We start from the raw sequence: 55,741 nt of genomic DNA, 5'->3' as shown, positions 1-55,741 counted from the left end.
CGGCCGCCCCGGCTGGAGCGACGGCGAGGGAGGCGACGTCGTGTACGTCGACAGCGACAACCGCGGCGGCGCCCGCGACGCCGTACGCCATCTCGTCGGCCTCGGCCGCAGGCGCGTCGCGCACATCACCGGCCCGCTCGACCAGACCTCGGCGGCGGACCGGCTCGACGGGTACCGGGACGTCATGGCCGACGCCGACCCGCGACTGGTCGCGCCGGGCGACTTCACCCCGGCCGGTGGCGAGCGGGCGATGCGCGCACTTCTGGACCGCTGCCCCGACGTGGACGCGGTGTTCGCCGCCAACGACCTCACGGCCGCCGGCGCCCTGCGCGTACTGCGCGAGCACGGGCGGCGGGTGCCCGAGGACGTCGCCGTGATCGGCTTCGACGACATGCTCCCCGTCGCAGAACAGACCGACCCTCCCCTGACCACGGTCCGTCAGGACATAGAGGAGATGGGCCGGTTGATGGCCCGTCTGCTCCTGCGCGGCCCCGACCCCCGCACCACCGACGAGGAGACCCCGCCGTCCGGCATCGTCCTGCCGACGACACTGGTCCGCCGCGCCTCGGCCTGACGCGCCACGCCTGCGCCGAGGCCGCGCCGACACCCGCCCCGGCTAGGTCTGCTGCGGCGGCGCGCTCTTGATCACCGCGAAGCGGGCGCCGTACGGGTCGGCGAGTTCTGCGATGCGGCCGACGTCCTCCAGATCCGTCGCCGGCATCCGGACCGTGCCGCCCCGCTCCTGCGCCGTGGCGACCGCGGCGTCCGCGTCCGGGACCTCGAAGTACGGCAGCCAGGCTCCGGCCGCCGCCTTGGTCGGGTCGTCCTCCAGCGGGACGATGCCCCCGAACATGGCGTCCGACTCGGTCCCCGACGGGTGGACGGTGGTGTAGGCGCCCCCGGCGAAGGTGAGCGCGGAGGTCTCCCAGCCGAACAGCCTGTTGTAGAACCCGGCGGCCGCGGGGAGGTCCGGCGTGTACAGCTCCAGCCAGCACAGCGAGCCCGGTTCCTGCACGACGTCCAGACCCTGGTTGGCGGCGGGCTGCCAGATGCCGAAGGACACGCCCGCCTGGTCGGCGAGGATCGCCATACGGCCCTGGTCCATGACGTCCATGGGCTGCATCAGCACCGAGCCGTGGGCCTGCTCGGCCGCCTTCGCGGTGGCGTCGGCGTCCGGTGTCCGGAAGTACACGGTCCAGGACGGCGGGCCCTGGTCCGGGGTGGTCTGCATGCCTCCCGCGGCCGTCCTGCCGTCGAGCTGGAAGAAGCCGTAGCCGCCGACCTCGGGCCCGCCCGACCGGAACTCCCAGCCGAAGAGCCCGCCGTAGAAGGAGGAGGCGCCGTCGATGTCGGGTGTGCCGAGATCGAGCCAGTTCGGAGCGCCGGTGACATAACGGGTGGTGAGCATCTCTGCCCTCCTTGTGAAGGGTCCCGTTGCCTGCACTGCCGAGTCTCGCACCGCCCACTGACAAACGCGCGGGGCATGGAGAAGAAGCCCCGTCACCCTGAGTGTTCACAGGAACGCGGCTTGTCGTACGGCGTCCCGCGCGCCGCCGTGCGCCCAGGTGCCCGGCCGGGTCATCATCGGTCGGCCGCAGGCCGTGCGGAGCCGGCGTTGATCGCGCGTTGATGGAACGTTTTTCGCGCCCCGGCACGATCTCGTTCATGCACATCGACACCATCACCCCGGCCGACCTCGGCCGGCAGACGCAGGCACTGTGCGCACAGACCGGGGCGGACTTCTTCTTCCCCGAACCGGGCAGCTCGGTGCGCGAGGCGAAACGCATCTGCGGCATGTGCGAGATGCGTACCGCGTGCCTGGAGTACGCGCTGTCCAACGACGAGCGCTTCGGCGTCTGGGGCGGCCTGTCCGAGAAGGAACGACTGCACCTCAGGCGCACGAGCGACTGACGGCCCCGCTCGCCGTCCTGCCCGCCGGTCGGGCCGTAAATTCGTGCGACCGGCCGGTGGGCGTGCGGTTAGGATCCGAGGGCGCGGCCGGGCGTAGCGCAGAGGCAGTCGCGCCGCCTTGCCCAGGCGGATACGCCGGTTCGAATCCGGTCGTCCGGGCCGCGCGGGTGGGTCGGTAGCGCAGAGGCAGGCGCACCGCCTTGTCAGGGCGGAAACGCCGGTTCGAATCCGGTCCGGCCCACCACGGCACGGCACCGGACGGGCGGGGACACATGCGTGACGCACTCGGCGAACAGGAGCTGGCCGCCTTCCACAGCACGGTCGCGCGGCTGCGGGCGCTGCCCGTCGACGACCCCGTACGCCTGCACGCCGAGCAGGTCGCCGCGTCCTTCGCGAGGGACGGGCGGCTGCGGCGGCGCAAGGCACGCGGGGCCGAACTGTCGGCCGCGGACGCCGCGGTGATGGCCGCGACCGCGACCGGCGCGCCCGACCGGCGCGAGGACGCCCCGCTGGCCGCCGCGGGCGACGGCGGAGTCTTCCGCAGACCGCGCACCTGCTATGTCTGCAAGTCGCCCTATCGGCAGGTCGATTCCTTCTACCACCGCCTGTGCCCGCGCTGCGCCGCCGACAACACCGCCCGCCGCGGCCTGAGTACCGACCTGAGCGGGCGCCGGGTCCTCCTCACCGGTGGCCGGGTGAAGATCGGCTTCCAGCTGGCGCTGATGATGCTGCGCGACGGGGCCGAACTGCTGGTCACCTCGCGCTTCCCGCACGACACCGTGCGCCGCTTCCGGGCCGAGCCGGGCAGCGAGAAGTGGCTGGACCGGCTGACCGTCCTCGCCGTCGACCTGCGTGACCCGCGCCAAGTGCTCGGGCTGTGCGAGGAGTTGCGGCAGGAGGGCGAGCCGCTGGACGTCCTCGTCAACAACGCGGCGCAGACCGTGCGGCGCCCGCCCGAGTCGTACGCGCTGCTCGCGGCCGGGGAGCACGGCGCGTTGCCCGGGGGCGCCCGTCACGCGCCCGGATTCACCCCGATGCGGATGCTGGGCGGCGGTGCCGCGTCCCTGCCGGTCGCGCTGCGCGAGGCCGACGAGGCCGGACTGCTTCCCGACCCGGCCCCGGACAACTCCTGGTCGGCCCGGCTGGGTGCCCTCGACCCGGCCGAGGTGCTGGAGACCCAGCTGGTCAACGCGCTCGCCCCGGCCCTGCTGTGCGACCGGCTGCTGCCCCTGCTGCTCGCCTCGCCGCACCCGCGCCGGTACGTGGTGAACGTGACCGCCGTCGAGGGCCGGTTCGCCGTCCGCAACAAGATGGCCGGCCACCCGCACACCAACATGGCCAAGGCCGCCCTCAACATGCTCACCCGCACCAGTGCCGCCGAACTCGCCGAGCGGGGCGTGCACATGTGCGCCGTCGACACCGGCTGGATCACCGACGAGAACCCGGCACCGAAGAAGGCCCGGATGGCGGACGCGGGCTTCCGCACGCCACTGGACGTCGTGGACGGCGCGGCCCGCGTGTACGACCCGATCGTGCGCGGCGAGGCCGGGGACCCCGTGTCCGGGGTCTTCCTCAAGGACTACCAGGAGGCGCAGTGGTGAGCGAACGACCCGTGACGGGCTTCGCCGGTGTCCCGCACGTCGTGCCGCGCCCGCGCGCCGAACTCGCCCCGCTGCTGGACTGGTTGCGCGCCGGGCGCCCGGCCGGGGAGCGCCTGGACTTCACGGCCGGTACGGCGCTGCCCGACGGCCGCCTCGACCTGTGCAAGCAGGGACTGGGTGCCCGGGGCGCCGCCCTGGTCGCCGAAGCGCTTGCCCAAGGCCCGTCTCCGGTACGGCACCTGCTGCTCGGAACCGACGCGCTCGGCGACGCGGGCGCCACCGCCGTGGCCGGTACGAACACCGGCGTCGAGACGCTCTACCTCGGCTGCAACAACATCACCGCGGGCGGCGCGTGCCGCATCGCCGACCAGCTGCGCGCCTCCCCGCAGGTGGTCACCGGCGTCTGGCTGAAGCGCAACCCGCTGGGCGGTGAGGGCGGGCGGGCGGCGGCCGAACTCGTCGAGTCGGCCCGGTCGTTGCGTACCCTCGACCTCGTCCAGACCGGCCTTGACGCGGCGGGCGCCGCCGTCCTCGCCGACGCACTGCTCGCGGCCGCCGGCAACGGACGCCGTGTCGAACGGCTCTTCGTCGGCGGCAACCCGCTGGGGGCAGCGGGGGCGGAACCGCTCGCCGCGGTGATCGCGGCCGGGGCGATCGACGAACTGTACGTCTCCGCGGCCGGGTTGGGGGACGCGGGCGCCCACCACCTCTCCCGCGCCCTGGAGCGGGCACCGTACGGACGGCTCGCCCGCCTGTCCGTGGCCAGCAACGGCATCGGTCCGCAGGCCGCGGCCCGGCTGGTCTCCGCGGCTGCCACGGCCCAAGTCACCCTGCTGGATCTCGGCCGGGTGCGGGCGGCGGCGGTACTGGGCGCGCCCGGCAACCGCATCGACGTGTCGGCCGCCGGGACGATCGCTGAAGTCCTCGCGGGCACCCCTCACCGCCTCAGCCACCTCGTCCTCACCCACACCGGCATGCGCAGCCGCGAGGCGCACCGTCTCCTCGACACCGCGCCCCGCGCCACCACGGCCACCCGCTTCGTCCTGGGCCGGGGCATCGCCGGCAGCGTCAAACGCCGCCTGGAGGCCCTCAGCGCCCACGTCCCGCCCCCGAGCGTCCCGGCCGACGTGGCAGCCGTACGCAGTGTGCACAGGACAGCCCCCCGGCAGGAGCCGGAGGGCTAGTCTCTTGCGTCAAGGGCGGGGTCGTAGCGCAGCGGCAGACGCGCCGGTCTCCAGAACCGGAACACGCTGGTTCGAATCCAGCCGGCCCCGCCCCCCAGGCCTTGTCAGCCGGCCGCGCGGGCCGCCATCCGTGCCTTGCGCGCCGCCAGCTTCTCGTCGAACTTGGAGGCCTCCGAGTCCAGGCCGCTCATGTACAGGCCGAGTTCCTCCTGGGCCTTGAGGCCCTCGGGGCCCAGGCCGTCGATCTCCAGGACCCTCAGGAAGCGCAGGACGGGCTGAATGACGTCGTCGTGGTGGATGCGCATGTTGTAGACCTCGCCGATCGCCATCTGCGCGGCGGCCCGCTCGAAGCCGGGCATGCCGTGGCCGGGCATCCGGAAGTTCACGATCACGTCGCGCACCGCCTGCATCGTCAGGTCGGGCGCGAGGTCGAAGGCCGCCTTGAGCAGGTTGCGGTAGAAGACCATGTGCAGGTTCTCGTCGGTCGCGATGCGCGCCAGCATGCGGTCGCAGACCGGGTCGCCGGACTGGTGGCCGGTGTTGCGGTGCGACACGCGGGTGGCCAGCTCCTGGAAGGCGACGTAGGCCACCGAGTGCAGCATCGAGTGGCGGTTGTCCGACTCGAAGCCCTCGGCCATGTGGGCCATGCGGAACTGCTCCAGCTTGTCCGGGTCGACCGCGCGCGAGGCGAGCAGGTAGTCCCGCATCACGATGCCGTGCCGGCCCTCTTCCGCGGTCCAGCGGTGCACCCAGGTGCCCCAGGCGCCGTCACGGCCGAACAGGGAGGCGATCTCGTGGTGGTAGCTGGGGAGGTTGTCCTCGGTGAGCAGGTTCACGACCAGGGCGATCCGGCCGAGCTCGGTGACCTTGGACTGACCCTTCTCCCAGGCCTCGCCGTCCTCGAAGATGCCGGGGAAGTTGCGGCCGTCGCTCCAGGGCACGTACTCGTGCGGCATCCAGTCCTTGGCGACCTTCAGGTGCCGGTTCAGTTCCTGCTCGACAACTTCCTCCAGCGCGTACAGCAGCCGGGCGTCGGTCCAGGCCGAGGACGGGCTGCCGAGGTGAGGGGAAGTGATCGTCACGGGTACTCCAGGGGGACGCGATCTGAAACGGGAGAATCCGGCGAGCGGTGCCGGGCCGGTACCTACGGAATCGTAGGCTACGTTTCCGTAGGTTACGAGACCGTAGGTTAAGAGCCCTGTAAAGATCCCTGATCAGCGGTGTTCCGCGGGCATGACAAGCGCCCCCGGGAACCGCAGGTCCGGGGGCCGGGAGGGGTGAGGCGCGCGCTCGGTCAGGCGTAGAGCTCGCGCATGCGCACGGAGAGGCATGTCACACATCCTTCGAGTTTCTCGAACTCGCCGATGTCGACCGGGACCGGCTCGTGGCCGAGGTCGCCGAGCAGTTCGGCGGTCTTCGGCGCGCTCGCCGCCATCAGCAGCTTGGCGCCCCCGAGGAGCACCACGTGCGCTCCGGACTCCTCCGGCACCGGCAGGAAGCGCGGGAACAGCGAGGGCGCGTCCAGCAAGGGGATACGCCCGAGGACGGTTCCGTCGGGCAGCGCGGTGACCGCGCTCTTCAGGTGCAGCACCTTGCTCACCGGTACGGCGACGACCTGCGCCCCGAGCGGTTCGAAGGCGGCCCGCAACTGCTGGACCCCTGCCGCGTTGGTGCGGCCGCCCCGGCCGACATAGATCGTGTCACCGATCTTCAGCACGTCGCCGCCGTCCAGTGTGCCCGGCTCCCAGATCCAGTTGACCGAACAGCCGAGGCGCGCCACGGCCTCCTCGACGCCGACGGTCTCCTCGCGCCGGGACTCGGCGCCGGGCCGGGTGATCAGCGCGACGTTCTTGTACATGACGACCGTGTCCTCGACGAACACCGAGTCGGGGCAGTCGTCCTGCGGATCCACCTCGATGGTCTCCCAGCCGTGCGCGCGCAGGGCCTCGACGTACGCCTCCCACTGTTCGAGGGCGAGGTCGACGTCGACCTTCTCGCGCTCGATGTGCGTCACCAGGCCTTCGGCGAGGCGCGGACCGGGGCGGCGGACGAGGGCCTTCTTGCTGGGCACGAGGGGATCTCCGGATCGGTGGGACAGGGTGTGGCCTGTCCGCCATCATGCAGGGCCGGTGCGCGCGGGCAAAACCCTCGTCGTCAGGCTGTGGCCCTCCTGAGATGCTCCGCCGTGCCGGAGCCCCGATCCCGAAACGCCGGTGAACAGGGTCAGCCGGCCTTTCGGGACGCGGAGGGCGACGTGAATGCGGGTATGCACCCGACCGCTAGGCCGGATGGACAGCTTCCGGCGTGACCTCCTTCAGTTCGCCGTCCAGGAGGAGCCAGCGGGTGATGCCGATCGACTCCAGGAACGGCAGGTCGTGACTGGCCACGATCAGTGCCCCCTCGTACGACTCCAGGGCCGTCGTCAGCTGCCGCACGCTCGCCATGTCGAGGTTGTTCGTCGGCTCGTCCAGCATGAGCAGTTGCGGCGCCGGCTCGGCCAGCATCAGCGCGGCCAGCGCCGCCCGGAAGCGTTCGCCGCCGGACAGGGTTCCCGCCTTCTGGTCGGCGCGGGCGCCCCGGAACAGGAAGCGCGCCAGCCGCGCCCGGATCCGGTTGTTGGTGACGCCCGGCGCGAAGCGGGTCACGTTCTCCGCGACCGTCCGCTCGTCGTCGAGGACATCGAGCCGCTGCGGCAGGAACCGCATCGGCACGTGCGCCTTGGTCTCGCCCGACACCGGCTGGAGCTCCCCGGCGATCGTGCGCAGCAGCGTCGTCTTGCCGGCGCCGTTGCGCCCGATCAGCGCGATCCGCTCCGGACCACGCAGGTCGAGACCGCCCGCCACGCGCGCGCCGTACGCCAGTTGCAGGTCCAGGAGGGTCAGGACGGTGCGGCCCGGCGGTACGGCTGTGTACGGCAGGTCGACGCGGATCTCGTCCTCGTCCCGCACGGCGTCCACCGCCTCGTCGAGCCGCTCCTTGGCCTCGGCGAGCTTCTCCTCGTGCATGATGCGGTGCTTGCCCGCGGACTCCTGCGCCGCGCGTTTGCGCGCCCCCATGACGATCTTCGGCTCACGCTTCTGATCCCACATCTTCTGCCCGTACCGCCTGCGCCGGGCCAACTTGACCTGCGCGTCGGTCAGTTCACGCTTCTGCTTCTTCAGATCCGACTCGGCGACCCGCACCATCCGCTCCGCCGCCTCCTGCTCGGTGGCGAGCACCTCCTCGTAGGCGGAGAAGTTGCCGCCGTACCAGGTCACCTCCCCGTTGTGCAGGTCGGCGATCTGGTCGACCAGTTCCAGGAGTTCGCGGTCGTGGCTGACCACGACCATGACGCCGGGCCAGGCCGCGACGGCCGCGTACAGCCGCCTGCGCGCGTACAGGTCCAGGTTGTTGGTGGGCTCGTCGAGCAGCAGGACGTCCGGGCGGCGCAGCAGCAGCGCGGCCAGCCGCAACAGCACCGACTCGCCGCCCGAGACCTCGCCGGTCGTCCGGTCCAGCTCGATGTGGCCCAGTCCGAGTTCGCCGAGGGTGGCGAGCGCGCGCTCCTCCACGTCCCAGTCGTCGCCGACCGTCTCGAAGTGCTCCTCGGTCACGTCACCGGCCTCGATGGCGTGCAGCGCGGCCCGCTGTGCGGCGATGCCGAGCACCTCGTCGACCCTCACGTGGGTGTCGAGGGTGACGGTCTGCGGAAGGTATCCGACCTCGCCGGCGACGCGGACGGTGCCGTCGGCAGGGGTCAGTTCCCCGGCGATCAGCTTCAGCAGGGTCGATTTTCCCGACCCGTTGACGCCGACGAGGCCGGAGCGGCCCGGGCCGAACGCCACGTCGAGGTCTTTGAAGACGGGGGTGCCGTCGGGCCACGCGAACGCGAGGGAGGTGCAGGTGAGGGAAGTAGACATACGGGTCTCCGCGGTTGCTTGAGGCGGTCGGGGGCAAACGCGTATCGAGACACCTGCGACCAAGGGGGAAAGGCCCCGGGGGCATGGGAAAAGCCCTGTTCCGGAGGACGGCTCGAACGCCGAGGTCGCACGCAGCGCACACACCTCATGTGTGTGACGTGGTGTCTCAGGACCTCAGACGAGCAACGTCCTTCTCCAATCGACGGCAACAGGACCGTTCTCCACGGTATGAACGGCCCGAGCGGCTGTCAACGCATTAATTCAGCCCCAAATCCACCACCCGAAGGAGATCCCGTGGCCCACGGCTCGCTCTCGCTCCCGGCCCGGCTGTGCCTGCTGGCCTGGGACAGCACGGAGACGGAGGTCACCGGCGCCGGCCGGCTGCCCCGTCTGGTCCGGGCCGGCGCCCTCGTCGAGCTGGCCCGGCGCGGCCTGCTCAGCGACGAGGACGGCATCGCCACGCCGGCCGACCTGGACTCCGAGACGGGGGACCCCGTCCTCGACGGCCTCCTCGAACTGGTCCGCGAGTCCCGGCCGCACCGGTGGCGGACCTGGGTGACCCTGCACGCGCGGATCACCCTGGACGCCGTACGGGAGCAGTTGGCCGCCGGAGGCCACCTGCGCGCGCGGAAGCGACGGGTCCTCGGGGTCTTCCCGACCGTGGAGTACGTCCTGGAGCGCGTCGACGTCGTGGCCGCGCTGCGCGAGGAGGCACGGGCGGTACTGCTGGGACCGGTGCCGGTCGTGGAGGTCTCCGAGCGGGACGCGGCCCTCGCCGTGCTCGCGCACGCCGCGGGGCTGGTGTCCGACGACGCGCCCGACCGGGGGCGTCTCGAAGAGCTCACGGAGCGCGGCGGGGCGGCGGCACCCGTGCTGCGGACGGTCCTGCGGGAGATGCGGACGGCGCGGGCGGCGGCGTCCGCCGTCAACTGACCGCCGCACGTCCGTGCCGGATGCCGATTGGCGGCGAGCGAATCGAGAGGGAGTCCGCAGGAGGGGGCCGGGAGGAGGGTCGCCGCCACCGCGAGGCAGACGCGCAGGGTCGGCGCCACCGCGAAGCAGACGCGTAGGGTCGCCGTGGTTCGTCAATGCCCGCGTCGGCACGTGGCTGCGCCGTGCCGGGGGAGTGGGCCTCGCCCTGAAGCGGGCCGCCGCCTTCCTCGCCGCGGGAGTCGACGGGGATTCTCGTCCCCGGGGCCGCCGACCCGGAGACCGTGAAGCTGCTCGCCGACGGCGTGGACGGACCGCTCGACGTGATGGCCGGTCCAGGCTCGCTGCCGGTCGCGAAGCCGGCGGCGCTCGGCGACGAGTGCCCCTCCCGCTCCAGCGAAGCCGAGAGCGGGGGAAAGCGTGAGCGTCGGCTCGGGCATCGCCCGGCCCGGGCCGGCCCTGGTCCGCCGGGCCACCGGGGAGCTGCCGGGCGCGGGGACGTACGAACGTCGGCGGGCGGGCTCGCCCACGGCATGCTCAACACGCTGCTCGGCCGGTGACCCCGGTCCGGCTCAGCAGGCGTCCCGCATCAACTCCGCCAGATCGTGGTCCAGGTCGAGCTGGAGATGCTCCAGGCCGACCGGCACCAGCTCGCTGGTCGCCTCCAGGAACCGGCGCAGCTCGCCCGAGCGGACATGCACGACGGCGGTGCCCTCGGGGGCGTGGAACTCCAGGACGGTGCGGTCGTAGCCGTACGGCCGCACCCGCACGTCGCCGTGGCCCTCGGGCTCCTGGAGGCCGGCCGTGAGGAGTTCGCGGCTGAAGGTCCAGCAGACCTCCACGCCCTCCAGGGTGGCCGGGGCCGGGAAGGTCATGCGGACGGCGAACGGATCACGCCGGTCGTAGTGCAGCGTGGCGGGAATGCTCGGCATCCGCGGCGCGGCGGCGACGAGACGGGCCTCGACGGGCTGCTCGATGACGATGGACAACGCCTTGCTCCCTTGTGACGGCTGAACGGACTTCCGGGGATGAGGCCGGGCACTGGAAGAGACGTCGGAATGAGTCAATCCGTGCACACCGATGTCGAGTGACCTCTGTCACCGTCTTCATTCACGGGAGTGACCAGGCTCTTCTCCCGGGGTGTGAAAGACAGTTGTGGCGAGTGGGGTGGCCCGACGAGGCGGTCGGGGTCCTCTGGACGGCATCCGGGCAGTGGGCTAGCTTCGCCCGCCATGAGGCGCTTGGGGATCACGCGACGCACAGGACGGCCGGGACGGACGAGGCGAGCGGTGGGCGCGGGGGTGGCATGCGCGGCGGCACTGGCCGCCCTGACCGCCGTACCCGCACAGGCGCAGGAGCCCGGGAAGCGGACACCGCACTGGGAGTTGAAGGACACCGGCAGTTCCGGTGTGCGGTTCCGGGGGCTCGCGGCCGTCGGCCGGGACACCGCCTGGGTGTCGGGCACCCAGGGGACCGTCCTGCGCACCACGGACGGCGGGGCGAGCTGGCGCAACGTCTCACCGCCGGGCGCCGCCGAGCTGCAGTTCCGGGACATCGAGGCGTTCGACGCGCGGCGCGCGGTGGTGCTGGCCATCGGCGAGGGCGAGGCGTCCCGCGTCTACCGCACCGACGACGGCGGCGACACCTGGACCGAGTCCTTCCGCAACACCGACGCGCGGGCCTTCTACGACTGCCTCACCTTCTTCGACCGCCGCCACGGCCTGGCGATGAGCGACCCGGTGGACGGGAAGTTCCGCATCCTGTCGACGAGTGACGGCGGCCGCTCCTGGACGGTGCTGCCCAGTGCCGGCATGCCGGCCGCCCTGGACGGCGAGGCCGGGTTCGCGGCGAGCGGCCAGTGCCTGGTCTCCGCCGGCCCCCGGGACGTCTGGCTGGCCACCGGCGGCGCCGCACGCGCGCGTGTGCTCCACTCCGCCGACCGCGGCCTGACCTGGACGGCCTCGGACACGCCGATCCCGGCGGGCGACCCGGCCCGCGGTGTCTTCGCGCTCGCCTTCCGCGACCGCGCCCACGGTCTCGCCGTCGGCGGCGACTACCGCCCCGACCAGACGTCCACGCGGCCGGCGGCACGCACCGCCGACGGCGGCCGCGCCTGGCAGTCCGCCACCGAGCCGCCGCCCGCCTACCGCTCGGGCGTGGCCTGGCTCCCGCAGAGTCGTACGGCCGCCCTCGCGGTTGGACCCACCGGAACGGACCTGACGACGGACGGCGGCCGTACCTGGCGCACGGTGGACGCGGGCTCCTACGACACCGTCGACTGCACGCCCGACCTGGGCTGCTGGGCGGCGGGCGAACAGGGGCGCGTCGCCCGTCTGGAGGGCTGAGGGCGCTCGTGGTGGCGCATGGGCCGGAAAACGGGTACCCGTTCACCGAACGTGAGAGGAGTGAGCGGACATGCCACGTGGTTCGAGCCCCAAGCGGGAGCGCCAGTACGAGCACATCAAGGAGAGCGCCGAGGACCGGGGCGAGAGCACCGGCCGCGCCAAGGAGATCGCCGCGCGCACGGTGAACAAGGAACGCGCCCGGTCCGGCGAGTCGAAGACCGCCAGCCGCACCTCGACCAAGGACATGTCGTCCGGCAAGCGGGGCGGCCAGCGGTCCGGCAAGGGCTCGCAGGGTCCCACGTACGACCAGCTCTACGAGGAGGCCAAGCGGCGCGGCATCCAGGGCCGTTCGGACATGAACAAGAGCCAGCTGCAGCGGGCGCTGGGCAACAAGAGCTGAGAGTCAGGCAGGCGTCTGCCGGTACCGCTCCAGGTCCGGTGCCGTCTTCGTCGCGGTGAACTCGGCGATGCGGTACTCGCACACCCCGGCGGTGACGAAGGGGTCGCCCGCGGCGATCTCCTCGATCCGCGAGCGGTCCTCCGCGACGGCGAGGATCACCCCGCCGTCGCGGGGGTTCTTGGGCCCGGACGCCAGGAAGACACCCTGTGCGTACTGCTCGTCGAGCCAGGCGACGTGCGCCGGGAGCGCGGCGTCGACGGCGGCCTGCGGGGCGGTGTAGGTCAGCTCCAGTACGAACATGATCACGAGGTTACGCCGCCCGGGTGACGGCCCGTAGGCTCGTCCCATTATGACGACGGTGAGAATTCCCTCCGGCTGGCCCGCGACCGAGGAAGACGCCCGCGCTGTCCAGGACGAGCTGCGCGAGCGCGTGGTGCTCGACGAGCCGGGGCCACCGGTCGGCACGGGCCATGTGACCGGTGTCGACGTGGCCTACGACGACGAGCACGACGTGGTCGCCGCCGCCGCCGTCGTGCTGGACGCGGCGAGCCTCGAAATCGTCGCCGAGGCCACCGCCGTCGGCCGGATCTCCTTCCCCTACGTGCCCGGCCTGCTCGCCTTCCGCGAGATCCCGACGGTCCTGGCCGCCCTCGACGCCCTGCCCTGTCCGCCCGGCCTGGTGGTCTGCGACGGCTACGGCCTCGCCCACCCACGCCGCTTCGGCCTCGCCAGCCACCTCGGCGTCCTCACCGGCCTGCCCACGATCGGCGTCGCCAAGAACCCCTTCACCTTCACCTACGACGATCCCGCCACCCCGCGCGGCAGTACGACCCCCCTCCTGGCGGACGCCGAGGAGGTCGGCCGCGCCCTGCGCACCCGGGCGGCGGTCAAGCCGGTCTTCGTCTCGGTCGGCCACCGGGTGAGCCTGGACAACGCCTGCGCCCACACCCTCGTGCTGACCCCCGAGTACCGCCTGCCCGAGACGACCCGCAGGGCCGACTCCCTGTGCCGCAGGGCGCTGCGCGACGCGACACCCTGAGGGCGGCTACTCGATGCGCCAGCCTCCCACCTCGCGGTAGTCCGAGTCGTGGATCACCGATCCGTCGCCGGGCCGCATCGGGTAATGGCGCACGTTGCCGGCCCAGTAGCGCAGGATCCGGCCCAGCTCGCCCGCGGGATCCTTCGCCAGTGCTTCGTCGTCCATCGTGACTTCGAGAAGGAACTTCATGCCTTCGATCGTTTCATTGAACCGCCCTTTGAGACTTTTGCTCCCTGAGGACCTCGCCTGCGTCCGTGGGCCTGAGCCCGTGGTCTGAGTACGTCGTCTGAGTACCTGTACGGATGTGGGGCCGACCGCCCGATCGGCAGGCTGTGCGCATGACTTCGCACCGTTCCCCGAAGCCCCTCGCCGACCCCGACCGTCCCGTCGAGCGTGCCGTGATCGCCGCGCTGGTCCTCGCCACCCTGGCGGGCCTCGGGTGGATCTGCGGGATGATCTACACGGTCGCCCAGTGGCCGCTGTAGGGCCGGCTCACCGGCTCTCGGCTCACCGGCTCCCGGCCACCCGGAAGACGATCCGGGCCCGCCGCAGCCGCTCGATCAGCGCGTCGCCCATCGCGACCGCGGTGGTGACCTGACCGGCGGTCGGCGGAAGGTCGTCGAAGGCCAGGGACAGCGCCGACTCGGCGAAGATCTTCGCCGTCTCGTCGTACCCGGGGTCGCCGCCCGCGACCTCCGTGTACACGCGGCGTCCGCCGCCCTCACCGACGAAGCGGACCCTGAACCAGCTCTTCGCGCGCTTCTCGGGGCCGGGGCCCTCACCAGGCTGCAGCCGGTCGGACAACCAGCGCCGGGCGGGCGGCAGTTGGGCCGCGGCGATCAGCGCTCCCACGGCGGCCACCCCGCCGACCGCGACCGGCAGGTGCCGTACCGCCGCGTACTCGCGGTAGCGGAAGTCGGGGCCGTAGCGCTCCAGCGCCTGCGCGGACCGCCGGACGATCTGGGCGTCGATGGTCGGCAGCGGCAGCGCCCAGGCGCCCACCTCCGGGGCGAACCGTGGCATGCCGGTCGGGGCGGAGGCCCGGCGGCCCACCAGGCGGGGCTCGTGGCGCCCGCGCTCCCGGGCGGCGGCCATCATCTGCCGGCCTCGCGCGAACTGGTTGAGCGCCGAGGCGAACGTGCCGCCCGAGAAGGTCGCGTTCGCGGTCACGAAGCCGTCCACCCTGAGGGGCACCCCCTCGGGCAGTTGCCGGACCGTGAAGTACGCCCCCAGGTCGTGCGGCACCGAGTCGAAACCGCACGCGTGCACCAGCCGGGCGCCCGTCTCACGCGCGCGTGCGTCATGGCGGACGTACATCAGGTCCACGAACTCCGGCTCGCCGGTGAGGTCCAGATAGTCCGCTCCGGTGTCCGCGCAGGCGGCGACGAGCTCCTCGCCGTACGTCACATAGGGGCCCACCGTGGTGGCCACCACGCGCGCGTGCTCGGCGAGTTCACGCAGCGAGGCCGGATCCGACACGTCGGCCTTCAGCACGCCGACGTCCGTTCCGCCGGGCAGCCGCTCCCGCAGTTCCTCCAGCTTGCGCTCGCTGCGGCCGGCGATCGCCCAGCGCAGCCCGTCCGGGGCGTGCGCGGCCAGATACTCCGCCGTGAGCGTCCCCACGAAGCCGGTGGCTCCGAAGAGCACGATGTCGTACGGACGGTCCGTCCTGTTCAGCCTGCTCATGACACCCCTCGGTCTCGCCGCACGCGCCGTTGTCGGTGGCCGAGGCTAGCGTGAGGAGTGCGGAGCCCGACGACGAGGCCGGAGGTAGCAGGTGGCCGTGCCGAAGAACGCCCTGAAGAAGTGGGAGAAAGTGCGTGAGTTCGCCCTCGGGTTGCCGGGTGTCACGGAGGAGTTCCCCTGGGGCGAGACCGTCGCCAAAGTCAACAAGAAGGTGTTCGTCTTCCTCGGCGTCGACGACGGCAGCCACCCGCTGGGCGTCACGTTGAAGCTCAAGGACGAGGCCGCCCACGCCCACGCGCTGACCTGCCCCGGCGCCGAGCCGGCCGGGTACGGCCTCGGGAAGTCCGGCTGGGTGAGCATCCCGTTGGAGGGGACGGGTGCCCCCGGCGCCGAACTGCTGTGCGACTGGGTCGAGGAGAGCTACCGCACGATCGCGCCGAAGCGGCTGATATCCGAGCTGAACGGTCGCTGAGCCGACCGGCGGGGCACAATCGACTAAGCGCTTGCTCTCCAGGTCTTGTGCCCGTGGGAAGGCGTTCCTAGCATCACTGGTGTTACATCGGTTGTGTCATACCTCTGGGGGCTGAATGGCAACGACGCCAGGGCCGGGCCCGCTCTCCGGCGTACGCGTGGTCGAGCTGGCCGGTATCGGCCCGGGTCCGTTCGCCGCCATGCTCCTCGCCGACCTGGGCGCCGACGTCGTCCGCGTGGACCGGCCCGGCGGCGCCGGACTCGCCATCGACCCGGAGTCCGACATCACCAACCGCAACAAGCGCTCGGTGATCGTCGACCTGAAGGCACCCGACGGACCCGCCCGCGTCCTCGGCCTCGCCGCCCGCGCCGACGTCCTGATCGAGGGCTACCGACCGGGGGTCGCCGAGCGCCTCGGCGTCGGCCCCGAGGACTGCCACGCCCGCAACCCGGAACTCGTCTACGGCCGGATGACCGGCTGGGGCCAGGAAGGCCCCCTCGCCCCACGCGCCGGCCACGACGTCGCCTACATCGCGCTCACCGGCACCCTCGGCATGATCGGCGACCCGTCCCGGCCTCCCGCCGTGCCGGCCAACCTGCTCGGTGACTACGCGGGCGGCTCCCTGTACCTCGTGGTGGGGGTCCTCGCCGCCCTGCACCACGCCCGCGCGACCGGCACCGGACAGGTCGTCGACGCGGCCATCGTCGACGGCACGGCCCACCTCTCCGCGATGATCCACGGCATGCTCGCCGCCGGCGGCTGGCAGGACCGGCGCGGCGCCAACCTCCTCGACGGCGGCTGCCCGTACTACGGGACCTACGAGACCGCCGACGGGAAGTACATGGCGGTGGGCGCCCTGGAGCCGCAGTTCTACGAGGAGTTCCTGAGCCTGCTCGGCATCGAGGGGTACGCCGGCGCCCGCAAGGACCTGACCCGCTGGGACGGGCTGCGCGAGACGGTCGCCGCCCGCTTCGCATCCCGCACCCGTGACGAGTGGACGGCCGTCTTCGAGGGCTCCGACGCCTGTGTGGCACCCGTACTGTCCCTGCGTGAGGCCCCGCACCACCCCCACCTCGCCGCCCGCGGCACCTTCACCGACCACGGCGGCATCACCCAGCCCGCGCCCGCGCCCCGCTTCTCCCGGACCCCCACGCGGGTCCGCACCGGCCCCGCCCGGCCCGGCGGCGACACGGCGGACGTGGCCCGCGACTGGGACGTACCCGATCTCCTGAAGGGCCTCGCATGAAGCGGCAGATCTTCGCCCCCGAGCACGACGCGTTCCGTGAGACCGTGCGCTCCTTCCTGACCAGGGAGGTGCTGCCGTACTACGAGCAGTGGGAGAGGGACGGCATCGTCTCCCGCGACGCCTGGCGGGCGGCCGGCAAGCAGGGGCTGCTCGGGCTCGCCGTGGACGAGGAGTACGGAGGCGGCGGCACCGCCGACTTCCGCTTCAGCGCCGTCCTCGCCGAGGAGTTCACCCGCGCGGGCGCCCCCGGGCTCGCCCTCGGCCTGCACAACGACATCATCGGCCCGTATCTGACCGGCCTGGCCACCGAGGAGCAGAAGCGGCGCTGGCTGCCCGGCTTCTGCGACGGCACGCTGATCACGGCCATCGCCATGACCGAGCCCGGCGCCGGCTCCGACCTCCAGGGCATTCGCACCCATGCCGAGGACCGGGGCGAGCACTGGCTGCTGGGCGGCTCCAAGACGTTCATCTCCAACGGGATCCTCGCCGACCTGGTGATCGTCGTGGCGAAGACGACTCCGGAGGGCGGCGCCCACGGGCTGTCGCTGTTCGTCGTCGAACGCGGCATGGAGGGATTCGAGCGCGGCCGCAACCTCGACAAGATCGGCCAGAAGGCCCAGGACACCGCCGAGTTGTTCTTCCGCGACGTGCGCGTGCCCAGGGAGAACCTCCTCGGCGAGCTCAACGGCGCCTTCGTGCACCTGATGACGAACCTCGCGCAGGAGCGCCTGAGCATCGCCGTCGCCGCGATCGCCGCCGCCGAACACCTGCTGGAGATCACCACGGACTACGTCAAGGAACGCGAGGCCTTCGGCCGGCCCCTGGCGACCAAGCAGCACATCCGCTTCGAAATAGCCGAGATGGCCACCGAATGCGCCGTCACCCGCGCCTTCCTCGACCGCTGCATCGAGGACCACGCCGGCGGCCGGCTCGACGCCGTCGACGCCTCCATGGCCAAGTGGTGGGCGACCGAACTGCAAAAGCGCGTCGCCGACCGCTGCCTGCAACTCCACGGCGGCTACGGCTACATGACCGACCACCCCGTCGCCCGGGCCTTCACCGACGGGCGCATCCAGACCATCTACGGCGGGACCACCGAGATCATGAAGGAGATCATCGGCCGTTCCCTGCTGGGCTGACCCTTCCCGAAAGGCTTGATGTGAGCACCGAAGCGTACGTGTACGACGCGATCCGCACCCCGCGCGGCCGCGGCAAGGCGAACGGCGCCCTGCACGGCACGAAGCCCATCGACCTGGTCGTCGGACTCATCCACGAGATCCGCGACCGCTTCCCGGACCTCGACCCGGCGGCGGTCGACGACATCGTGCTCGGCGTCGTCGGCCCGGTCGGCGACCAGGGCTCCGACATCGCCCGGATCGCCGCCGTCGCCGCCGGACTGCCGGACACCGTGGCGGGCGTACAGGAGAACCGCTTCTGTGCCTCGGGCCTGGAGGCCGTCAACATGGCCGCCGCCAAGGTGCGTTCCGGCTGGGAGGACCTCGTCCTCGCGGGCGGCGTCGAATCGATGTCCCGGGTGCCGATGGCCTCGGACGGCGGCGCCTGGTTCAACGACCCGATGACCAACCTCGCCGTCAACTTCGTGCCGCAGGGCATCGGCGCCGACCTCATCGCCACCATCGAGGGCTTCTCCCGCCGGGACGTCGACGAGTACGCGGCGCTCTCGCAGGAGCGGGCGGCCACCGCCTGGAAGGAGGGCCGCTTCGACCGCTCCGTCGTCCCGGTCAGGGACCGCGGCGGCCTGGTCGTCCTCGACCACGACGAGCACCTGCGCCCGGGGACGACCGCCGACTCCCTCGGCAAGCTGAAGCCGTCCTTCGCCGACATCGGCGACCTCGGCGGCTTCGACGCCGTGGCCCTGCAGAAGTACCACTGGGTGGAGAAGATCGACCACGTCCACCACGCGGGCAACTCCTCCGGCATCGTGGACGGCGCCTCCCTCGTCGCGATCGGCTCCAAGGAGGTCGGCGAGCGCTACGGGCTCACCCCCCGCGCGCGGATCGTCTCCGCCGCCGTCTCCGGCTCCGAGCCCACCATCATGCTCACCGGCCCCGCCCCCGCCACCCGCAAGGCCCTCGCCAAGGCCGGGCTGACCATCGACGACATCGACCTCGTCGAGATCAACGAGGCCTTCGCGGCCGTCGTCCTGCGCTTCGTGAAGGACATGGGTCTGTCCCTCGACAAGGTCAACGTCAACGGCGGCGCGATCGCGCTCGGCCACCCGCTCGGCGCCACCGGCGCCATGATCCTCGGCTCGCTCCTCGACGAACTGGAGCGCCAGGACAAGCGCTACGGCCTCGCCACGCTGTGCGTCGGCGGCGGCATGGGCATCGCCACGATCGTCGAACGCATCTGACTCCCCGGCGGAACCCGGACCCAAGACCTCTACGGAGACCCTGTCATGACACAGAGCACCACCATCCGCTGGGAACAGGACCGCACCGGCGTCGTCACCCTCGTCTTCGACGACCCGGACCAGTCGGCGAACACCATGAACAAGGCGTTCCGCGACTCCCTCGCGGTGATCACCGACCGCCTGGAGGCCGAGCAGGACACCATCCGCGGCATCATCGTCACCTCCGCCAAGAAGACCTTCTTCGCCGGCGGCGACCTGCGCGACCTCATCCGCGTCACCCCCGAGACCGCGCAGGAACTCTTCGACGGCGGCATGGCCATCAAGCGGAACCTGCGCCGCATCGAGACCCTCGGCAAGCCGGTCGTCGCCGCGATGAACGGCGCGGCCCTCGGCGGCGGCTACGAGATCGCCCTGGCCTGCCACCACCGCATCGCGCTCGACGCGCCCGGCTCGAAGATCGGCTGCCCCGAGGTCACCCTCGGCCTGCTCCCCGGAGGCGGCGGCGTCGTCCGCACCGTACGCCTGCTCGGCATCGCCGACGCGCTGCTGAAGGTCCTCCTCCAGGGCACCCAGTACAGCCCGCGGCGCGCCCTGGACAACGGTCTCGTCGACGACGTGGCCGACACCCAGGAGGAACTGCTCGCCAAGGCCCGCGCCTTCATCGAGGCCAACCCCGCCTCGCAGCAGCCCTGGGACAGGCCGGGCTACCGCATCCCCGGAGGTACCCCCGCCAACCCCAAGTTCGCGGCGAACCTCCCCGCCTTCCCCGCCACCCTGCGCAAGCAGACGGCCGGCGCGCCCTACCCGGCCCCGCGCAACATCCTCGCGGCCGCCGTCGAGGGCTCCCAGGTCGACTTCGAGACCGCCCAGGTCATCGAGGCCCGATACTTCGTGGAACTGGCCGCCGGGCAGACCTCGAAGAACATGATCCAGGCGTTCTTCTTCGACCTCCAGGCCGTCAACTCCGGCGCCAACCGGCCCAAGGGCGTCGAACCGCGCCCGGTCCGCAAGGTCGCCGTCCTCGGCGCCGGGATGATGGGCGCGGGCATCGCCTACTCGTGCGCCCGCGCGGGCATCGACGTCGTCCTCAAGGACGTGTCTGCCGAAGCGGCCCTCAAGGGCAAGGGCTACTCCGAGAAGCTGTGCGCCAAGGCCGTCTCCCGGGGCCGTACCACCCAGGACAAGGCGGATGCGCTGCTCGCCCGCATCACGCCCACCGCCGACCCCACCGACCTGGCGGGCTGCGACGCCGTCATCGAGGCCGTCTTCGAGGACACCTCGCTCAAGCACAAGGTGTTCCAGGAGATCCAGCACATCGTGGAGCCGGACGCGCTGCTGTGCTCCAACACCTCCACCCTCCCCATCACCGCCCTCGCCGAAGGCGTCGAGCGCCAGGCCGACTTCGTCGGGCTGCACTTCTTCTCGCCCGTCGACAAGATGCCGCTCGTCGAGATCATCAAGGGTGAGCGCACCGGCGACGAGGCCCTGGCCCGCGCGTTCGACCTCGTCCGGCAGATCAAGAAGACCCCGATCGTCGTCAACGACTCGCGCGGCTTCTTCACCTCACGTGTCATCGGGCACTTCATCAACGAGGGCGTGGCCATGGTCGGCGAGGGCATCGAGCCCGCGTCGGTCGAACAGGCGGCGGCCCAGGCCGGCTACCCGGCCAAGGTGCTGTCCCTGGTCGACGAGCTGACGCTCACCCTCCCGCGCAAGATCCGGGCCGAGACGAAGCGGGCGGTGGAGGAGTCGGGCGGCACCTGGACGGCCCACCCCGCCGAGGCCGTCATCGACCGCATGGTCGACGAGTTCGGCCGTACCGGCCGCAGTGGGGGAGCGGGCTTCTACGAATACGGCGAGGACGGCGGGCGGGCCGGCCTGTGGCCCGGGCTGCGGGAGCACTTCACGCGTGACGGCGCGCGGATCCCCTTCCGGGACATGCAGGAGCGCATGCTCTTCGCGGAGGCGCTCGACACCGTCAAGCTCCTGGAGGAGGGCGTCCTGACGTCCGTCGCCGACGCCAACATCGGCTCGATCTTCGGCATCGGCTTCCCGGGGTGGACGGGGGGCGTCCTGCAGTACATCAACGGCTACGAGGGCGGGCTGCCCGGCTTCGTCGCACGCGCGCGTGAGCTGGCCGAACGCTACGGGGAGCGGTTCGCGCCGCCCGCGCTGCTGGTGCGGAAGGCGGAGAAGGGACAGCGGTTCGGGGACGGGTGATCCCTGCCCCTCCAGGGAGTTTCGCCCCCGCCGCCCCTTCCCGTCCCGTCCCTGGGGGCTGCGCCCCCAGACCCCCGCTTTCGGCCCGAAGGGCCTCGTCCTCAAACGCCGGACGGGCTGAAATCCAGCCCCTCCGGCGTTTGAGGAGCGGGGTCTGGGGCGGAGCCCCAGAAGGACGGGAACGGGAAGGGGCGGCGGGGGCGAGAAGAGCCGGCGGGCGGCGGCCGGTCAGCGCGTGAGCCACTCCCGCAGCTCTTCCTTCAGCGACCGCTGGAACGTGGTCAACAGCGCCTGCACCACCAGCGGCTGCATATGCGCGGACAGCGACTTCACATCCCGCGCGTCGCGCTCCGCCACCTCCCCGCGGAAGAGCTCCGCCAGTTCGTGGGCCGCCGCCCGCGAGTGCTCCACGAGGACCTTCCGCGACGCGAGGATCGCCTCCTGCGACAGCGGCACGTCGAGCAGCTGGACGCCGAGCCGCAGCAGACCCAGGTCGACCTGGTACGAGCCGCCGTCCGCCCGGACCACGCCCATCGCGGCGAGCCGATCCACGTCCCCGTCGGTCAGCTCCCGCCCCGCCCGCCGCCGAAGCTCCTCCCGGGAGACGGTCTCCACCGTGTCCGGCGCCCAGGAGGTCACCACGGCCCGGTGGATGGCGAGCTCGTGCGCGCTCAGGTCCGGCGGCAGCTGCCGCAGATAGCGCTCGATGGCCGCAAGCGTCATGCCCTGCTGCTGCAACTCCTCGATGAGTGCGAGCCGCGCGAGGTGCTCCCGGCCGTAGTGTCCGACCCGCCGCGCACCGATCGCCGGCGGGGGCAGCAGTCCCTTGGTGCCGTAGAAGCGGACCGTGCGGACCGTGACCCCCGCCCGCGCGGCGAGCTCGTCGACGGTGAGGGTCGGCTCGCCGGCATGCTCTCCGGCATCGGGTGTGTCGGTCGTCATGTGCAGCAGTATCGCTGTCTCACCAATGGTGTGAAACCTCTCGGGCATCGTCGCGATCAGGAGACGGCCACCACCGGAGACGTGCTCGGCTGTGACGCGTGCCACCGCGTGTGAGGTGGTTCCCCGGGGAAGGCGACCCCTCGGTTTGTGCCTGGCGGCACCAGAGAGGGCACGGGCCGAGTCACGTCCGGAACACCCGAGCGAGATCCGCCGGGGCGCACCAGGGAGTGGAACCACCCGTGAGCAAGGACGCCGTGGAATCGGCACAGACCGGCTCCCGCACCGGGGCGGCCTCGACGCCCGCCGACGCGGGCGACGCCGGCTACAGCAAGGACCTCAAGGCCCGCCACGTCAACATGATCGCCATCGGCGGCGCGATCGGCACCGGACTCTTTCTGGGCGCGGGCGGCCGCCTGCGCGACGCGGGCCCCGCGCTCGCGCTCGCCTACCTCGTCTGCGGCGTCTTCGCCTTCTTCGTCGTGAGGGCGCTCGGCGAGCTGGTCCTGTACCGCCCGTCGTCGGGCTCCTTCGTGTCGTACGCGCGCGAGTTCCTCGGCGAGAAGGGTGCCTATGTCGCCGGCTGGATGTACTTCCTGAACTGGTCGACGACCGGCATCGCCGACATCACCGCGATCGCCCTCTACACGCACTACTGGAGCCTGTTCACCGACATCCCGCAGTGGACGCTGGCCCTGATCGCCCTCACGGTGGTCCTGGCGGTGAACCTGATCTCGGTGAAGTACTTCGGCGAGATGGAGTTCTGGTTCGCGATCATCAAGGTCGCCACCCTCGTCGGCTTCATGCTGATCGGCATCTTCCTGCTGGCCACCCGGCACGAGGTGGGCGGCCGCACCCCCGGCACGAGCGTGATCACCGACAACGGCGGCGTCCTCCCGCACGGCGTGATGCCGGTCGTCCTCGTCATGCAGGGCGTGATCTTCGCGTACGCCGCCCTGGAGTTGGTCGGCGTGGCCGCGGGCGAGACCGCCGAGCCGGAGAAGGTCGTCCCGCGCGCGGTGAACTCGATCATGTGGCGCGTCGGCCTGTTCTACGTCGGCTCCGTCGTCCTGCTCGCCCTCCTCCTGCCCGGTTCGGTGTACACGGCCGACGAGAGCCCCTTCGTCACGGTGCTCTCGAAGATCGGCGTCCCGGCGGCGGGCGACGTGATGAACCTGGTGGTCCTGACGGCCGCCATGTCGTCCCTCAACTCCGGCCTGTACTCCACGGGCCGCATCCTGCGCTCCATGGCGATGGCGGGTTCGGCCCCCAGGTTCACCGCCCGCATGAACCGCAGCCAGGTTCCCTACGGCGGCATCCTGCTGACCTGTGCGGTCTGCGTCCTGGGCGTCGGCCTCAACTACCTCATGCCGAGCCAGGCCTTCGAGATCGTGCTGAACGTCGCCTCCCTCGGCGTCATCAGCACCTGGGTGATCATCATGGTCTGCCATCTCGTCTTCGTCCGCCGAGCCCGGGCAGGGCTGCTGGCCCGCCCCTCCTTCCGTCTCCCCGGCAGCCCGGTCACGGAGATCACCACGATCGCCTTCCTGCTGGCCTGCCTCGCCATGATGTGGAACGACCCCGAGGTCGGCCGCAGGACGCTGCTGCTCATCCCCGTGATCGCCGTCCTGCTGGTCGGCGGCTGGTTCGGCATCCGCCGCAGGGTCGAGAGGACGGCGGACCAGGAGCTGGCGGGGTTCACCGAATGACGAATAACGAGGGGCCACTGTCGGTGGCGGCCTCTGTGGTCGCGTCGTGTCGGGCGCCTGTCGTACGGCTGGGAAGCGCCCTGAAAGGGCGCGGGGAACTGCGCGCCCAGCCACGCACGGCCCGTGGGCGCCCACACCGACGCGCCCACCGACCGGTGGGCCTACGGCGAAGCGAGGCGTCCCCGTGACCGTGTACGACCACGGGGACCGAGGCCACGCGGACGTCAGGCCCTAAATGCCTGCACCAGACACTCGGTCAGGCGCGCCGCGACGCTCCCGTCCGGATCCAGCCGGGGATTGAAGATCGTGACGTCGAAGCCGACGGCTCCGGGGCCGGACAGCGCGGTCCGCAGCACGGTCTCCAGCTCGTGCCAGTCGAGCCCACCGGGCAGCCGGTAATCGACCGAGGGCATGATCGTGTCGTTCAGCACGTCGGCGTCGAGGTGGATCCAGTAGCCGTCGGTACCGCCCGAGCCGCCCGCCAGCAGGCCGACCGCGCTGCCCGCCGACCAGCCCGCACCGAGGGCACGCACCTCGTCCAGGTCCATCGCCCGCAGCCCCGTCGGCAGCGGCTGCGTCCCGGCCGCCGAGGACTCCTCCTCGTCGCGGAAGCCGAAGGCGACCACGTCCTCGTCCCGCACCAGCGGCCCCCGGCCTTCCAGGTCGGCCAGGACGGCCGGCCCGCGGCCGGTGGCCAGGGCGAGCTCCATGGACGCCACCTCGCCGGTCGGTTCCGCCGCGGGCTGGTAGAAGTCGGTGTGGCCGTCGAGGAAGAGCAGCCCGTGCCGACCCCGGCGGCGCAGAGCGAGCAGACAGCCGAGCAGGACACTGCAGTCCCCGCCCAGGACCACCGGGAACCGTCCGTCATCGAGGACACCGCCCACCGCCCCGGCCAGCGCGACGGAGTACGCCGCGATGCCGTCCGGGTTGAGGACCCCGGTGCCGGGGTCGCGTCGCGGGTCGTACGCGGGCGGCGCGACCCGGCCCGACCGCACCGCCCCCAGCCCCTCGGCCAGCCCGGCCCCGAGCAGCGCCTGCGGCAGCTCCTCGACCCCGGTCGGCCGCAGCCCCAGCACGGACGGTGCCTCGATGATCGCCACGTCCGGCAAGTCCCGTCGGTCCCGCATGTCCCGTCCGTCCCGCACGTCCGGCACCTCCGCCCGCGGCGCCGGCCGGCGCACGCGTCCGGCGCATGTGCCAACCGTAGACCGCCGGGCAGAACGGGGCTCCTCAGCGACCGTGCTCGAGCTCGTGCCCGCGCTCGTGCCCGTGCCCGTCCTCGTGCACGCCGTTCGTCGCCGCGATCTTCTTCCACGACTTCGGCTGCACGGAAGCCGCCGCGGTCCGGGCCGGGGAGGCGTCCCGTGCCGCGGGCGCCGCCGGCTTCACCGGCTGGAACAGCCAGGTGTCGAACAGCGCGCCCAGCGGCTTCCCGGACACCTGCTCGGCGTACTTCCGGAAGTCGGCGACCGACGCGTTGCCGTAGGCGTACTTCTGCGGCCAGCCCTTCAGGACGGTGAAGAACGCCTCGTCGCCGATCTCGTTGCGCAACGCCTGCAGGGCCAGCGCACCCCGGTCGTAGACGGCAGGGTGGAACTGGTTCTCCGGCCCCGGATCCCCGGGCTTCACCGTCCAGAACGGGTCGTCGGCCGGATGCGAGGCGTACACGTGGTCGGCGAGTTCCTGCGCCGTCCCCTCGCCCTCGTGCTCGGACCACAGCCACTGGGCGTACCGCGCGAAGCCCTCGTTGACCCAGATGTCCTTCCAGCCGGCGACGGACACGAGGTCGCCGTACCACTGGTGGGCCAGTTCGTGCACGACCACGGAGGTGTTCGAGCCGCCCGCGAACTGGCGCGGGCTGTAGAAGGGCCGGGTCTGTGTCTCCAGCGCGTACCCGGTGGTGGTGTTCGGCACGTACCCGCCGAGCGCGTTGAACGGATACGGCCCGAAGTAGCCGGTCAGCCAGTCCGCGATCTCACCGGTCCGCTCGACGCTGGCCCGCGCCGCGCCGTAGTTGTCGCCGAGATCCTTGCTGTAGGCGTTGACGACCGGGATGCCGCTCTCGGTGGTGCCGGTCGTGATGTCGAACCTGCCGACCGCCAGCGTCGCGAGATAGGTGGCCTGCGGCTTGTTGGAGCGCCAGTTGTAGCGGGTCCAGCCGGCGCGTGAACTCGTCGACTGGAGCGTGCCGTTGGATATGGCCTGGGTGCCGTCCGGCACCTGCACGGACACGTCGTAGGTGGCCTTGTCGAGCGGGTGGTCGTTACTGGGGAACCACCACCAGGCCGCCTCGGGCTCGTTGGCTCCGACTCCGCCGTCCGGGGTGCGGTGCCAGCTGGTGAAGCCGTACGCCTGCTTCGACGAGGGCACACCGCTGTAGCGCACCACGACGGTGACGTCGGTGCCCTTCGCGAGCGGGGTCTTCGGCGTGATCTGCAGCTCGTGCTCGCCGGAGGTCGTGAACGACGCTTTCGCGCCGCCCACCCGCACCTCGCTCACGTCCAGCAGAAAGTCCAGATTGAACCGCGACAGGTCCTGCGTGGTGCGGACCAGCAGGGTCGCCGTGCCCTCCAGCTCGTCGGTAGACGGCTGGTACTTCAGCCGCAGGTCGTAGTGCGAGACGTCGTATCCGCCGTTGCCGTAGTCCGGGTAGTAGGGGTCGCCGATGCCCGGCGCACCAGGGGTGAGGCTCGCGGCCGATGCCGGGATCGCCAGCAACACGGTGGCCGCCGCGAGTGCGCCCGGCGCGATGATTCTGCGGTGCACTGAATCTCCAAGTCGTAGGGGCACGAGGTCCGTTCAAAGCCTATTGATCCTCTGTGGGCCCGGGTCTGTCCACGGTCACCGCTGTCACACGAATGCCATTCGGCCGTCATGAACCCACCGCTGAGGCAGGCCCCGTGAGCCTCTTACGCGTCCGGTTGCCCTCTTCTGCACGGGAGTTGACCGATGTACCGTCCGCGCATGCCGATACGCATGCGCTTCACGACCTGGAGACCGCTCGCCACGGCCGCCGTCGCCACCCTGGTGGCAGGCCTCGTCACCCCGATGGCCGCCCACGCCGCCCCACAGGAGAGCAGACCGGTCTACTCGTACGAGAACGCCGTCCGCGAGGCCGTCTGGGTGGACACCGGACTCGACGGCGACAGCGACGGGAAGACGGACCGCGTCGCCGTCGACATCGTCCGGCCGCGCGAACCCGCTCAGCAGGGCCGGAAGATACCCGTGATCATGGACGCCAGCCCGTACTACTCCTGCTGCGGGCGGGGCAACGAGAGCCAGCTGAAGACGTACGACGCCGCCGGCAACGTCGTCCAGATGCCGCTGTTCTACGACAACTACTTCGTGCCCCGCGGCTACGCCTTCGTCGGCGTCGACCTCGCCGGAACCAACCGCTCCGACGGCTGTGTGGACGTCGGGGGACGCTCCGACATCCAGTCCGCGAAGGCCGTCGTCGACTGGCTGAACGGCCGCGCCAGGGCCTACACCAGCCGCACCGGCACCACCACCGCCAAGGCCGGCTGGACCAACGGCAGGACCGGCATGATCGGCAAGAGCTGGGACGGCACCATCGCCAACGGCGTGGCCGCCACCGGCGTCAAGGGTCTCAAGACCATCGTCCCGATCAGCGCCATCTCCACCTGGTACGACTACTACTTCTCCAAGGGCGCCCCGCTGTACGACTCGGGCCCCGACTGGCTGTCCGACTACGTCGACAGCCCCGACGCCCGCGCCAAGTGCGCCGCCGTCCAGCACAAACTCGTCGACGGAGCCCCGCGTACCGGCGACTGGACCCGGCTGTGGAGCGAGCGGGACTACGTCAAAACCGCCTCGAAGGTGAAGGCGAGCGTCTTCCTGGTTCACGGCATGCAGGACCTCAACGTCCGTATGCAGCACGTCGGTCCGTGGTGGGACGCGCTCGCGAAGAACGGCGTCGAGCGCAAGATCTGGCTCTCCCAGACCGGCCACGTCGACCCCTTCGACTTCCGCCGCGCCACCTGGGTCGACACCCTGCACCGCTGGTTCGACCACGAACTCCTCGGCTACGACAACGGCATCGACCGCGAGCCCATGGCCGACATCGAACGCCACCCCGACCAGTGGGTCACCTCCAAGGCATGGCCGCCGCGCGGCACCGCCACCGCGACCCTGCGCCCCGCCGAGGGCAGCCAGGAGGGCGTCGGCACGCTCGGTCTGCGCAAGGGCAGCGGCACCGAGACCTTCACCGACGACCCGCGGCGGAGCGAGACCGACTGGGCGGCGCGGATCGACACGGCCACGCCCGACAAGGCGGGCTTCGTTACCGGCCCGCTCACCCGCGACCTGCGCGTGTCCGGCTCCTCCAAGGTCACCGTCACCGCGACCCCGACCACCTCGACGGCCCACCTGTCCGCCGTCCTGGTCGACCTCGGACCCGACACGATCCGCGACTACGCGGCGAGCGGCGAGGGCATCAGCACGCTCACCGACCGCACCTGCTGGGGCGTGAGCACCACGGGCGACAGCGCCTGCTTCCAGCAGACGCGCGCCAAGACCACCGACGTCGACTACACGGTCGTCAGCCGCGGCTGGGCCGACCTCGGCAACCACGCCTCCGGCACGGGCGTCCCGCTGACCCCGGGCAAGGCGTACACCCTCACCCTCGACCTCGGCGTCACCGACCACGTCGTCCCGGCCGGCCACCGCCTCGCGCTGATCGTCGCGGGCACGGACAAGGACCTCATCGACCCGCCGTCCAGCACCCCGACCCTGACGGTCGACCTGGCCCGTACGACGGCTCGGGTGCCGCTGGTCGGTGGCGCGGCCGCGTTCGCGCGGGCCACCGCGGGCTCAGTGTCCGCCGCCCCCGACGCCCCGGCCCTCGACGGGGTCCAGGCACCGCGCACCGCCCAGCGCGTCCCGCGGGGAGGCCGGTGATCCGCACCCCGCCCCTCGTGACGGCGGCCCCGGCCCCCTCCCTCGTGGCGACCCCGGCCGAGGCCACCGAAACCCCGCCCCGCACCGGCACCTGCGTCCCGCTCAGCCCGTCCCCGCGCGCCCTCGTCCCACTGCTCCTCGACGAGCGCGCCCCGTACCGCCTCACGGCCGGTGAGCCGGGCACCGGCCGCTGAGCCCGCGTCAGGAGGGGGCGGCCAGTGCGGCCGCCTCCTCCGCGCAGCCCCAGGCCACTGTCACCCCCGCACCGCCGTGACCGTAGTTGTGCACCAACACCCGCCCGTCGGACAGGAGTTCACGCTCCAGCCGGACCGCGCCCCGGGCCGGCCTGAGCCCCACCCGGTGCTCCAGCACCCGCGCCCCGGCGATCTCGGGCCGCAGCGCCGCACACCGTCGTACGATCGCCTCCGCCACCGCGGGATCGGGCTCGAGAGACCACTGGTCCTCGTCCGCGGTGCCGCCCAGCACGAGCCGGCCCGGCTGCGGGAAGAAGTAGGCGGTCTCACCGGCGGCGTCCGTGGAGACCAGCCAGGTGCGGATGCCGGGGTTCTCCACGATGACCAGCTGTCCGCGCACGGGACGCACGGACGCGTCCGGCACCAGCTCCCGGGCGCCGAGCCCCGTGCAGTTGACCACGACCGGCGCCCCGACCCCGGCCAGGTCCGACACCGTACGCGTCTCGATCACCCCGCCCGCCACGTGGAACCGCTCCCGCAGCCACGGCAGATGAGTCGACATGTCGACGAGCGGCAGTCGCGCCCACATCCCCGCCCCGGTGTACTCCTCGGCCGTCGCCGCCCGCAGCCCCGGCAGCCGCGCGCCCGCCCACGCCACGGCCCGGTCCAGGTCCGCCTCCCCCTGTACCCCTTCGACCATCCGCACGCCGGTCACCTCGGGAGAGGCCGCCAGCCGCTCGTAGACGTCCAGCGAGCGCAGCGCCCAGGTGCGCGCGGACTCGACCGGCTCGATCGCGTACGGCCACCACAGCGCTCCGGCAACCGCCGAGGTGGTCCGCTCGACCGGGTCCCGGGTCCACACCCGCACCCGGCGGCCGCGCTCGGCCAGCACGAGGGCCGTCGTCAGCCCGATGACGCCGCCGCCGACCACGACGACGTCGTCCTTCAGTTCGCTCGTCACGCGGGGACGTTAGCGGAATATGTCATGCCGTGCTCACATCGGGCCCAGTCTGGGGATACTCACAGCATGTCTGCCGAGTACGCGACCTTCGGCCTGGCACCGGCGATGCGTGCCGGTGGAGTCCTCGCCAACGGTGACTACCAAATCCACCGGGACTTCGTGGACTTCATCGTCGACGGACGCCCGCTGCTCTTCCAGCTCTCCGACCTCGACGCCGTCTCCCCACTCGCCTCCGACGTCCCACCCGCGATCTTCACCGCCCAGGTCCGCAGCCTGCTCCTGGAGGCGGACGCGCCGCTGCCCGGCGGCCGCTACGTCGTCTACGGCTGCCCCGAGTGCGAGGACCTGGCCTGCGGGGCCGTCACCGCCGTGATCGACCGGGACGGCGACGACTTCGTCTGGCGGGACTTCGCCTGGCAGACGGACGAACACGCCGACCTGGAGCTCAACGGCTACCACGGCATCGGCCCGTTCCGCTTCGCGGGCGCCGAGTACCGTACGGCGCTGACCTCCCTCCTGAACACCTCCGCCGACATCCGCCGCCGCCGCGTCCTGCTCATCGGCGCCCGCGTCGCCCTCCTCGCCAAACTCGCCGCCGCCCTGCGCACCATCGGCATCGGCGCCGACATCACCCGTGACGCGCACCACGCCCCCGCCGAGGAGCTGCGTGCCTACGGCGCCGTCGTCTTCGGCCGTGCGATCGGCGAGGAGGAGCGTGCCGCGGTGCGTCAGTCCTTCGATCGGGCCGGTGTCGAGGTGGCCTACGTCGACGGCCTCGCCCCGATCGTCCCCCTCCTCGTCGCCCAGATCGAGCACGCCCTGGACCGCAGTCCCGCGGAACGGCGCCGTCTGACCCGCCTGGTCGCCGCCGACGGCGAGGCGGGCCTCGAGGTCACCTCTGCGTGCCGGGTCCGTCTCACCGCGTACCGCCTCGACCGGCTGTACCGCACCCACACCCACGAACTCTTCGACGGAGTCCTCGAACCCGGCAGCCACCGCCTCGCCCTGGACGCCAGAGCGGTCCGGGGGGAGTCCTTCGTGGTGGCGCGGACCTCGGGGAGTGTGCTGGTGGAGGCGATGGCGCACTGAGAGGAAACCGGGAAGCGGGCCGCCGAGACGGGCCACTATCATCGGCGGTCTGATGACTGCCACCCTCGTCGCCAAGAACCTCGCCGCCGGCCACGGCGACCGCTCCCTGTTCGCCGGGCTCGACCTCGTCGTCGCGCCCGGCGACGTCATCGGGCTGGTCGGAGCCAACGGCGCGGGCAAGTCCACGCTGCTCAGGATGCTCGCCGGCCTCGACGCGCCGGAAGAGGGAGAGCTGCGGCTGTCCCCGCCGACGGCCGCCGTCGGCCACCTGCCGCAGGAGCCGGAGCGACGCCCCGGCGAGACCGTCCGGGACTTCCTCGCCCGCCGCACCGGCGTCGCCGAGGCTCAGCGGACGATGGACGAGGCGACCCAGGGCCTGGTCGACGGGGCGCCGGGCGCCGACGACGCCTACGCGACCAGCCTGGAGCGCTGGCTGGACCTCGGCGGCGCCGACCTCGACGAGCGGGCGGAAGAGGTCGCCGACTCGCTCGGCCTGGCCGTCGACCTGGACCAGCCCATGACGTCACTGTCGGGCGGCCAGGCGGCACGAGCCGGCCTCGCCTCCCTCCTGCTGTCCCGCTACGACGTCTTCCTCCTCGACGAGCCGACGAACGACCTCGACCTGGACGGCCTGGAGCGCCTGGAACGCTTCGTGAGCGGTCTGCGCGCCGGCACGGTCGTCGTCAGCCATGACCGCGAGTTCCTCACCCGCACCGTCACCAAGGTCCTCGAACTCGACCTGGTCCAGCAGCAGATCACCCTCTACGGCGGCGGCTACGAGGCCTACCTGGAGGAGCGCGAGGTGGCCCGCCGGCACGCCCGCGACGACTTCGAGGAGTACGCCGACAAGAAGGCGGCCCTCCAGGACCGCGCCCAGGTCCAGCGGTCCTGGATGGACAAGGGCGTGAAGAACGCGCGCCGCAAGACGGGCAACGACAACGACAAGATCGGCCGCAAGTTCCGCAGCGAGGCCAGCGAGAAGCAGGCCGCCAAGGCCCGCCAGACCCAGCGCATGATCGAACGCCTCGACGTCGTCGAGGAGCCACGCAAGGAGTGGGAGCTGCGCATGGAGATCGCGTCGGCCCCCCGCTCGGGCGCGGTCGTCGCGACCCTCCGCGACGCCGAGGTGCGACGCGACGGCTTCACGCTCGGCCCGGTGTCCCTCCAGATCGACTGGGCGGACCGGGTGGCGGTGACGGGAGCCAACGGCGCGGGCAAGTCGACGCTGCTCGGCGCCCTGCTGGGGCGGGTCCCGCTGGACGCGGGTGCGGCTTCCGTCGGCTCCGGCGTCCTGGTCGGCGAGGTCGACCAGGCCCGCAAGCTCTTCCACGGCACGGAGTCCCTCATGGACGCCTTCAGCGCGGCCGTCCCGGACACTGAGCCCGCCGAAGTCCGCACGCTGCTGGCCAAGTTCGGCCTCAAGGCGAACCACGTCACACGCCCGGCGGCGACCCTCTCCCCGGGCGAGCGCACCAGGGCCGCGCTGGCCCTGCTCCAGGGCCGGGGCGTGAACCTCCTGGTCCTCGACGAGCCGACCAACCACCTGGACCTGCCGGCCATCGAACAACTCGAGTCGGCCCTGGACGCGTACGAGGGCACGCTGCTCCTGGTGACCCACGACCGCCGCATGCTGGACGCGGTCCAGGTGACCCGCCGCCTGGAGGTGGCGGACGGAAAGGTGACGGAGCGCTAGGGCGAGCTGAGACGGCGCGCCAGGCCCGGGTAGTCGACCACGCAGCCGTCCTCGTCGAACTCCAGGTCGCTGCGGAAGTCGCCGGAGGCGAAGCGCAACAGTCCTGGGCGGAGGTGGGTGTAGGTCTGCCGGGACGGCTTCACGTCCAGACCGGGGACCGACACCCACGCCATCAGGAACTCCCGCTCTCCGGGTTCCCGCTGCAGTCCGTGCCGCAGCACCGGCATGGTGTTGGTGAGGGGACACAGCCCGAGGTCGCAGTCGAGGGCCCCGTCGACCTGGGGGATCCGCTCGCCGTTCATGGTCCAGTGGCCCTCGCCGTCGTGGCGCAGGTCCAGGACGCGGGTGCCGTGCGCGGTGGCGGCCTCCACCAGCAGCCGGCGGGTGACGAAGCCGTCGGACGTGTCGAGTGCGTACGAGATCCAGTACGGCTCCGGAGCCGTCCCGACCGCGCGCCCGCGCGCTCTCAGGGCGTCGCCGCGAAGCTCGATCCAAGCGGTCTCGAACCCCTTGCTCTTCGACACTTCCCAGGTGATGACACGCGACGTCGACATGCCATCACCCTACGGACGAAGCGGCCCGGCCTCCCGTGGCTCACCGGGAATCCGGGCCGCGCACCTCAGCGCCTGCCCGTCGTCAGCGCCTGCCCTTCTTCGGGTCGACGAGTCCGGCCTTGCGCAGGGCGTCGGCCATCGCGCTGTTGGCGGGCGGCGCGGCCTGACGCGAGCCGCCTCCGGCACCGCCAACCCCGCCGGCACCGCCGCCACTCCGGTTCTGTCGCTGCTGGGGCGGACGCCCGCCCCGCTGCCGGCGCTCGCCGCCGCCCTGGCCCTGCTGCCGCTCCTGCGGCGCCGCCTCGTCGTCCAGCCGCAGCGTCAGCGAGATCCGCTTGCGCGGGATGTCGATGTCGAGCACCTTCACCTTGACGATGTCGCCCGGCTTCACCACGTCCCGCGGGTCCTTGACGAACGTCTTCGACATCGCGGAGACGTGCACCAGCCCGTCCTGGTGGACACCCACGTCGACGAACGCCCCGAAGGCCGCCACGTTGGTGACCACGCCCTCCAGGACCATCCCGGAGGTCAGGTCGGAGATCTTCTCGACGCCCTCCTTGAAGGTGGCCGTCTTGAACGCGGGCCGCGGGTCGCGCCCGGGCTTCTCCAGCTCCTTCAGGATGTCCGTCACGGTCGGCAGACCGAACGTCTCGTCCACGAAGTCCTGCGGCTTCAGCGAGCGCAGCACACCGGTGTTCCCGACCAGCGAGGCGACCTGCTGCCCGGCCGTCTTCACCATGCGCCGCACCACCGGATACGCCTCGGGGTGGACGCTGGAGGCGTCCAGCGGGTCGTCGCCCCCGCGGATGCGGAGGAATCCCGCGCACTGCTCGTACGCCTTCGGGCCGAGCCGTGCCACGCCCTTCAGCTGGGTGCGCGACTTGAAGGGGCCGTTGCTGTCGCGGTGCGCCACGATGTTCTCGGCGAGGCCGGAGGTGATGCCGGAGACGCGGGCGAGCAGGGGGGCGGACGCCGTGTTGACGTCGACACCGACGCCGTTCACACAGTCCTCCACCACCGCGTCCAGCGAACGCGACAGCTTCACCTCCGACAGGTCGTGCTGGTACTGGCCGACACCGATCGACTTCGGGTCGATCTTCACCAGCTCCGCGAGGGGGTCCTGGAGCCGCCGCGCGATGGACACGGCGCCGCGCAGCGACACGTCCATGTCGGGCAGCTCCTGCGAGGCGAAGGCGGAGGCCGAGTACACGGACGCGCCCGCCTCGGACACCATCACCTTGGTGAGGTTCAACTCCGGGTGCTTGGTGATCAGTTCACCGGCGAGCTTGTCGGTCTCCCGGGACGCCGTGCCGTTGCCGATCGCGATCAGCTCGACCGCGTGCTCCTTCGCCAGGCGGGCCAGCTTGGCGATCGCCTCGTCCCACTTGTTCGCCGGGACATGGGGGTAGATGACGTCGGTCGCCACCACCTTGCCGGTCGCGTCGACCACGGCCACCTTCACGCCCGTACGGAAACCGGGGTCCAGCCCGAGCGTCGCGCGCGTGCCGGCCGGTGCGGCGAGCAGCAGGTCGCGGAGGTTCGCCGCGAAGACGTTCACGGCCTCGTCCTCGGCGGCCGTGCGCAGCCGCAGCCGCATGTCGATGCCGAGGTGCACGAGGAGGCGGGTGCGCCAGGCCCAGCGGACCGTGTCCTGCAGCCACTTGTCGCCCGGACGGCCACGGTCGAAGATCCCGAAGCGGTGCGCCACGATTCCCTCGTACGAGGACGGCCCGGGCTGCTCGGAGGGCTCCTCGGGCTCCAGGACCAGGTCGAGGACCTCCTCCTTCTCGCCGCGCAGCATCGCCAGGGTCCGGTGCGAGGGCAGGTCGGTGAACGGCTCGGAGAAGTCGAAGTAGTCGGCGAACTTGGCTCCCGCCTCCTCCTTGCCCTCCCGCACCTTGGCGGCCAGCCGCCCGCGCACCCACATGCGCTCCCGCAGCTCGCCGATCAGGTCGGCGTCCTCGGAGAACCGCTCGGTGAGGATCGCGCGGGCTCCGTCGAGGGCGGCCTGCGGATCGGCCACGCCCTTGTCGGCGTCCACGAAGGCCGCCGCTGCGGCGAGGGGCTCCACGGCCGGGTCGCCGAGCAGCCCGTCGGCCAGCGGCTCCAGCCCGGCCTCTCGCGCGATCTGCGCCTTGGTGCGTCGCTTCGGCTTGAACGGCAGGTAGATGTCCTCCAGGCGCGCCTTGGTCTCCGCCGCCCGGATCCGCGCCTCAAGCTCCTCGGTGAGCTTGCCCTGCTCGCGCACCGAGTCGAGGATCGCCGTCCGCCGCTCCTCCAGCTCCCGCAGATAACGCAGCCGCTCCTCGAGCGTGCGCAGCTGCGCGTCGTCGAGCATCTCGGTCGCTTCCTTGCGGTAGCGGGCGATGAAGGGCACCGTCGAACCGCCGTCGAGCAATTCCACGGCAGCCCTGACCTGCCGCTCCCGGACGCCGAGTTCCTCGGCGATCCTGCCTTCGATGGACCCTACGAGGGGTGTCGTCACGATCCCGTACCGCCTTCTCCACTGAGGTTGCGCGGCAATTGTGGCAGGTCGCACCGACAGTCGGGGATCAGGGCGGCAACCCGGGCGGGCCGGAAAGGGGCCGCCGCCCGCGGCGCGCCGCCGCGGGCTCGGCGGACGTCCCCCGCCTCAGGCCCGGCGGCTGCGGGTCGAGCTCGACGCACCGCCGAAGAGCCGGGCCAGTGCCCGGAAGGGCAGGGTCACGACGGTGGCGATGGCCCCACCGATCTGGCGCAGTACGTCTGCGATCGCACGGAACACAAGTTTCCCCTTTCATCTCCCGATCACCACGACCGGGGAGGAACGGGTACCTCGACAGCGGCCCGGCATGCTTCTTCGCCGTGCCGCGGGTTGATCAGCGCTTGCCGAGCAGGTCCGCCGGGAAGGCACCGGCGGCGAGCGCGGCGCGGGCGAACCCCGTACCGAGCTCGGTCAGTCGCGCGACGCCCTCGGCGCCCAGATGCTCGTACGGTGCCCGGTCCAGCCGGTCCGTGTCCCGCTCGATCCCCTCGCGCAGCGCGAGGCCCTGTTCGGTCAGCTCGCCGGCCTCGTCGAGCAGCCCGCGCTTGCTGAGCCGCCCGGCCGCCGCGTCCCAGTCCTCGCGGGTCCAGCCGCGGGTGTCGCGCACCCACTCGGGCGTCATGCCCTTGCCGGTGGCCGTATGGGTCACCAGGGCCTCCAGGCCGTCGAGCCCGGCGGACATCAGGGCGGCGAGATGCCCGTCGCCGCGGTGCTCGCGCAGCAGCGTCGCCGCGTGCCAGTACGCCAGGTGCGGCTCCTCGGGGACCGGCAGGTCGGCGTGGGCGGAGTACAGCGGCCGGGCGCTGCGCGAGCAGGCCTCGGCGGCGCGCAGGGCCAGGTGCGCGGCCTCCGCCATCTCCGCGGACGCCACCGTCTCCTCGCCCAGCAGACGGCGCAGTGTCGCGTCGACGGCACGCGCGCGTGCCGCGAGCACCTGCTCGGGGTTTGCCGTCTCCCAGACGGCGGGCACGTGCCGGACCACCAGGTCGTGCTTGTAGTTGTAGAACGCCGCCGTCACCGCGCCGGCCCCGACCGGTCCGAGTGCGGCCGACCGCACCGCGAAGTTGACGGCCCGGGGGTGGGTGACACCGAGCGCGCCCAGCTCCCGGCCGAGGTCGGGGGAGAAGTAGTGCGCGGAGTGCAGGGAGTTGAGAGCGTTGTGACAGCGGCGGCCCGCGCGGGGGTCCAGAGCGGCGGTAGTCATGCCCAGCACGTTACCGACCGGTCGGTATCTGTTCCAGACCCGGACCGTCCCGGCTTCGACCGATGGCAGGAAAGGTGGGGTACTCGTCATTGCGGCCGGATTCCCCGCGCCGAAGAATCGGGTCCATGCCGCAGCGAACCGTCCTGGTCCTTCTCTTCGACGGCGTCCAGAGCCTGGACGTCTCCGGTCCCGTCGAGGTCTTCGCCGGGGCGGAGAACAGCACCCCGGGCACGTACCGCATCCGCACGGCCTCCCTGGACGGCGCTCCGGTGCGCACCTCCAGCGGCCTGACCCTCGTACCGGACGAGACCCTCGGCGAGACACCCGGCCCGCACACCCTCCTCGTCCCGGGCGGCCAGGGCACCCGGAACCCCGACCCGCGCCTGACCGGCTGGCTGCGCGAGTACGGCCCCCGCGCGCGGCGCCTCGTCTCCGTGTGCACCGGCGCGATCCTGCTCGCCGAGGCGGGCCTGCTGGACGGCCGCCGCGCCACCACCCACTGGTCGTACTGCGACAAACTCGCCCGCGACCACCCCGCCGTCGAGGTCGACGCGGACCCCATCTACGTACGGGACGGGCACGTCTCCACCTCGGCGGGCGTCACCTCGGGCATCGACCTCGCCCTGGCCCTCGTCGAGGAGGACCTGGGACGGGACGTGGCGCTCACCATCGCCCGGCACCTGGTCGTCTTCCTGCGCAGGCCCGGGAACCAGGCCCAGTTCAGCGTTCAGCTGGCCGCCCAGACGGCATGGCGCGAGCCGCTGCGGGAGGTGCAGCAGTGGATCACCGAGCATCCCGCCGACGACCTCGGCGTCGAGTCGCTCGCCGAGCGTGCCCGTCTGTCCCCCCGCCACTTCGCCCGCGCCTTCCACGCCGAGACCGGCATGACGCCCGGCCGCTACGTCGACCGCGTCCGCCTCGAACACGCCCGCCGCCTCCTGGAGGACACCGGCGACGGAGTCGAGGAGATCTCGCGCGCCAGCGGCTACGGCACCCCCGAGGCCATGCGCCGCGCCTTCCTCAAGGCGCTCGGCGCCGCCCCGGCCGAGTACCGCCGACGGTTCCGCCCCGCACCCGCCCGCTGAAAGGAAGCAGATGCAGATCGCCATCGTCCTCTTCGACCGCTTCACCGCCCTGGACGCCGTCGGGCCGTACGAGACCCTGGGCCGCCTCCCGGACGCGGAGACCGTCTTCGTCGCGGAGCGGACCGGTCCCGTGCGCACCGACACCGGCACCCTCGCCCTCACCGCGGACCGGACGCTCGCCGAGGTGCCGAGCCCCGACATCGTGGTCGTACCCGGCGGTCCCGGCCAGACTCCGCAGATGGAGAACGGCACCCTCCTGGACTGGCTGCGCACCGCCGACGCCACCAGCACCTGGACGACCTCCGTGTGCACCGGCTCCCTGCTGCTCGCCGCCGCCGGACTCCTCGAGGGCCGCCGAGCGACCTCGCACTGGCTGGCGCTCGACTTCCTGAGGCGGTTCGGGGCCGAGCCGACGGGGGAGCGGGTCGTCTTCGACGGCAAGTACGTCACCGCGGCCGGCGTCTCCTCCGGCATCGACATGGGCCTGACGCTGCTCGGCAGGATCGCGGGCGACGAACACGCCCAGGCGGTACAGCTGCTGACGGAGTACGACCCGCAGCCGCCCTACGACGCGGGATCCCCGCACAAGGCCCCGGCGCACCTCGTCGAGGAGTTCCGCGCCAAGAGCCGCTTCATCCTGACGTAGGCACGTTCCATGTGAAGCGCGGCTGCCTGCGCTCCAGGAACGCGGCGACCCCCTCCGCGGTGTCGCCGCTGCCGCGCGCCTGCCCGGCCCAGTACGCGTCCCGGTCCGCGAGCCCGCCCGCGAACTCCTTCGCCGCCGCCTGCGTCAGCTGCGAGCGGGACACCAGGATCCGGGTGAACTCCACCACCCGCTCGGCCAGCTCGCCCGCGGGCAGCACCTCGTCCACCAGGCCGCTGCGCAGCGCCCGCTCGGCGTCGATCAACTCGCCAGAGAACAGCAGATACTTGGCGGCGGCCGGCCCCACCAGCGACACCAGCCTCCGGGTCGAGGAGGCCGGATACACGATCCCGAGCTTCGCCGGCGTCACGCCGAACAGCGCATCCTCCTCGGCGAACCGCAGATCACACGCGGCCGCCAGCTGCGACCCGCCGCCCACACAGTGCCCCCGGACCGCCGCGAGCGTCGGCTTCGGGAAGGCGGCGAGGGCCTCCTCGGCGCGCACGGCCAGCCCCTGCGCCTCCTCCGGCGACCCCCGGAGGGTGGAGATGTCGGCCCCCGCGCAGAACGTCCCGCCCTCACCGGTCAGCACCAGCGCCCGTACGTCCGGATCGGCGGCCAGCGCGTCCAGCAGCGGCGGCAGCGCCCGCCACATCGCGGACGTCATGGCGTTGCGCTTGGCCGGATGGTGGACGACGACGGTGGCGACCGAGTCGGCGACGGTGTGCAGTAGCTGCGGCTCCATGCGCCGGATGCTATCCGCCCAGGCCGGCGGGCCGATCAAGAAGGGTCCTCATGTGAAAGCAGCGTGTGAAAGCGGCAGGCGGGATGAATCGGATAAGGATGCCGTCAAACCCGTACAACCCGAATAGTTCGCGAAGTCGGCGAGAAGGGGACGAGAGTGGTCCCACAACTGACCGTGTCATACGCCAACAGTCAGAACCGCTCGATAATCGCTGACTTCTGTTCAGTTCTCAGGGGCGGAGCGACTCTTTGCCAACACTCGACATGTGGTGACAATCGAGCGCAAGGGTGGCGACCGGACGATGGAAGACCATGGGCGCGGGCCCGCCCCACGCCCAGCAGGCGGCACGGACGAGCCCCTTGAGCCGAGTCCGCCGGATCCGTTGCCGTACGAGGGTGTGTGGCGGTTCACCGCTCCCGCCGTCGACGCCTCGGTCCCGCAGGCGCGGCACGCGGTGCGTGACCTGCTGTACCGCCAGGGAGTGCCGGTCTCGGAGGACCTGGTGCAGGGGCTGCTGCTGATCGTCTCGGAGCTGGTCACCAACGCGGTGCGGCACGCGGCGCTCCTGTCGCCGACGCTCGCCGTGGAGATCGCCGTCGGCGCGGACTGGGTGCGGGTGTCCGTGGAGGACAACCATCCCTACCGGCCGACCGCGCTGGAGGCCGACCACGGCCAGACCGGCGGCCGCGGTCTCCTCCTGGTGCGCGAGATCACCCGGGAGGCGGGCGGGGTGTGCGACGTCGAGCACACGGCGAGCGGCGGGAAGGTGATCTGGGCCGCCCTGCCGCTCAAGCCCACGAGGGTGCCGTAGGGCCGCTCACCAGCCGGCGGACGGGCCCGTCAGCTCGCCGACAGCGGGGCGGGCCGCGTCCAGGACCGTCATGAACCAGGACGAGAAGGTGTCCTTCGCGTGCCGCTCCGCCAGTTCGGCGGGCGTCACGAAGGCCGTCGCACCGACCTCCTCCGGGTCCGGCCGCAGCGGGGACTGCACCAGGCCGACGAAGAGGTGGTTGTACTCCTGCTCGACCAGGCCCGAGGCCGGGTCGGGATGGTTGTAGCGGACCGTGCCCGCCTCGCCGAGCAGCGAGGGGGAGACACCCAGCTCCTCGTGCGTCCGCCGGGCGGCCGCCGCGAAGGGCGCCTCACCGGGGTAGGGGTGGCCGCAGCAACTGTTGGACCACACGCCGGGGGAGTGGTACTTGCCCTGCGCCCGCTGCTGGAGCAGCAGCCGGCCCTGCTCGTCGAAGAGGAACACCGAGAAGGCGCGGTGCAGCTGTCCCGGCGGCTGATGGGCGGCGAGCTTCTCCGCGGTGCCGATCGTCACACCGTTCTCGTCGACCAGTTCCAGCAAGATCCCGTCCGCGGTGCCGTTCGACGAACTGTGCGTCGCGGTGGCAGGTGTGATCGGCATACCCATCCTTCGCATTGGTCTTCGCGCCCCAAGTGTGCCGTACGAAACCGGCTCCCCCGGCAGTTGATCGTGCCCGGCGCGGCGGCCGTGGAACCGTCCGGGGCGGGGCTGTGAGCATGAGGACGCGGCCGTCCACCGGACCGATGCGTTCCGTCCGAACCCCGGTTTCAGTGTCCGAACAGGTGTCTCAGTGGCACAGTCGCGCCTCGTGCTGCGCGTGGCCGATCGGCTCCAGCTGGAAGGTGCAGTGCTCCACGTCGAAGTGGTCGCCGAGGCAGCCCTGGAGCTCATGGAGCATCTTCTCGTGGCCGATCGCGTTCAGCACGTCGGAACGCACGACCACGTGCGCGGACAGGACCGGCATGCCGGACGTGATGGTCCACGCGTGCAGGTCGTGGACGTCCTCGACGCCGTCCAGCGCCAGGATGTGGGCCCGCACCTCGGCGATGTCGACGTCCTTGGGCGCCGCCTCCAGCAGGACGTCGAGCGTCTCGCGCAGCAGCTTCCAGGTGCGCGGCACGATCATCAGACCGATGACGAGCGAGGCGATCGGGTCGGCGGCCTGCCAGCCCGTGGTCAGGATCACCACCGCCGAGATCAGCACCGCGACCGACCCCAGCGCGTCCGCGGCCACCTCCAGGAAGGCGCCGCGCACGTTCAGGCTGTCCTTCTGGCCGCGCATCAGCAGCGAGAGCGACACCATGTTCGCGACCAGGCCGATCGCGCCGAACACGATGGTCGGTCCGCCCTCGGTGCCGGCGGGCGTGATGAACCGCTGGATCGCCTCGTACAGGACGTATCCGCCGACCCCGAGCAGCAGCAGGCAGTTGGCGAGGGCGGCGAGGATCTCGGCGCGGGCCAGTCCGAAGGTGCGCCGGTCGCTGGGCGGGAGGCTCCCGAAGTGGATCGCGAGGAGCGCCATGCCGAGGCCCAGCGCGTCGGTCGCCATGTGCGCCGCGTCGGCGACCAGCGCCAGCGAGTCGGCGACCACGCCTCCGATGATCTCGACCACCATCACGCCGAGCGTGATGGACAGGGCGACCCGCAGCCTCCCGCGGTACGCGGCGGTCGCCGTACCCGCCGGCGGACCGTGCGTATGCCCGTGATCGTGCCCAGCCCCCATGAAAAGCGCCTCCTGTATTCCGCCCGGAAGCACAGTGAACTACGGGCGGGGGGTATGGGGCAACGCGGCACTGAACACCGTTGTCATGTGCTCTGACCTGCAGAAACGATCCGCAGGTCAGAGCTTCGGCGATCCCTCGCGACGCGTGGGACTCACCCGCCGTGGTGCCGCAGCCACCCCTGCCACGCCGACTCGACCATCTCGCGCACCCCGCGCCGGGCCGTCCAGCCCAGCTCCCCGGCGGCTCGCGCGGCCGAGGCGACCGCGCGGGGCGCGTCCCCCGCACGCCGGGCCTCGACGAGCGGCTGTCGACGGTCGCCGCTCACCTCACCGATGACCGTGATCAGTTCCCGTACGGAGACACCCTCGCCGCGACCGATGTTGACCGTCAGATCACCGGGAGTGGCGTTCTCGGTCAGCCGCCGGGCCGCCGCGAGGTGGGCCTCGGCGAGATCCGCGACATGGATGTAGTCACGGATACAGGTGCCGTCCGGCGTCGGATAGTCGTCGCCGAAGATCCGCGGGGCCTCGTCACGGGTGAGCCGGTCGAAGACCATGGGGACGATGTTGAAGACTCCCGTGTCCGCCAGCTCCGGCGCGGCCGCCCCGGCGACGTTGAAGTAGCGCAGGCACACGGTCGAGATGCCGTGCGCCCGGCCGGCCGCCCGCACCAGCCACTCCCCGGCGAGCTTGGTCTCGCCGTACGGGTTGACCGGGGCGCACGGAGTGTCCTCCGTGATCAGATCCACCCCGGGATTGCCGTAGACGGCCGCCGACGAGGAGAAGAGGAAGCGGGTGATTCCGGCCTCGGCGGCCGCCTCCAGGAGCGTGGCCAGACCGCCCACGTTCTCCTGGTAGTAGCGCGTCGGCTGCGCCACCGACTCGGCGACCTGCTTTCGGGCCGCGAGATGCACCACGCCCGTCACCTTGTGCTCGGCGCACACCCGCTTCAGCAGGTCCGCGTCCAGCGACGAGCCGCGGACGAGCGGGACGTCCGCCGGGAGCCGTGCGGGCACGCCGGCCGAGAGGTCGTCCAGGACGAGGACGCGCTCACCGGCGCCGGTCATGGCCCGCGCCACATGTGCCCCGATGTACCCGGCGCCGCCGGTGATCAGCCATGTCATGGTCGCCCACCCTATGCCGCGGCCCCGGCGCCAGGCGCAATGTCCCGGATGCCCGGTCTGGGAACCCAAGTTTGTTTGCGGGGCCCGCAATCACCGATGATGATCGCGGCGAAGGCCGGTGGAGACGGTGTTGATCTGCCCGTGAACGGGCGGTGAACGCGGCCTTCCGGGGATCCGATAGCCTCTGCCGACACGCCGCCCAACTGGTGCAGCCGCGCCACGCCAAGGGGCGCCCCCACCATGCACATGCCCGGCGCCCACGCGTCGGCACTCAGGGAGTGAGTTCGGTTGTCGACCGCCATCCTCACCGGTCAGCCGGTCCCCGGATCGTCGATCGAGGGCGATCTGCGGTCCCTCGGCTTCGACGTCCGCAACGCCGCCGACACCACCGACGCCGAAGCGCTCCTCGCCCAGGTACCGGCTGACCAGCGGGTCGCCGTGGTCGACGCCCGTTTCGTGGGCCACGTCCACGCGCTGCGCCTCGGCCTCACCGACCCCCGCTTCCCGCTCGCCGCGGTTCCGGGCGCGGTGACCGCCCAGCCGGCCGGCCGTCAGGCCCTGACCCGGGCCGTGGCCCGCGAGAACTCCGCGGGCGGCGGTACGGCCGGTGGGGGTGCCCCCGCGCTGGGAGATGTCGACAGCCTCGCCGACCGCATCGTCACCGCCCTCGCCGCCGAAGGCACCGACGTGCACCGCCCCGAACTCGGCAGCCTGGTCGCCGCGGTCCCCACCGACCCGCAGGCCGGCAACGAGGCACGGCAGGCCGTCGCCGCCGTCGACGACGAGGCCGTACGCCTGAAGTCGGCCGTCAAGGCCCGCGACGGCTTCTTCACCACCTACTGCATCAGCCCGTACTCCCGCTACCTCGCCCGCTGGTGCGCGCGTCGGGGCCTGACCCCCAACCAGGTCACCACCGCCTCCCTGATCACCGCGCTGATCGCGGCGGGCTGCGCGGCCACCGGCACGCGGAGCGGCTACATCGCCGCCGGCGTCCTGCTGATCTTCTCCTTCGTCCTGGACTGCACGGACGGGCAGCTCGCCCGCTACTCCCTGCAGTACTCGACGCTCGGCGCCTGGCTGGACGCCACCTTCGACCGGGCCAAGGAGTACGCCTACTACGCGGGCCTCGCCCTCGGAGCCGCCCGCGGCGGTGACGACGTATGGGCCCTCGCCCTCGGCGCGATGGTCCTGCAGACCTGCCGGCACGTCGTGGACTTCTCCTTCAACGAGGCCAACCACGACGCCACTGCCAACACCAGCCCCACCGCCGCCCTCTCCGACAAGCTCGACAGCGTCGGCTGGACGGTGTGGATACGCCGGATGATCGTCCTGCCGATCGGCGAGCGCTGGGCGATGATCGCCGTCCTCACGGCCGTGACCACGCCTCGCATCACCTTCTACGTGCTGCTCATCGGGTGCGCCTTCGCGGCGACCTACACGACGGCCGGCCGGGTGCTGCGGTCGCTGACGCGGAAGGCCCAGCGGACGGACCGGGCCGCGCAGGCGCTGGCGGACCTCGCGGACAACGGGCCGCTCGCCTCCCTCGTGGCGCGCGCCACCCGCGTCCGCCTCGGCGCCCCGCTGCTGGTGGCGCTCGCGGGGACGGCCGTCCTCACCGTGGCCCTGTTCTCCGGCGTCACCTGGGCGCCCGTCGTGGGTGCCCTCGTCTACGCCAACGCCGCCGGTCAGGCGCTGTACCGCCCCCTCAAGGGCGCCCTCGACTGGCTCGTCCCCCCGCTCTTCCGCGCCGCCGAATACGGCACCGTCCTCGTCCTGGCGGCCAAGGCGGACGTGAACGGGGCCCTTCCTGCGGCTTTCGGCCTGGTGGCGGCGGTCGCCTACCATCACTACGACACGGTGTACCGCATCCGCGGCAACGCCGGAGCGCCGCCGGCCTGGCTGGTGCGCGCCCTCGGGGGGCACGAAGGGCGGACGCTGCTCGTCACCGTTGTGGCCGCGGTGCTCTCCGCCTCGCAGTTCACGGTCGCGCTCACGGTTCTCGCCGTGGCCGTTGCCCTCGTGGTGCTCGTCGAGAGCATCCGCTTCTGGGTGGCCGCCCACCAGGGTGGCGCGCCCGCCGTACACGATGAAGGAGAACCCGCATGATCGGCCTCGTGCTGGCGGCCGGCGCCGGACGGCGTCTGCGCCCCTACACCGACAGCCTTCCCAAGGCGCTGGTGCCGGTGGGGCCCGCGGGCATAGAGGGCGAACCCACGGTTTTGGACCTGACCCTCGGCAACTTCGCCGAGATCGGTCTGACCGAGGTCGCGATCATCGTGGGCTACCGCAAGGAAGCCGTGTACGAGCGCAAGGCGGCCCTGGAGCAGAAGTACGGCCTCAGGCTCACCCTCATCGACAACGACAAGGCCGAGGAGTGGAACAACGCCTACTCCCTGTGGTGCGGTCGTGACGCCCTCAAGGACGGCGTGATCCTCGCCAACGGCGACACCGTCCACCCGGTCTCCGTCGAGAAGACGCTGCTCGCGGCCCGTGGCGAGGGCAAGAAGATCATCCTCGCCCTCGACACGGTGAAGTCCCTGGCCGACGAGGAGATGAAGGTCGTCGTCGACCCCGCCAAGGGCATGACGAAGATCACCAAGCTGATGGACCCGTCCGAGGCCACCGGCGAGTACATCGGCGTGACCCTCATCGAGGGCGACGCCGCCCCGGAGCTGGCCGACGCGCTGAAGACGGTCTGGGAGACCGACCCTCAGCAGTTCTACGAGCACGGCTACCAGGAACTGGTGAACCGCGGCTTCCGTATCGACGTGGCGCCGATCGGCGACGTCAAGTGGGTGGAGATCGACAACCACGACGATCTCGCCCGTGGACGGGAGATCGCGTGCCTCTACTGACCCGGCTCATCCCCGCGCCGGTCGTCGTGGACATCCGCCCGGGTGCCCTGGACGACCTGGTCGGGGTCCTCGCCGACGAACGCATCTCGCACTCCGGCAGGCTCGCCATCGCCGTCAGTGGCGGCTCCGGAGCCAAGCTGCGCGAGCGCCTCGCCCCCTCGCTGCCCGGCGCGACCTGGTACGAGGTCGGCGGCGGCACCCTCGACGACGCGGTCCGGCTGGCGAGCGACATAAAGGCCGGCCACTACGACGCGGTCGTCGGCCTCGGCGGCGGCAAGATCATCGACTGTGCCAAGTTCGCCGCCGCGCGCGTCGGCCTCCCGCTGGTCGCCGTACCGACGAACCTCGCGCACGACGGCCTGTGCTCGCCGGTCGCCACCCTCGACAACGACGCGGGCCGCGGCTCCTACGGCGTCCCGAACCCGATCGCCGTCGTCATCGACCTCGACGTCATCCGCGAGGCACCGGTGCGCTTCGTACGCGCCGGCATCGGCGACGCGATCTCCAACATCTCCGCGATCGCCGACTGGGAACTCGCCAACCGCGTCAAGGGCGAGAAGATCGACGGCCTCGCCGCGGCGATGGCCCGGCAGGCCGGTGAGGCCGTGCTGCGGCACCCGGGCGGCATCGGGGACAACGACTTCCTCCAGGTGCTCGCCGAGGCGCTGGTCCTCAGCGGCATCGCGATGTCGGTCTCCGGCGACTCCCGCCCCTCCTCCGGGGCGTGCCACGAGATCAACCACGCCTTCGACCTGCTGTTCCCCAAGCGGGCGGCCGCCCACGGCGAGCAGTGCGGACTGGGCGCGGCGTTCGCGATGTACCTGCGCGGAGCCCACGAGGAGTCGGCCTACATGGCCGAGGTCCTGCGCCGGCACGGGCTGCCGGTGCTGCCGGAGGAGATCGGCTTCACGGTGGCCGAGTTCGTCCGGGCCGTGGAGTTCGCCCCGGAGACCCGTCCCGGCCGCTACACGATCCTCGAACACCTCGACCTCAAGACCGAACAGATCAAGGACATCTACGCCGACTATGTCAAGGCCATCGGTAGCTGAACTCCGACCGGTCGTCCACCCCGCGGGGGTGAAGGACCGGCGCAGCGGTGAGCACTGGATGGGACGCCTCTACATGCGTGAGGTGTCCCTGCGGGTCGACCGCTATCTGGTCAACACCAGGGTCACGCCCAACCAGCTCACGTACCTGATGACCGTCTTCGGTGTCCTCGCGGCCCCGGCACTCCTGGTGCCGGGGATCTGGGGGGCCGTGCTCGGTGTGGTGTGCGTCCAGATGTACCTGCTGCTGGACTGCGTCGACGGCGAGATCGCGCGCTGGAAGAAGCAGTACTCCCTCGGCGGGGTCTACCTGGACCGGGTCGGCGCCTACCTGACCGATGCGGCCGTGCTCGTCGGCTTCGGCCTGCGCGCGGCCGACCTGTGGGGCTCCGGGCGCATCGACTGGCTCTGGGCCTTCCTCGGCACACTCGCCGCTCTCGGCGCGATCCTGATCAAGGCCGAGACCGACCTGGTCGGTGTCGCCCGCCACCAGGGCGGCCTGCCGCCCGTCAAGGAATCGGCGTCCGAGCCCCGCTCGTCCGGCATGGCACTGGCCCGCAGGGCCGCCGCGGCGCTGAAGTTCCACCGCCTGGTGCTCGGGATCGAGGCGTCCCTCCTCATCCTGGTCCTGGCGATCCTGGACACCGTGCGGGACGACCTGTTCTTCTCCCGCCTCGGCGTCGCGGTGCTGGCCGGCATCGCACTCCTGCAGACCCTGCTGCACCTCGTGTCCATCCTCGCGTCGAGCAGGCTGAAGTGAGCGCCGCGGCTGCCTCCCTCAAGGTCGGCGCGGTCATCATCACCATGGGCAACCGCCCCGACGAGCTGCGCGCCCTGCTCGACTCGGTCGCCAAGCAGGACGGCGACCGCGTCGAGGCGGTCGTCGTCGGCAACGGCTCGCCCGTCCCGGACGTCCCCGAGGGCGTCCGCACCGTCGAGCTGCCGGAGAACCTCGGCATACCGGGCGGTCGCAACGTCGGCATCGAGGCCTTCGGGCCCAGCGGCCGCGACGTCGACATCCTGCTGTTCCTCGACGACGACGGCCTCCTCGCCGGCCACGACACCGCCGAGCTGTGCCGTCAGGCCTTCGAGGCCGACCCCCAGCTCGGCATCATCAGCTTCCGCATCGCCGACCCCGACACCGGGATCACCCAGCGCCGCCACGTCCCGCGCCTGCGCGCCGCCGACCCGATGCGCTCCTCCCGGGTCACCACCTTCCTCGGTGGCGCCAACGCCGTCCGCACGCAGGTCTTCGCCGAAGTCGGCGGCCTCCCCGACGAATTCTTCTACGCCCACGAGGAAACCGACCTGGCATGGCGGGCCCTCGACGCGGGCTGGATGATCGACTACCGGTCCGACATGGTGCTGTACCACCCCACGACCGCGCCCTCGCGGCACGCGGTCTACCACCGCATGGTCGCCCGCAACCGCGTCTGGCTGGCCCGCCGCAACCTGCCCCGTCCCCTGATACCCGTCTACCTGGGCGTCTGGCTGCTGCTCACCCTGGTGCGCCGCCCCTCGCGCCCCGCCCTGAAGGCGTGGCTCGGCGGATTCCGGGAAGGCTGGACCACGCCCTGCGGGCCGCGCCGGCCCATGAAGTGGCGTACGGTGTGGCGGCTGACTCGACTGGGCCGGCCCCCTGTCATCTGACAAGCTCGTTCCTGAGAGCACCGGGGCCATACCGAGGTCCCGGGCTCAAGCCATGCCCGCACAGGCTGCGCATCCCGAAGACGAAAGTTTCCACTAGTGAGTGAGACAACGCACGACGGCACGGTCGCGGTGAGCGCGCCCGTACCGCCCGACGAGGGCCCGACGGCGGCACAGCTCGCCGAGAAGTACGGCCTGACCGTGAGCGGCGCCCGGCCCTCGCTCGTCGAGTACGTCCGCCAGCTCTGGGACCGGCGTCACTTCATCATCGCCTTCTCGCGGGCGAAGCTGACCGCCCAGTACAGCCAGGCCAAGCTCGGGCAGCTGTGGCAGGTGGCCACGCCGCTGCTGAACGCGGCCGTGTACTTCTTCATCTTCGGCGTCATCCTGAACGCCAGCCGCGGCATGCCGAAGGAGGTGTACATCCCCTTCCTGGTCACGGGCGTGTTCGTGTTCACCTTCACGCAGAGCTCGGTCATGGCGGGCGTCCGCGCGATCTCCGGCAACCTCGGCCTGGTCCGCGCCCTGCACTTCCCGCGTGCCTCGCTGCCGGTGTCCTTCGCGTTCCAGCAGCTCCAGCAGTTGCTGGCCTCGATGATCGTGCTGTTCGCCGTGGTGGTCGGCTTCGGCCACTACCCCGACCTGTCCTGGCTGCTGATCGCGCCGGTCCTGGTCCTGCAGTTCCTCTTCAACACCGGCCTCGCGCTCATCATGGCCCGCGCGGGAGCCAAGACCCCGGACCTGGCCCAGCTGATGCCGTTCGTGATGCGTACGTGGATGTACGCGTCCGGCGTGATGTTCTCCATCCCGATCATGCTGGAGGACAAGCCGGACTGGATCGCGACGGTCCTGCAGTGGAACCCGGCGGCCATCTACATGGACCTGATGCGCTTCTCCCTCATCGACGGGTACGGGTCCGAGAACCTGCCCGACCACGTCTGGGCTGCCGCGGGCGGCTGGGCCGTGCTGTTCGCCCTCGGCGGTTTCGTGTACTTCTGGAAGGCGGAGGAGAGGTACGGCCGTGGCTGAGGACAGGAACGACGCGCACATCCCCACCGTCATCGCGGACGAGCTGCACATCGTCTACCGCGTCAACGGCGCCAGGACCGGCAAGGGCAGCGCCACCGCCGCGCTCAGCCGCATGCTCAAGCGAGGCTCCGACGACGAGGAGCGCGGCGTGCGCAAGGTGCACGCCGTCAAGGGCGTCTCCTTCGTCGCCTACCGCGGCGAGGCCATCGGCCTGATCGGCTCCAACGGCTCCGGCAAGTCGACCCTGCTGCGCGCCATCGCCGGCCTGCTGCCCGCCGAGAAGGGCAAGGTCTACACCGACGGCCAGCCCTCCCTGCTCGGCGTCAACGCGGCCCTCATGAACGACCTCACCGGTGAGCGGAACGTCATATTGGGCGGGCTCGCCATGGGGATGACGCGCGAGCAGATCAAGGAGCGCTACCAGGAGATCGTCGACTTCTCGGGCATCAACGAGAAGGGCGACTTCATCACCCTCCCGATGCGCACCTACTCCTCCGGCATGGCCGCCCGCCTGCGGTTCTCCATCGCCGCCGCCAAGGACCACGACGTCCTCATGATCGACGAGGCGCTGGCCACCGGCGACCGCAAGTTCCAAAAGCGCTCCGAGGAGCGCATCCGGGAGCTGCGCAAGGAGGCCGGCACCGTGTTTCTCGTCAGCCACAACAACAAGTCGATCCGTGACACCTGCAACCGTGTCCTGTGGCTGGAACGGGGCGAGCTGCGCATGGACGGTCCGACGGACGAGGTCCTCAAGGAGTACGAGAAGTTCACGGGCAAGTAGTCCACCCGGACCTGGGCGAAAGAGCCCACCGCGCTTCCCAGGGCCCCGCCGGAACTGCTCCGGCGGGGCTCCGCGTCTGCAAAGGAAACGTCAACTTCGGCCCCGCTTAGGAATCTTGACCCCAATTGGTGTGTTCTTGTGATGCGCAGGACACCCCGGAGATCCTTCGCGCGTTGTACAACGTAAGCTGGACCGGTCCCGAATCGCGGCAAGTGGGGCGATAATGCGCGACACCCTCCAGTGGGGCGGCTGCGCGGAAGGCCGGGCGGCGTGTCCGAAATAGTGTGCATTGGGTCGGCGGTGTAGAACGGGAGATGTGACGGCAATGGCTACGGAAACTCCCCAGCTCCACGCACCATGTGCCGTCCCCGCCCAGGGCAGTCAGCGGTGACGGGCAGCGGCATGCCGCGCCCCGGCCGGACGGAGCGCGGCACGCTCGACAAGGCCGCCGCGGAGAACTTCCCGGTGGCCCCCTTCTTCCTGCCCAGGGCATGGCGCGACGACCTCATGGCCGTCTACGGCTTCGCCCGCCTCGTCGACGACATCGGCGACGGCGACCTGGCCCCCGGCGGTGCCGACGCCCGCCTGCTCGGCGTGTCGCCCGGGGACGCCGAGGACCGGCTGCTCCTGCTGGACGCCTTCGAGGCGGATCTGCGCAGGGTCTTCGACTCGACCCCGCGCCATCCGCTGCTGCGCCGCCTCCAGCCGACCGTCCGCCGTCGCGCCCTGACCCCCGGGCCCTTCCTCGGCCTGATCGCCGCCAACCGCCAGGACCAGCTGGTCACGCGCTACGAGACCTACGACGACCTGCTCGCCTACTGCGAGCTGTCCGCCAACCCCGTCGGCCGTCTCGTCCTCGCCGTCACCGGCACCTCGACCCCCGAGCGAGTCCGGCTCTCCGACGCGATCTGCACGGCCCTCCAGGTCGTCGAACACCTCCAGGACGTCGCCGAGGACCTCGGCCGCGACCGCATCTACCTGCCCGCCGCGGACATGAAGCGTTTTCACGTCCAGGAAGCGGACCTTGCCACGAAAACCGGGAGCGCATCGGTGCGTGCCCTGGTTGCATACGAAGCGCAACGCGCCCGCGATCTCCTGAATGAAGGCGCCCCCCTGGTGGGTAGCGTCCACGGCAGGTTGAGGCTGCTGCTCGCAGGGTTCGTTGCGGGAGGAAGGGCGGCGATCCACGCGATCGCCGCCGCCGAATACGACGTACTTCCCGGCCCGCCCAAGCCCGGCAAGATCCAGTTGCTGCGTCAGGTGGGCGTGACTCTGCGAGGAAAGGGGTGATCCGGACCGTGGAGTCGGAACAGGACGTGCCCGCACCGGTACTCGCCGCCTACAGCTACTGCGAGGCCGTCACCGGGCAGCAGGCCCGTAACTTCGCGTACGGCATCAGGCTGCTGCCGACGCCCAAGCGCCGCGCGATGTCGGCGCTCTACGCCTTCTCCCGGCGCGTCGACGACATCGGCGACGGCGCGCTGGCCGGCGACGTCAAAGGCGCGAGACTCGAGGACACCCGGGCGATGCTGGCCCGGGTACGCCACGGCTCGGTCGCCGAGGACGACACCGACCCGGTCGCCGTCGCCCTCGCCCACGCCGCCGAGACCTTCCCGATCCCCCTCGGCGGCCTGGACGAACTCATCGACGGCGTGCTGATGGACGTACGCGGTGAGACCTACGAGACCTGGGACGACCTGAAGGTGTACTGCCGCTGTGTGGCGGGCGCCATCGGGCGGCTCTCACTCGGGGTGTTCGGTACGGAACCGGGGGCGCGTGGCGCCGAGCGCGCGCCGGAGTATGCCGACACGCTCGGGCTCGCACTCCAGCTCACCAACATCCTCCGGGACGTCCGTGAGGACGCCGAGGCCGGGCGCACCTATCTGCCCGCCGACGACCTCGCCAAGTTCGGCTGCTCGGCCGGCTTCAAGGGGCCGAAACCACCGGAGGGCGCCGACTTCGCGGGCCTCGTGCACTTCGAAGTGCGTCGGGCCCGCGCCCTTTTCGCCGAGGGCTACCGGCTGCTCCCCATGCTGGACCGGCGCAGCGGCGCCTGTGTCGCCGCCATGGCCGGGATCTACCGCCGTCTCCTCGACCGCATCGAGCGCGACCCGGAGGCCGTGCTGCGCGGCCGGGTCTCGCTGCCCGGGCGGGAGAAGGCGTACGTCGCGGTGCGCGGCCTGTCCGGCCTCGACGCCCGGCACGTGACCCGGCGGACCGTCAGGAGGCGTGCCTGATGGACAATTCGCTCCAAGGTGATGCCGCCGGAGGAAAGTGGCACGCAACCCTCCGGTGGAGCACGGCGTCCCTGACTGCGACGGCCTGCCGCGCAGGGATCAATTCGCCCGGCGGGCGCTCGGGGGAGGGTGCACGATGACGGACGGTACGCGGTCCGACGGGTCGTCGGCGGACGCGTCGGGACGGCCGGGACGGGACGCCGTGGTGATCGGCGGCGGGCTCGCCGGCGTCACCGCCGCGCTCGCGCTCGCCGACGCCGGAGTCCGGGTGACGTTGCTCGAAGGCCGGCCACGGCTGGGCGGGCTCGCCTTCTCCTTCCAGCGCGACGGACTGACCGTCGACAACGGACAGCACGTGTACCTGCGCTGCTGCACCGCCTACCGCTGGTTCCTCGACCGTATCGAGGGCGCGGCGCTGGCTCCGCTGCAGGATCGTCTCGACGTGCCCGTACTCGACGTCGACCGGCCCGGGGGACGGCGGCTCGGCAGGCTGCGCCGCGACGCCCTGCCGGTGCCCCTGCATCTGGGGCGCAGCCTCGCCACCTACCCGCATCTCTCGCTCGCCGAACGGGCCAGGGTCGGGCGTGCCGCGCTCGCGCTCAAGGGGCTCGACCTCGCCGATCCGAACCTGGACACGCAGGACTTCGGCAGCTGGCTGACCGCACACGGTCAGTCGGCGCGTGCCGTCGAGGCCCTGTGGGACCTGGTCGGGGTCGCCACCCTCAACGCGGTCGCGGGCGACGCCTCGCTGGGGCTCGCCGCGATGGTGTTCAAGACCGGTCTGCTGTCCGACCCGGGCGCGGCCGACATCGGATGGGCGCACGTCCCGCTGGGCGAACTGCATGACCGGCTCGCCCGCAAGGCGCTCGACTCCGCGGGCGTGCGAACCGAGATCCGTACACGCGTCACCTCCATCTCTACTGACGAAAACGGGACCTGGAGCGTTCAGGTTCCCGGCGAGACGCTCCGGGCGGACACGGTCGTCCTCGCCGTACCGCAGCGCGAGGCCCACGACCTGCTGCCCGTGGGGGCGCTCGACGCGCCGGAGCGGCTGCTGGAGATCGGCACCGCGCCGATCCTCAACGTCCATGTGGTCTACGACCGGAAGGTGCTCGGCAGGCCGTTCTTCGCGGCCCTGGGCAGCCCGGTGCAGTGGGTGTTCGACCGGACCGAGGCGTCAGGACTGCACCAGGGCCAGTACCTCGCCCTGTCCCAGTCGGCCGCGCAGCACGAGATCGACGAACCGGTCGCCGCGCTGCGCGAGCGCTACCTGCCCGAGCTGGAGCGGCTGCTGCCCGGCGCGCGTGGGGCCGAGGTGAGGGACTTCTTCGTGACCAGGGAACGCACGGCGACCTTCGCGCCCACTCCCGGCGTCGGACGGCTGCGGCCCGGCGCCCGTACCAAGGCACCCGGCCTCTACCTGGCCGGAGCGTGGACCGCCACCGGGTGGCCCGCGACCATGGAGAGTGCGGTCCGCAGTGGTGTGAGCGCGGCGCACGCCGCGCTCGACGCCCTGGGCCGGCCCCGCCCCCGTCGGCTCTTCGAGTTCGAGGAGGCGGCCTGATGCTCGATCAGCACGGCACGGCCGGCCCCCGCACCTTCGGTACCGCAACAAGAGGAGAGACTGTGCCCACTGTGCCCCCGGCCCCGACGGCCGCTCGGAGGACCGCGGTGGACGTGACCGCGCTCCTGGAGCGCGGCCGGACCCTTGCCACCCCGGTACTGCGGGCGGCCATCGACCGCCTGGCACCTCCCATGGACACTGTTGCCGCCTACCACTTCGGCTGGATCGACGCCGAGGGCAACCCCGCGGACGGGGACGGCGGCAAGGCCGTACGCCCCGCCCTCGCGGTCCTCTCCGCGGAGGTCACCGGTGCCTCGCCCGACGTCGGCATCCCCGGTGCCGTCGCCGTGGAGCTGGTCCACAACTTCTCGCTGCTGCACGACGACCTGATGGACGGCGACGAACAGCGCCGGCACCGCGACACCGTCTGGAAGGTGCACGGCCCCGCCCAGGCCATCCTGGTCGGTGACGCCCTGTTCGCCCTGGCCAACGAGGTCCTCCTGGAACTCGGCACGGTGGAGGCCGGACGGGCGACCCGCCGTCTGACCACCGCCACCCGTGCCCTGATCGACGGCCAGGCGCAGGACATCTCCTACGAGCACCGCGACCGCGTCAGCGTCGAGGAGTGCCTGGAGATGGAGGGCAACAAGACCGGCGCCCTGCTCGCCTGCGCCAGCTCCATCGGCGCGGTGCTCGGCGGCGCGGACGACCGCACCGCCGACACCCTGGAGAAGTACGGCTACCACCTGGGCCTCGCCTTCCAGGCCGTCGACGACCTGCTCGGCGTCTGGGGCGACCCGGTCGCCACCGGCAAGCAGACCTGGAGCGACCTGCGCCAGCGCAAGAAGTCCCTGCCGGTGGTCGCGGCGCTCGCGGCGGGCGGTGCCGCCTCCGAGCGGCTCGGCGAGCTGCTCGCCGCCGACGCCAAGAGCAGTGACTTCGAGAACTTCTCGGAGGAGGAGTTCGCGGCCCGCGCCGCCCTCATCGAGAAGGCGGGCGGCCGCGAGTGGACCGCCGAGGAAGCACGACGTCAGCACACCATCGCCATCGAAGCCCTCGATGCCGTCGACATGCCCGACCGGGTGCGGGCGCAGTTCACGGCACTCGCCGACTTCGTCGTCGTACGAAAGAGATGATCACTATCGGTCGAATAGCCCTCGCGTAGTCGCCGGCCGGTGTGGCGAGGAAGAAGAGCACCGGCCGACGGCGGACCCACAGCAGACGCACCGTATGCACACTGCACGAAGGGGAAGCCATGACAGCGACGACCGACGGAAGCACCGGGGCCCTGCCGCCCCGCGCTGCCGCGGCCAGCGAAACCGACATCAACACCCCCGTGGCGGTCGGGGTGCAGGACGCC

The 55,741-nt window shown here is 71.7% G+C and carries 56 protein-coding genes and 3 tRNA genes (2 of these 59 only partly in view); 39 read left to right on the top strand and 20 right to left on the bottom strand.

Translation table 11 applies throughout. The features are described from left to right. Positions 1-574, top strand: the 3' portion of a protein-coding gene (locus ACWBNA_RS21065; protein WP_482705971.1) for a LacI family DNA-binding transcriptional regulator. Its footprint begins 461 nt before the window's first position; 574 of the gene's 1,035 nt are visible here — the last part of the coding sequence; the start codon falls outside the window, past its left edge; its stop codon occupies positions 572-574. Positions 575-616: 42 nt separating this feature from the next. Here ACWBNA_RS21065 and ACWBNA_RS21060 read toward each other — a convergent pair whose 3' ends face one another. Next, positions 617-1,408, bottom strand: a complete 792-nt coding sequence (locus ACWBNA_RS21060) for a VOC family protein (RefSeq protein ID WP_482705970.1) — start codon at positions 1,406-1,408, stop codon at positions 617-619. Positions 1,409-1,665: 257 nt separating this feature from the next. On the opposite strand from ACWBNA_RS21060, the gene ACWBNA_RS21055 reads away from it, so the two are divergent. The 6 genes from ACWBNA_RS21055 (at position 1,666) to ACWBNA_RS21030 (ending at position 4,786) form a co-directional block, all read left to right on the top strand. Then, a complete protein-coding gene (locus ACWBNA_RS21055; protein ID WP_482705969.1) occupies positions 1,666-1,911 on the top strand; it encodes a WhiB family transcriptional regulator in 246 nt (81 codons plus the stop codon). 87 nt (positions 1,912-1,998) lie between these two features. Beyond that, a tRNA-Gly gene (locus ACWBNA_RS21050) sits at positions 1,999-2,070 on the top strand. A 10-nt stretch (positions 2,071-2,080) separates the two neighbouring features. Then, positions 2,081-2,155 (top strand) — tRNA-Asp (locus tag ACWBNA_RS21045). A gap of 28 nt (positions 2,156-2,183) precedes the next feature. Next, positions 2,184-3,512, top strand: a complete 1,329-nt coding sequence (locus tag ACWBNA_RS21040; protein ID WP_482705968.1) for an SDR family NAD(P)-dependent oxidoreductase — start codon at positions 2,184-2,186, stop codon at positions 3,510-3,512. Continuing rightward, positions 3,509-4,696: a leucine-rich repeat domain-containing protein gene (locus tag ACWBNA_RS21035; protein ID WP_482705967.1), complete on the top strand. Its 1,188-nt coding sequence runs from the start codon at positions 3,509-3,511 to the stop codon at positions 4,694-4,696. The genes ACWBNA_RS21040 and ACWBNA_RS21035 overlap by 4 nt, the downstream gene beginning before the upstream one ends. Positions 4,697-4,713: 17 nt before the next feature. After that, positions 4,714-4,786: transfer RNA gene (locus tag ACWBNA_RS21030), tRNA-Trp, on the top strand. 14 nt (positions 4,787-4,800) lie between these two features. On the opposite strand, the gene ACWBNA_RS21025 is transcribed toward ACWBNA_RS21030, so the two are convergent. From ACWBNA_RS21025 to ACWBNA_RS21015, 3 genes are all read right to left on the bottom strand, one after another. Further along, the gene (locus tag ACWBNA_RS21025) at positions 4,801-5,778 is read right to left on the bottom strand and encodes an acyl-ACP desaturase (RefSeq protein WP_482705966.1); all 978 of its coding nucleotides are present in this window, start codon (positions 5,776-5,778) and stop codon (positions 4,801-4,803) included. 212 nt (positions 5,779-5,990) lie between these two features. Beyond that, complete coding sequence (gene ddaH, locus ACWBNA_RS21020; RefSeq protein WP_482705965.1) at positions 5,991-6,767, bottom strand: dimethylargininase; 777 nt, start codon at positions 6,765-6,767, stop codon at positions 5,991-5,993. Positions 6,768-6,975: 208 nt separating this feature from the next. After that, positions 6,976-8,595 (bottom strand): ABC-F family ATP-binding cassette domain-containing protein, encoded by a 1,620-nt coding sequence (locus tag ACWBNA_RS21015; RefSeq protein WP_482705964.1) that lies wholly within the window; start codon positions 8,593-8,595, stop codon positions 6,976-6,978. A 294-nt stretch (positions 8,596-8,889) separates the two neighbouring features. Here ACWBNA_RS21015 and ACWBNA_RS21010 point away from each other — a divergent pair, with 294 nt between their 5' ends. Continuing rightward, a complete protein-coding gene (locus ACWBNA_RS21010; protein WP_482705963.1) occupies positions 8,890-9,528 on the top strand; it encodes a GOLPH3/VPS74 family protein in 639 nt (212 codons plus the stop codon). A gap of 281 nt (positions 9,529-9,809) precedes the next feature. Then, entirely contained in the window at positions 9,810-10,085 is a 276-nt protein-coding gene (locus ACWBNA_RS21005) for a hypothetical protein (RefSeq protein WP_482705962.1), read from the top strand. 12 nt (positions 10,086-10,097) lie between these two features. Here ACWBNA_RS21005 and ssgD read toward each other — a convergent pair whose 3' ends face one another. Further along, positions 10,098-10,514: a spore wall synthesis regulator SsgD gene (gene ssgD / locus ACWBNA_RS21000; RefSeq protein WP_307678515.1), complete on the bottom strand. Its 417-nt coding sequence runs from the start codon at positions 10,512-10,514 to the stop codon at positions 10,098-10,100. 243 nt (positions 10,515-10,757) lie between these two features. On the opposite strand from ssgD, the gene ACWBNA_RS20995 reads away from it, so the two are divergent. Together ACWBNA_RS20995 and ACWBNA_RS20990 are read left to right on the top strand one after the other, a co-directional pair. Continuing rightward, positions 10,758-11,870 (top strand): WD40/YVTN/BNR-like repeat-containing protein, encoded by a 1,113-nt coding sequence (locus ACWBNA_RS20995; RefSeq protein WP_482705961.1) that lies wholly within the window; start codon positions 10,758-10,760, stop codon positions 11,868-11,870. Between the two features lie 70 nt (positions 11,871-11,940). Next, complete coding sequence (locus ACWBNA_RS20990; protein WP_482705960.1) at positions 11,941-12,270, top strand: plasmid stabilization protein; 330 nt, start codon at positions 11,941-11,943, stop codon at positions 12,268-12,270. Between the two features lie 3 nt (positions 12,271-12,273). Here ACWBNA_RS20990 and ACWBNA_RS20985 read toward each other — a convergent pair whose 3' ends face one another. Beyond that, entirely contained in the window at positions 12,274-12,570 is a 297-nt protein-coding gene (locus ACWBNA_RS20985; RefSeq protein WP_482705959.1) for a YciI family protein, read from the bottom strand. Between the two features lie 49 nt (positions 12,571-12,619). Here ACWBNA_RS20985 and ACWBNA_RS20980 point away from each other — a divergent pair, with 49 nt between their 5' ends. Further along, positions 12,620-13,309, top strand: a complete 690-nt coding sequence (locus ACWBNA_RS20980; protein ID WP_482705958.1) for an endonuclease V — start codon at positions 12,620-12,622, stop codon at positions 13,307-13,309. A 6-nt stretch (positions 13,310-13,315) separates the two neighbouring features. On the opposite strand, the gene ACWBNA_RS20975 is transcribed toward ACWBNA_RS20980, so the two are convergent. Beyond that, entirely contained in the window at positions 13,316-13,498 is a 183-nt protein-coding gene (locus ACWBNA_RS20975; protein ID WP_482705957.1) for a hypothetical protein, read from the bottom strand. Between the two features lie 149 nt (positions 13,499-13,647). On the opposite strand from ACWBNA_RS20975, the gene mmpA reads away from it, so the two are divergent. Next, entirely contained in the window at positions 13,648-13,794 is a 147-nt protein-coding gene (gene mmpA / locus ACWBNA_RS20970; RefSeq protein WP_468651898.1) for a morphogenic membrane protein MmpA, read from the top strand. Positions 13,795-13,816: 22 nt separating this feature from the next. Here the strand turns inward: mmpA and ACWBNA_RS20965 are convergent, their stop codons facing one another. Continuing rightward, entirely contained in the window at positions 13,817-14,995 is a 1,179-nt protein-coding gene (locus ACWBNA_RS20965) for a saccharopine dehydrogenase family protein (RefSeq protein WP_482705956.1), read from the bottom strand. A 91-nt stretch (positions 14,996-15,086) separates the two neighbouring features. Here ACWBNA_RS20965 and ACWBNA_RS20960 point away from each other — a divergent pair, with 91 nt between their 5' ends. The 5 genes from ACWBNA_RS20960 to ACWBNA_RS20940 all read left to right on the top strand — a co-directional run bounded on the left by ACWBNA_RS20960 (position 15,087) and on the right by ACWBNA_RS20940 (position 21,307). Further along, positions 15,087-15,467, top strand: coding sequence for an MmcQ/YjbR family DNA-binding protein (locus ACWBNA_RS20960; protein ID WP_482705955.1), 381 nt, complete (start codon positions 15,087-15,089; stop codon positions 15,465-15,467). A 115-nt stretch (positions 15,468-15,582) separates the two neighbouring features. Continuing rightward, complete coding sequence (locus ACWBNA_RS20955; protein WP_482705954.1) at positions 15,583-16,713, top strand: CaiB/BaiF CoA transferase family protein; 1,131 nt, start codon at positions 15,583-15,585, stop codon at positions 16,711-16,713. Further along, on the top strand, positions 16,710-17,852 hold the full coding sequence (locus ACWBNA_RS20950) for an acyl-CoA dehydrogenase family protein (RefSeq protein ID WP_482705953.1): 1,143 nt from the start codon (positions 16,710-16,712) through the stop codon (positions 17,850-17,852). The genes ACWBNA_RS20955 and ACWBNA_RS20950 overlap by 4 nt, the downstream gene beginning before the upstream one ends. 20 nt (positions 17,853-17,872) lie before the next feature. Next, positions 17,873-19,087, top strand: coding sequence for an acetyl-CoA C-acetyltransferase (locus ACWBNA_RS20945; protein ID WP_482705952.1), 1,215 nt, complete (start codon positions 17,873-17,875; stop codon positions 19,085-19,087). Positions 19,088-19,132: 45 nt separating this feature from the next. Further along, the gene (locus ACWBNA_RS20940; RefSeq protein WP_482705951.1) at positions 19,133-21,307 is read left to right on the top strand and encodes a 3-hydroxyacyl-CoA dehydrogenase NAD-binding domain-containing protein; all 2,175 of its coding nucleotides are present in this window, start codon (positions 19,133-19,135) and stop codon (positions 21,305-21,307) included. A gap of 228 nt (positions 21,308-21,535) precedes the next feature. Here the strand turns inward: ACWBNA_RS20940 and ACWBNA_RS20935 are convergent, their stop codons facing one another. Continuing rightward, the gene (locus tag ACWBNA_RS20935; RefSeq protein ID WP_482705950.1) at positions 21,536-22,249 is read right to left on the bottom strand and encodes a MerR family transcriptional regulator; all 714 of its coding nucleotides are present in this window, start codon (positions 22,247-22,249) and stop codon (positions 21,536-21,538) included. 239 nt (positions 22,250-22,488) lie between these two features. On the opposite strand from ACWBNA_RS20935, the gene ACWBNA_RS20930 reads away from it, so the two are divergent. Continuing rightward, positions 22,489-23,955, top strand: a complete 1,467-nt coding sequence (locus ACWBNA_RS20930) for an amino acid permease (RefSeq protein WP_482705949.1) — start codon at positions 22,489-22,491, stop codon at positions 23,953-23,955. A gap of 224 nt (positions 23,956-24,179) precedes the next feature. Here ACWBNA_RS20930 and ACWBNA_RS20925 read toward each other — a convergent pair whose 3' ends face one another. After that, a complete protein-coding gene (locus ACWBNA_RS20925; RefSeq protein WP_482705948.1) occupies positions 24,180-25,100 on the bottom strand; it encodes an arginase family protein in 921 nt (306 codons plus the stop codon). Positions 25,101-25,185: 85 nt separating this feature from the next. Continuing rightward, positions 25,186-26,721: a M1 family metallopeptidase gene (locus ACWBNA_RS20920; protein WP_482705947.1), complete on the bottom strand. Its 1,536-nt coding sequence runs from the start codon at positions 26,719-26,721 to the stop codon at positions 25,186-25,188. Between the two features lie 198 nt (positions 26,722-26,919). Between ACWBNA_RS20920 and ACWBNA_RS20915 the strand changes: the two genes are divergently transcribed. Together ACWBNA_RS20915 and ACWBNA_RS20910 are read left to right on the top strand one after the other, a co-directional pair. Then, complete coding sequence (locus tag ACWBNA_RS20915) at positions 26,920-28,872, top strand: Xaa-Pro dipeptidyl-peptidase (protein ID WP_482705945.1); 1,953 nt, start codon at positions 26,920-26,922, stop codon at positions 28,870-28,872. Continuing rightward, positions 28,869-29,066, top strand: a complete 198-nt coding sequence (locus ACWBNA_RS20910; protein ID WP_482705944.1) for a hypothetical protein — start codon at positions 28,869-28,871, stop codon at positions 29,064-29,066. Before ACWBNA_RS20915 ends, ACWBNA_RS20910 begins: the two co-directional genes overlap by 4 nt. Positions 29,067-29,073: 7 nt before the next feature. On the opposite strand, the gene ACWBNA_RS20905 is transcribed toward ACWBNA_RS20910, so the two are convergent. Then, positions 29,074-30,027: an FAD-dependent oxidoreductase gene (locus ACWBNA_RS20905; protein ID WP_482705943.1), complete on the bottom strand. Its 954-nt coding sequence runs from the start codon at positions 30,025-30,027 to the stop codon at positions 29,074-29,076. Positions 30,028-30,093: 66 nt separating this feature from the next. Here ACWBNA_RS20905 and ACWBNA_RS20900 point away from each other — a divergent pair, with 66 nt between their 5' ends. Together ACWBNA_RS20900 and ACWBNA_RS20895 are read left to right on the top strand one after the other, a co-directional pair. After that, on the top strand, positions 30,094-31,116 hold the full coding sequence (locus tag ACWBNA_RS20900) for an oxidoreductase (protein ID WP_482705942.1): 1,023 nt from the start codon (positions 30,094-30,096) through the stop codon (positions 31,114-31,116). Between the two features lie 52 nt (positions 31,117-31,168). Continuing rightward, on the top strand, positions 31,169-32,809 hold the full coding sequence (locus tag ACWBNA_RS20895; RefSeq protein ID WP_482705941.1) for an ABC-F family ATP-binding cassette domain-containing protein: 1,641 nt from the start codon (positions 31,169-31,171) through the stop codon (positions 32,807-32,809). Here ACWBNA_RS20895 and ACWBNA_RS20890 read toward each other — a convergent pair. The 4 genes from ACWBNA_RS20890 to ACWBNA_RS20875 form a co-directional block, all read right to left on the bottom strand. Then, the gene (locus ACWBNA_RS20890) at positions 32,806-33,363 is read right to left on the bottom strand and encodes a putative glycolipid-binding domain-containing protein (protein ID WP_482705940.1); all 558 of its coding nucleotides are present in this window, start codon (positions 33,361-33,363) and stop codon (positions 32,806-32,808) included. The two genes, ACWBNA_RS20895 and ACWBNA_RS20890, sit on opposite strands and share 4 nt — an antisense overlap. A gap of 82 nt (positions 33,364-33,445) precedes the next feature. Next, positions 33,446-35,848, bottom strand: coding sequence for a Tex family protein (locus tag ACWBNA_RS20885; RefSeq protein WP_482705939.1), 2,403 nt, complete (start codon positions 35,846-35,848; stop codon positions 33,446-33,448). Positions 35,849-35,995: 147 nt separating this feature from the next. After that, positions 35,996-36,127, bottom strand: coding sequence for an LPFR motif small protein (locus tag ACWBNA_RS20880; RefSeq protein ID WP_252100478.1), 132 nt, complete (start codon positions 36,125-36,127; stop codon positions 35,996-35,998). 94 nt (positions 36,128-36,221) lie between these two features. Then, positions 36,222-37,091, bottom strand: coding sequence for an SCO6745 family protein (locus ACWBNA_RS20875; RefSeq protein ID WP_482705938.1), 870 nt, complete (start codon positions 37,089-37,091; stop codon positions 36,222-36,224). Between the two features lie 125 nt (positions 37,092-37,216). Between ACWBNA_RS20875 and ACWBNA_RS20870 the strand changes: the two genes are divergently transcribed. Both ACWBNA_RS20870 and ACWBNA_RS20865 read left to right on the top strand, forming a co-directional pair. Next, positions 37,217-38,176 (top strand): GlxA family transcriptional regulator, encoded by a 960-nt coding sequence (locus tag ACWBNA_RS20870; RefSeq protein WP_482705937.1) that lies wholly within the window; start codon positions 37,217-37,219, stop codon positions 38,174-38,176. A 10-nt stretch (positions 38,177-38,186) separates the two neighbouring features. Next, positions 38,187-38,822, top strand: coding sequence for a DJ-1/PfpI family protein (locus tag ACWBNA_RS20865; RefSeq protein WP_482705936.1), 636 nt, complete (start codon positions 38,187-38,189; stop codon positions 38,820-38,822). Here the strand turns inward: ACWBNA_RS20865 and ACWBNA_RS20860 are convergent. Then, entirely contained in the window at positions 38,809-39,564 is a 756-nt protein-coding gene (locus ACWBNA_RS20860; RefSeq protein WP_482705935.1) for an enoyl-CoA hydratase/isomerase family protein, read from the bottom strand. The genes ACWBNA_RS20865 and ACWBNA_RS20860 overlap by 14 nt on opposite strands. Before the next feature lie 301 nt (positions 39,565-39,865). On the opposite strand from ACWBNA_RS20860, the gene ACWBNA_RS20855 reads away from it, so the two are divergent. Continuing rightward, a complete protein-coding gene (locus ACWBNA_RS20855; protein WP_482706055.1) occupies positions 39,866-40,375 on the top strand; it encodes an ATP-binding protein in 510 nt (169 codons plus the stop codon). Positions 40,376-40,381: 6 nt separating this feature from the next. Here the strand turns inward: ACWBNA_RS20855 and idi are convergent, their stop codons facing one another. The 3 genes from idi to galE form a co-directional block, all read right to left on the bottom strand. After that, positions 40,382-40,975, bottom strand: coding sequence for an isopentenyl-diphosphate Delta-isomerase (idi, locus tag ACWBNA_RS20850; RefSeq protein WP_482705934.1), 594 nt, complete (start codon positions 40,973-40,975; stop codon positions 40,382-40,384). A 187-nt stretch (positions 40,976-41,162) separates the two neighbouring features. Further along, positions 41,163-42,098, bottom strand: coding sequence for a cation diffusion facilitator family transporter (locus tag ACWBNA_RS20845; RefSeq protein ID WP_482705933.1), 936 nt, complete (start codon positions 42,096-42,098; stop codon positions 41,163-41,165). A 152-nt stretch (positions 42,099-42,250) separates the two neighbouring features. Beyond that, positions 42,251-43,222, bottom strand: a complete 972-nt coding sequence (gene galE, locus ACWBNA_RS20840) for a UDP-glucose 4-epimerase GalE (RefSeq protein ID WP_482705932.1) — start codon at positions 43,220-43,222, stop codon at positions 42,251-42,253. A gap of 288 nt (positions 43,223-43,510) precedes the next feature. On the opposite strand from galE, the gene ACWBNA_RS20835 reads away from it, so the two are divergent. The 13 genes from ACWBNA_RS20835 to shc form a co-directional block, all read left to right on the top strand. Further along, positions 43,511-45,328: a DUF5941 domain-containing protein gene (locus ACWBNA_RS20835; RefSeq protein ID WP_482705931.1), complete on the top strand. Its 1,818-nt coding sequence runs from the start codon at positions 43,511-43,513 to the stop codon at positions 45,326-45,328. Next, positions 45,325-46,077 (top strand): phosphocholine cytidylyltransferase family protein, encoded by a 753-nt coding sequence (locus ACWBNA_RS20830; RefSeq protein ID WP_482705930.1) that lies wholly within the window; start codon positions 45,325-45,327, stop codon positions 46,075-46,077. Before ACWBNA_RS20835 ends, ACWBNA_RS20830 begins: the two co-directional genes overlap by 4 nt. After that, positions 46,065-47,126, top strand: a complete 1,062-nt coding sequence (locus tag ACWBNA_RS20825; protein ID WP_482705929.1) for an iron-containing alcohol dehydrogenase family protein — start codon at positions 46,065-46,067, stop codon at positions 47,124-47,126. Before ACWBNA_RS20830 ends, ACWBNA_RS20825 begins: the two co-directional genes overlap by 13 nt. Next, positions 47,104-47,883, top strand: coding sequence for a CDP-alcohol phosphatidyltransferase family protein (locus tag ACWBNA_RS20820; RefSeq protein WP_482705928.1), 780 nt, complete (start codon positions 47,104-47,106; stop codon positions 47,881-47,883). Before ACWBNA_RS20825 ends, ACWBNA_RS20820 begins: the two co-directional genes overlap by 23 nt. Positions 47,884-47,927: 44 nt before the next feature. After that, a complete protein-coding gene (locus ACWBNA_RS20815; protein ID WP_482706054.1) occupies positions 47,928-48,773 on the top strand; it encodes a glycosyltransferase family 2 protein in 846 nt (281 codons plus the stop codon). Between the two features lie 96 nt (positions 48,774-48,869). After that, a complete protein-coding gene (locus ACWBNA_RS20810) occupies positions 48,870-49,799 on the top strand; it encodes an ABC transporter permease (protein WP_482705927.1) in 930 nt (309 codons plus the stop codon). Beyond that, positions 49,792-50,580 carry an ABC transporter ATP-binding protein gene (locus ACWBNA_RS20805; RefSeq protein ID WP_482705926.1) on the top strand — a complete coding sequence of 263 codons (789 nt, stop codon included), beginning with the start codon at positions 49,792-49,794 and terminating at the stop codon, positions 50,578-50,580. Before ACWBNA_RS20810 ends, ACWBNA_RS20805 begins: the two co-directional genes overlap by 8 nt. Before the next feature lie 402 nt (positions 50,581-50,982). Next, positions 50,983-51,870: a squalene synthase HpnC gene (gene hpnC / locus ACWBNA_RS20800; RefSeq protein ID WP_482706053.1), complete on the top strand. Its 888-nt coding sequence runs from the start codon at positions 50,983-50,985 to the stop codon at positions 51,868-51,870. Beyond that, positions 51,867-52,817, top strand: coding sequence for a presqualene diphosphate synthase HpnD (hpnD, locus tag ACWBNA_RS20795; protein ID WP_482705925.1), 951 nt, complete (start codon positions 51,867-51,869; stop codon positions 52,815-52,817). Before hpnC ends, hpnD begins: the two co-directional genes overlap by 4 nt. Beyond that, on the top strand, positions 52,817-52,957 hold the full coding sequence (locus ACWBNA_RS20790; RefSeq protein ID WP_482705924.1) for a DUF6380 family protein: 141 nt from the start codon (positions 52,817-52,819) through the stop codon (positions 52,955-52,957). The genes hpnD and ACWBNA_RS20790 overlap by 1 nt, the downstream gene beginning before the upstream one ends. Next, on the top strand, positions 52,954-54,381 hold the full coding sequence (hpnE, locus tag ACWBNA_RS20785; protein WP_482705923.1) for a hydroxysqualene dehydroxylase HpnE: 1,428 nt from the start codon (positions 52,954-52,956) through the stop codon (positions 54,379-54,381). Before ACWBNA_RS20790 ends, hpnE begins: the two co-directional genes overlap by 4 nt. Before the next feature lie 71 nt (positions 54,382-54,452). Further along, a complete protein-coding gene (locus ACWBNA_RS20780; RefSeq protein ID WP_482706052.1) occupies positions 54,453-55,517 on the top strand; it encodes a polyprenyl synthetase family protein in 1,065 nt (354 codons plus the stop codon). A 119-nt stretch (positions 55,518-55,636) separates the two neighbouring features. Further along, a protein-coding gene (gene shc / locus ACWBNA_RS20775; protein ID WP_482705922.1) for a squalene--hopene cyclase crosses the window boundary here: on the top strand, positions 55,637-55,741 show its start. The gene runs 1,887 nt beyond the window's last position; only the first 105 of its 1,992 coding nucleotides appear in the window; the start codon lies at positions 55,637-55,639; its stop codon lies beyond the right edge, outside the window.

Source organism: Streptomyces sp. Q2 (genome assembly GCF_056820935.1).
Note: the sequence above shows the minus strand (reverse complement) of the source record. Positions and strands in the feature narration are given on the sequence as shown.

Bases quoted from the DNA above. Each gene is read 5' to 3' on its own strand.
- ACWBNA_RS21060 (WP_482705970.1), bottom strand. From the start codon at position 1,408: ATGCTCACCACCCGTTATGTCACCGGCGCTCCGAACTGGCTCGATCTC.
- ACWBNA_RS21055 (WP_482705969.1), top strand. From the start codon at position 1,666: ATGCACATCGACACCATCACCCCGGCCGACCTCGGCCGGCAGACGCAG.
- ACWBNA_RS21040 (WP_482705968.1), top strand. From the start codon at position 2,184: ATGCGTGACGCACTCGGCGAACAGGAGCTGGCCGCCTTCCACAGCACG.
- ACWBNA_RS21015 (WP_482705964.1), bottom strand. From the start codon at position 8,595: ATGTCTACTTCCCTCACCTGCACCTCCCTCGCGTTCGCGTGGCCCGAC.
- ACWBNA_RS20995 (WP_482705961.1), top strand. From the start codon at position 10,758: ATGAGGCGCTTGGGGATCACGCGACGCACAGGACGGCCGGGACGGACG.
- ACWBNA_RS20990 (WP_482705960.1), top strand. From the start codon at position 11,941: ATGCCACGTGGTTCGAGCCCCAAGCGGGAGCGCCAGTACGAGCACATC.
- ACWBNA_RS20985 (WP_482705959.1), bottom strand. From the start codon at position 12,570: ATGTTCGTACTGGAGCTGACCTACACCGCCCCGCAGGCCGCCGTCGAC.
- ACWBNA_RS20980 (WP_482705958.1), top strand. From the start codon at position 12,620: ATGACGACGGTGAGAATTCCCTCCGGCTGGCCCGCGACCGAGGAAGAC.
- ACWBNA_RS20975 (WP_482705957.1), bottom strand. From the start codon at position 13,498: ATGAAGTTCCTTCTCGAAGTCACGATGGACGACGAAGCACTGGCGAAG.
- mmpA (WP_468651898.1), top strand. From the start codon at position 13,648: ATGACTTCGCACCGTTCCCCGAAGCCCCTCGCCGACCCCGACCGTCCC.
- ACWBNA_RS20965 (WP_482705956.1), bottom strand. From the start codon at position 14,995: ATGAGCAGGCTGAACAGGACGGACCGTCCGTACGACATCGTGCTCTTC.
- ACWBNA_RS20955 (WP_482705954.1), top strand. From the start codon at position 15,583: ATGGCAACGACGCCAGGGCCGGGCCCGCTCTCCGGCGTACGCGTGGTC.
- ACWBNA_RS20950 (WP_482705953.1), top strand. From the start codon at position 16,710: ATGAAGCGGCAGATCTTCGCCCCCGAGCACGACGCGTTCCGTGAGACC.
- ACWBNA_RS20940 (WP_482705951.1), top strand. From the start codon at position 19,133: ATGACACAGAGCACCACCATCCGCTGGGAACAGGACCGCACCGGCGTC.
- ACWBNA_RS20935 (WP_482705950.1), bottom strand. From the start codon at position 22,249: ATGACGACCGACACACCCGATGCCGGAGAGCATGCCGGCGAGCCGACC.
- ACWBNA_RS20915 (WP_482705945.1), top strand. From the start codon at position 26,920: ATGCCGATACGCATGCGCTTCACGACCTGGAGACCGCTCGCCACGGCC.
- ACWBNA_RS20900 (WP_482705942.1), top strand. From the start codon at position 30,094: ATGTCTGCCGAGTACGCGACCTTCGGCCTGGCACCGGCGATGCGTGCC.
- ACWBNA_RS20895 (WP_482705941.1), top strand. From the start codon at position 31,169: ATGACTGCCACCCTCGTCGCCAAGAACCTCGCCGCCGGCCACGGCGAC.
- ACWBNA_RS20890 (WP_482705940.1), bottom strand. From the start codon at position 33,363: ATGTCGACGTCGCGTGTCATCACCTGGGAAGTGTCGAAGAGCAAGGGG.
- ACWBNA_RS20875 (WP_482705938.1), bottom strand. From the start codon at position 37,091: ATGACTACCGCCGCTCTGGACCCCCGCGCGGGCCGCCGCTGTCACAAC.
- ACWBNA_RS20870 (WP_482705937.1), top strand. From the start codon at position 37,217: ATGCCGCAGCGAACCGTCCTGGTCCTTCTCTTCGACGGCGTCCAGAGC.
- ACWBNA_RS20865 (WP_482705936.1), top strand. From the start codon at position 38,187: ATGCAGATCGCCATCGTCCTCTTCGACCGCTTCACCGCCCTGGACGCC.
- ACWBNA_RS20860 (WP_482705935.1), bottom strand. From the start codon at position 39,564: ATGGAGCCGCAGCTACTGCACACCGTCGCCGACTCGGTCGCCACCGTC.
- ACWBNA_RS20855 (WP_482706055.1), top strand. From the start codon at position 39,866: ATGGAAGACCATGGGCGCGGGCCCGCCCCACGCCCAGCAGGCGGCACG.
- idi (WP_482705934.1), bottom strand. From the start codon at position 40,975: ATGCCGATCACACCTGCCACCGCGACGCACAGTTCGTCGAACGGCACC.
- ACWBNA_RS20845 (WP_482705933.1), bottom strand. From the start codon at position 42,098: ATGGGGGCTGGGCACGATCACGGGCATACGCACGGTCCGCCGGCGGGT.
- galE (WP_482705932.1), bottom strand. From the start codon at position 43,222: ATGACATGGCTGATCACCGGCGGCGCCGGGTACATCGGGGCACATGTG.
- ACWBNA_RS20830 (WP_482705930.1), top strand. From the start codon at position 45,325: ATGATCGGCCTCGTGCTGGCGGCCGGCGCCGGACGGCGTCTGCGCCCC.
- ACWBNA_RS20820 (WP_482705928.1), top strand. From the start codon at position 47,104: ATGTCAAGGCCATCGGTAGCTGAACTCCGACCGGTCGTCCACCCCGCG.
- ACWBNA_RS20815 (WP_482706054.1), top strand. From the start codon at position 47,928: ATGGGCAACCGCCCCGACGAGCTGCGCGCCCTGCTCGACTCGGTCGCC.
- hpnC (WP_482706053.1), top strand. From the start codon at position 50,983: ATGCCGCGCCCCGGCCGGACGGAGCGCGGCACGCTCGACAAGGCCGCC.
- ACWBNA_RS20790 (WP_482705924.1), top strand. From the start codon at position 52,817: ATGGACAATTCGCTCCAAGGTGATGCCGCCGGAGGAAAGTGGCACGCA.
- hpnE (WP_482705923.1), top strand. From the start codon at position 52,954: ATGACGGACGGTACGCGGTCCGACGGGTCGTCGGCGGACGCGTCGGGA.